The organism is Affinundibacterium nitidum (assembly GCF_014284155.1).
GTDB classification, from domain to species: domain Bacteria; phylum Pseudomonadota; class Gammaproteobacteria; order Burkholderiales; family Burkholderiaceae_D; genus Undibacterium; species Undibacterium nitidum.
Window position 1 is genome coordinate 115,344 of sequence record NZ_JACOFZ010000006.1, and the last position, 54,354, is coordinate 169,697.

The window sequence follows — 54,354 nt, forward strand, 5'->3', positions numbered from 1 at the left end:
GTATCACTCGTTGTCCAGCAACTGCTGTGTTTGAAGAACAGTTCTATCTTGATCGATGCATCGATTATCGCACCCAAGAAAGTTCGTCTTGCATGCAGCGTTGTGTCTCGCGTGAAGCATGTCCGGTGGCGCCTGAATATCGTTATAGCGACGAGCAGATTCACTTTCATTATGGCCAGTCTTTGAGCATGATGAAAGTGTTCAAGCAAACTTGATTTTTTATCGGAATTTGAGTGACATCACCCGCACGGGTGTTTCGCAATCGTCTGTAAATCCCATGCGTAAATACAAATCATGCGCGCTGTGATTGTGGCTCATCACATGGAGGAAGGGAATTTCGCCGCGTGCAAGTTGATGCGAAATAATTCTGTTCATTAAGCGACGTGCCAAGCCTTTGCCTTGGTAGTCTGGATGGGTACAAACCCCGCTCACTTCATGGAACTGCGCCGCCTGCATACGCTCACCGCTCATGGCAACGAGTCGATCGTTATCGAAATAGCCCAGGTATTCGCCTAGCTCTATGGTGCGCATACCAAAGGGGCCGGGATTGGTGAGCTTTGCTAAATCGACTGCTTGTTGCGCATCGCTGCTTTGAAGTTGCCTGAGATATAGTTCTGGGAAACGTTGCTGGTGAAGTTTGGAATCGCTTTCGATATCGATGTTGGCAATTGCGCCTGTCCACACCATACGAAACATACTAGCATCGGCATGCAGTTGCCATTCTTCAGCGACATGCCCTGTCCAACCGCCACAGTAAAACTGTTCATCAACATCGACGAACGGCTTGAGCGCCGTCAAGTTTGGTGAGTCAATTTGAGGAAAGCCGACGATAGGAGAGAAGCCCTTGCTGTAGCGTTTAGCTTCTTCATTGCCACTGGAGAAATGCGCGTGTGCGCCGTTTAAAGAATTCCAAAAAATATTATTGAGTGGCGTAGGCATAGCGTCTTATTTAGCACTTCTCGTATTTCCAATTACGTCGCTTACCTTCTGCCATCCATTCGATAGATTGAGCTAAACGTTTCTGACGAGTGACTTCCGTTTTGGCTTCGGTGTACCACTCAACATAATCTTTTTTATTGGAGTATGAGAAGCCTTCGAACGTCGCCCAAGCCGTAGGGTTCTTGCGCACTTCTGCAAGAAATGTCTCCGGTACTTCGAGTTCTTTGTTGGTGTTCTTAGCGCGATTGTGCATAGGTCCCTTGGTACCTGCATCATGTAGCTTCATTGATTCTTTGATGAGCTTGGCAAAGGCTTTTTCTTTGGGGAGATCCTCGATGCTAGTGATTCGGCCAAATTGCCCCATCGCTTCTTCGATCTTGCCATCGAGATTCATAGCGCTACCTAGCCAAAAGCCGAAACTGCAATGCTGTTTGAACGCGGCGAAGCGGCAGAAGATACTGCCTTTGTACTCAAAGTGCGGCATGCTCCATTTAATGGTTTCATTCGCTTCTGGGCAATGCGTGTGCACAAGCTGACGTATATGTTGCAAGATGGGCTGTGCAAACAGAGGTGCCTTAGCGATGTAGTCGTCGATACGCGGATCAGTGGTACCCATAGCGAGCAATCATTTAGCGGTAGATGATGCTTAGACTGTAAAGTCTGCCTAGGACAAAGTCAAATGCAGGATTGTTGGTGTCGCGTGAACAGCAACTTGGTTTTTTGATGTTGACTTCACATATAAATGTGTACCGAGACTGGGTCCATATTCATTCTGCGTTTCAATTCCGCGGCTTTGGTCGCGGAAGTTCCAGGAATGACTAATGTGTAGCGGCCTTTTTTTATTGCTAATTTTTCTTCTTGGTTAAAGTCTGGTGTGAATTCGGTTTTGTCGATTTTTGCTAAATCTTTGATCGCGACATTGACAGTTTGCTCGAAAGACTCCGGGGTGAGTGTTTCGCTATATTCTGCTTCAAAAACGAGTTCGACTCGGCCATGCGGTTCCACGCTCACTTCGGCCTGTTTCTGGCATGCACAAAAACATAAGCTACATAAAATGATGAGGTAATACTGTAGTTTCATATTGGATAATCCTATGTCATCTTCTTTGATATTCGTCGTTACTTAGCATTTGTCATTGTAATTTTGAACGTCTTGCCATATTGGGCACCGTGAAAAATCATTTTGTATGTTGCTGGTTCGAGTGTTTGTTTGACTAAAGGCGCAATTTCCTCCATTCGATCGAAGCGTATTTCGTCCGAAAACATTACATGGAACTCAATTGTGGATTCATTTGACTTCGAGGTAATGGTCGAGCTTGAACGAAATGGCCCGAGCTTCAGCAATTGCGCTGTAATTTCTGGCGAAATTTCAGTTTTGTTTCTTTGTGGGTCGGCGGGATCGTAGGCTTGATCCCAAACCAGTTCTAACTTGGCTGGTTCTAGCACGACTGTGCCTGAACTCACTTCTGGGACCTTAGAACAAGCGCTGAGACTGGTGAAGATGATGAGAAGACAGTATTTCAACATAAATTGCTATTTAGATAATAAAACCTCCATTGTAGTTGGATTTTTTTAAATTGCAAATATGTTATTTTTTTAATGGGAAATTTGAGCCCGCGGCAGTAGATATTGATGATGAAAAACAGTATCAACTGCCGCGTTGCGTTTAGCTTTTAGACTGTAAGCATTCGCTGAGTTGGTGTTTAATTTCTTGAGTCACGCCAGCCCAATCATAGATCGTGGCTTGCCTAAATAGGCGAGCATGCGCGTACCAAGGACTGTCCTTGCGCTTCAGTAGCCAACGCCAATCGGGATTAAATGGCAGCATAATCCACACCTCTTTGCCCATCGCACCCGCTAGGTGAGCAATCGAGGTGTCGACGGTAATGACTAAATCGAGGTGCGAAATCAGCGCAGCTGTTTCTAGCATGTCTGTCAGCTTGGCACCTAAGAACGGAATGTTTGGAAAAGTTTTTAGCTGCTCCAGATCTTGATCGCTTAACTCTTTTTGTAAGCAATAAAAATCAGCATCTTGGCTGAAGATGCTTGAGAACATAGTGAAGGGTACGGAGCGTTTTCGGTCATGCATGAAGTCACGGTTACCTGCCCAAGTCACACCGATTTTTTTACGTGCTGAAGGTTTTATGTCGGCAGACCAATCGTGCTTCGCCGCTTGTTGTAATTGCTTGGAGTCGAAATAGTTTTCCTTGAAGGGTATCGTTTCTAGATTGGTTTTGAACAGATATGGCAAACTCATGATAGGAGCGCGTAAGTCGTAAGACGGCAGAATATCGCCCGCTTTATAAATTTCAGCAACACCAGGAAATTTCTCAAATAGTCGTATCAATGGCGCATGTATCTCTAGGATTACCCGTGCTCCTAGATTCGCCACTTCGGTAACATAGCGAATCAGTTGAATCATGTCGCCTAACCCTTGTTCGCCATATAGCAGAATAGTCTTCCCTTGGATGTCGCGTTGACCTTGCCATTGTGGTTTGCTAAATGGACGTAGTCGCTCTTTTAGCGGTGAACAACGCCAGCGCCACTCATATCCCTTAAAGCCGGCCTCGAGATTTCCTAGCGCAAGATTCGCAAATCCCAATTCGAAATTCGCTTCGGGAAATTGTGGGTCGATTTCCACCGCGCGCTTTAAGTCGATGAGTGCCTCCTCATATTGCTCTAGACGCAAATAGTTTCGACCGCGATCGAAGTAGGAAAACGCATGTTGCGGATTCAGTGAGAGCGCGAGATCAAATTGCGCGATCGCTTCTTCATAACGTTCGAGGCCAGCTAGCGCGATGCCGAGATGATGGATGGCATCTGCATTATGGGGCGAGAGCTCCAATGCGCGCCTGATGAATTGGCTACTATCTTCGAATCGCTTTTGATCGTAGGCGATTTTGCCTTTGTTATGCCATAAGGGCGCGAGTTGAGGGTTAATGGCGAGCGCTGCATCATATTGTTTTAGCGCTTCCTCTAATTTCCTATCTGCTTGTAACATCACTCCATAATTGGCTAAGCCTTCGACAGAACTCGGGTCGAGTTTTACTACCATCTCAAAATGGACGAGGGCCTCTTTGTCGCGCTTTGTCATCATTTCCAATCTGCCCAGATGGAGCAAAGTCGGAATGTCGGTATTCTGTTTGTGATGGAGTTGAGACAGGATTTCAATCGCTTTTTCTATCTCTGCGTTACGTTCGTATACCGCCGCGAGTTGAAGCGTGGCAGCGCTGAAGTCAGGATTTAAGCGCAAGACGTGTAAATAGCTGGAAATCGCCTGTGGCAGTTGATTTTGATTACTGTGAATCTCAGCCTTAATGTAATGGAGATCGATAAAATCTTGAGACTGGTTGATCCCTTTATCGAGAACTTCTAGTGCCTGATCAATTTCCTGGCGTCGCATGTAGAGAGCAGCAAGGTCTTTGTAGGCGTAGATGAAACCGGCATTGAGTTCGAGGACGCGCTGGTATTCGAAAATTGCATCGTCGAGCTTATTCTGGTGAGCCAAGACTGAGGCTAGCATGAAATGCGCATCAATGTGACTAGGGTTGAGTCTCAATGCTTCTCTGAGAACGGGTTCTGTCTCTGGAATTTTCCCCTGTTGCATCAAGCAAAACCCAAGGTTGGTATAGAGGTCGACATTTTCAGACTCATCGGCAATTGCCTCTTTCAATAAACTTGCCGCGGTATTGAAATCACCTTGCTCGATGGCGAGATTTGCCTTTTGCTTTCGTTCTGCTTGGTCGTTTTGTGGTGACGGAGAATTTGTCACGTTTGCTTCGACTTTTTTATCAGCAGCTTGGCCAAATAATTTCGAAAGAAGTTTGCGCATAAATTTTTACTTGGAGAATATCGACATGAGAATGCTTGCTATCTTACTCTAGCGGCGTGCAATTGCGATGAAGTCTATGACTATCTATCGCCTGGGTCAGCTTCTAAACAAGACCTCATCAAAGCAAACGTGCCATCAGTTGTTCATCGAGATAGCGCTGCTCTTGTGCTAGATAGGTGTATTTCTTCAAGATACCTTCGGTCTCGAAGCCTGCATTTTGATATAAACGAATCGCTCTTTCGTTGTGCGTGGCAACGCTGAGCTCAATCCGTTTGACTTGTTTCTCGCGTGCTAGATCGAAAATGTCGGCAAACATTTGTTGCGCAAGGCCTTTTCCAAAACAAGCGGGCGATAGGGCAACTCCTCCAAGATAGGCTATATGTGAGGTGCGATGCTTTAACGGAATCAGTTTAAACATTCCTTGTGGTTCCACTTCAGTAGTGAAAACGTAGAGGATGTTCTGCGCCAAAAGTTCATCGAATATTGGTTGAAAGTCTCGCTTGTCCATTGGTTCATAAAGCAAGAAAGGATTAATCTCCGGATGCATATAGAGTCCAAAGATGAAATCAATGTCGTTTTGGGTAGCGTTACGAATCATAGTTTTTGATCACAGAAATTGATATGGAGCTTTGATTAGTCGACATCGACGGCATCATGATGCCAAAGATGACTAACATAAGAGTTTGCCATAGAGAGTGTTGCCTTTTTCTACTTAAGTGCATGTGATGCCTGTGAGCGTTGTTTTGCACCACAGCAAAACCACAAATTAAGCGGTGAATCCCCATCTCCTAGCCAGATTGAAAATGGAAGCTTTTCACTACAATCTTGCCATGATTAGTTCAAACTTTGTTAATCATTATTAGACAGACTCCCAACGCCGACGCTTTACTTGAATTAATTTGAATCATGTGCGCTGTGGATCTCGAGAAAGGGCGGGGCAGCATATGAACACATTGATTACCTTAGGCGCAGAAGAAGAACTGCAAATCGTGGACCAAGAGAGTTTGGAATTAGCAGCGCATGATTTCGAACGCGGTAAGCTCGATTTTCCTGATCAGGATGGTAGCTCATCCTGTGAATTGCATAAGGCTGTAGTCGAATTGCAGACGCCCATCTGCCATACCCCAGACCAGATCGTGGCTAGTGTTGCCGCTATGCGTGAAGTGATACGCCAGCGCGCTCAAGCGCAGGGGCAACGTATCCTGTCGGCAGGCGTGCATCCATTCTCCAATTGGAAAGAACAAGAAATCAATCGTGACCATAGCAAGCATCAGCACTATATTCGCCTAGTTGATGAGTATGCCGATATCATGCGTAGCTTAGTGTCCTACGGTTTTCATGTGCATTTGGGTTTGCCTGAGGGGATACCGCCAATGGCCATCTTTAATTCGCTGCGTAATAGTTTGGCTCCCGTGTTTGCCATTTCACTGAGTTCGCCTTTCTTTGAAGGGCGCGACACCGGAGTTCAAAGCTGGCGTCATTCGATTTTGGATCGTTTGCCTCGCATGGGAACGCCAGATATTTGGGCTTCAGAAGAAGACTATTTCAAACACATAGAGTTGCTGCGCAAAGTTGGTACGCTTGAAGCACAACACGGCATGTGGGAAGACCTTCGTTTACATCATCATTACCACACCTTGGAAGTTCGCATCTGTGATGCGACGCCATCGCTCGATCACATCTGGTTGATCACCGCATTGCTACAATGTGAGGTGGCTACTCTGGTAGAGGATTATCGCCAAGGGTGTTTGCCAAAGCCTCTATCACGCGCTTGTCTGGAGGAAAACAAATGGCGCGTGCGCCGTCGTGGCTTAGCGGCTGAACTAATCGATTGGGAAAGCGAAGCGTCAGTCAGCTTGCACGACTATTTTGAGCATTGGATGCATCGTTTAACACCAGTTGCCCAACAACTGAATTTGTACCAAGGCATGCGGGAAAAGTTAGACGCCTTATTTATTCATGGCGCATCGTCCGATATTCAGCGTGGTATTTTCAAACGCTCTGAGAACTACCAGACTCTAGTGCAGCACTTGATTCACGAAACGGAGGATGTTCACAGTGCGCGATCCTATACCGTCCAATAAATTAAAAACACAAGCAAGCTCACCGTTTCACCCATTGAGTTTTGAATTGCTGCAAGCAGCACCGGTGTCAAAATCGGCGATGCAAGAAACTTGGTCGCGTCTTGCCGGTACCAACTATTTGCCCGAAAAACCAACCTTGTTCTCAGAATGGCCTTTGGTCGCATCGATACAGCTGCAAGAAAAGTTGGAGCAGAGAGTGCTAGCCTTATGTCAGGCCGCAGGACCGTATTTGACTGCGGAGCGTATGGAAGGATGGCAGCATCGGCACCACGCGGATGTGTTAACCATCGATTACGCTTTGGTGGCCAATGGTGAAAGTTGGGATTTGCGCTTAGTCGAATTTCAAGCTTTCACGTCTTTACTCGCGACCGGCTATCACATACAGCAAAGTCATGCGGAGTTATGGCCAGCTTTGGCCGATTGCCTTCCATGGCAGCAAGCAACTCACGGGCAAACTTGGCAAGCCGCGACGCAAAGCTGGTTATGCAAGGGTGAGCAGACTGCAATATTGGAATTCCAACCCTGGAAACGTAGTACTTTGTTTGATCTGCATGTCAGCTCCTTGCTGTGGAAAGCACCGTTGATCGAACCGCATCAAGTGATAGTCGATGCACAAGGGCGATTGTTGTTTGATGATGGAAAACAGAGGCTTGAATATGATAGTTTGTTGAACCGTTTGATCTTGAATGAACTCAAGGATGATGGGCAATGTCTGCGTCACTTAAAAAGTGCACAGATTCAATGGCATAGTCATCCGGCTTGGTATTACCTGGTACACAAGGGGCTAGCTTCGGAGATGGTCATACCATTCGAGCCTCAAAATGTACGCGCCGATGTATGGCGTAGTTTGGGATTGGCGCCGCAGGACGTGGTAGCTAAGAACATCTATTCTTGCGCTGGAAAAGACTTGTATATCGGTCCAACCGCAATGGAGCTCGATCAACTCTCGCAGCCACATGATTGGATCATACAGCCACGCTTTCAAGCTTATCCAGTGATGCACAATTCTCAAGGCGAACCGGTGTTTGCTGAACTGCGCTTAATAGTACAGATCGCTCAAAATGCAGAACCATGGATCGCCATGCAAATCGTTCGCTTATATTACGGCAAGCAAGCCTCGGCGAGTTTCTTCCAAGGACGCGAAGGTGAGGGCGTCACCGTTTTGCATCGTCCACCGATGAGTTAGCCTTCTGAACTAGGCTTCTAGGCTCATGTAGGTGCATACCAACGCTTCTCACTTCTTAAATCGAATCGCCGACGAACGGAGTGATTTAAGGCAACGAAAGGCTTTCTCTCTTGCTTCGCTTCATGCAAAATTGCAGCGAAGCAGGTTCTCTTTTTTTTCTGAATTTGGACACCTAGCTCGAATCTTCGATGACATGAGATGAGAGCCGCAGCGCAAGTTTCAACGCTTGGCATACTTGGATTGTCCCAATTCATCTATTTTGGAAACTAAGGAATACGCAATGATGAAATTGTTAGTCACCTTAACTGTGTTGTTAAGTTCTTTTGTTGCGACTAGTGTGTCGCTGGCAGATACCATTGATCAGCAAGTACTAAGGGAAATGCAGCAGCAAAAGATTCCTGGCGTGAGTATCGCGGTTGTGCACAAGGGCAAAATCATCAAAGAACAAGGTTATGGCTTGGCCAATGTTGAGCATCAAGTCAAAGTCAATCCGCAAACAATTTTTCAATCGGGCTCAGTCGGTAAACAATTCACCGCTGCTTTAATTCTATTGTTAGCGCGCGACGGTAAACTTAGTTTGCAAGACCCTATTGAGAAACACCTTGAAAGTATTCCCGATCATTGGAAAGGAATCACGATTCATCAGCTGTTAACTCATACGTCGGGTTTAGATGATCCATATCGTAAGTTGGATTTTAAGAAAAACTATAACGATCAAGAATTGATCGATCTTGAAGCCACTGTGCCGATGTTGTTCAAACCCGGCGAGAAGTGGCAGTATTCGAATATGGGCTACCATGTATTGGGCTTTATTGCTAATAAGGTCGGTGGTCAGTTTTATGGCGATCAACTGCGTCAACGCATCTTCGAACCGCTTGGCATGCAAACACGCATTATTGACGAACGAAGCATCATTCCACATCGTGCGTCCGGTTATGACTTAGTCAAACGAGAATGGAAAAACCAAGAGTGGGTCTCTCCCGCGCTCAATCGAACAGCAGACGGCAGTCTGTATTTAACGGCTCACGATCTCGCTTTATGGGACCTTGCTCTTTACAAGAACTTCCCACTCACAAAAGAAGAAAAGCAACTAAGCTGGTCGCCAGTTAAACTCAAAGATGGTTCTAGCTTCGACTATGGATACGCTTGGTTTTTGTCGAATACAAACGGGCACAAGAACATTGAACACGGTGGTGCATGGCAAGGATTTACGACGCAGATTAGTCGCTATGTTGACGACCAACTTAGCGTGATTGTGCTGACCAATCGATCTGGTGCGAACCCTAAACGAATCGCAGATTTGATTGCAGGGGTAGTACTGCCAGCCTTAAAGATGAAGCCAGTGAGCGCGATTCCTGATACTGATCCTCAAAGTACAGCACGTGCAAAAGAAGTTTTACAACAGATCATCAAAGGAAGCATTACGCCTGACATCTTCAGTGAGAAAGCGGCAAAAGCCTTATTTCCAGAACCCATCCGAGGATTGGCGGAGGATCTCAAAGATTTGGGGGAGATTGTCTCAATCGAATTACTGAAATCCGATCAACAAAATGGACAAACAAAGCGCGACTATCGCGTCAAGATGAAACATGAATCCTTCATTTACAGGATAGGATTCGATGCCGATGCGAAAGTGTTCATGATCAATGTGCGTCCTGAATAAGGCGAATGACATGTGAGTGCAATCATTCTTTGACGATTGCACTCGTCGTCGCAACACAGGCAAGCTAACGAATGCACTAGTGCAGCTTGATCCTCGGGTTTCTGACTCTATCTATGGTTTCAGCCCATGTCGATAACCAAGTGTGGAACCAACCATTGACTGCAACTTGATGGTGTTTGTGTAGCGACCAATACATCCACTTCGCTAACGTTCCCTCGATGAACACACTACCGCTGGCTATCGCTCCCATCAAACTTCCCACCGTGCTGTAATTACCTAAAGACACAAGGGATCCATGGTCTTTGTAGACAAAGTCTTTTAAGGATTTTCCATTCATTGCACGACATAGAGAATCTGCTAAACACGCCGCCTGTTGATGCGCAGATTGTGCACGTGGTGGAACGTTGGCCTGACCTTCGCCTTGTGGGCAGGCGCAGCAATCGCCCAAGGCAAAGATATTGGCATCACGTGTGGTTTGCAAATTACGATGCACCACCAGTTGATTTAAGCGATTCGTTTCTAAACCGTCGATTTCATGTAAAAAGTCAGGTGCTTTGATTCCCGCAGCCCATACCACGATGCCACTCGGAATGAATTTTCCGCTCGCCATCGCAACGCCTTCTTTGCTGACTTCAACCACTTTTTCGTTGGTGTGAATCTCGATTGCAATACTGCGCAATTCTTTTGCCACCGCATCTGAGAGACGTTCTGGCAGCATTTGCAAAAGGCGAGGTGAGGCATCGACGATGACGATTTTGAGATCTTTCTCTGGGTGAAAATTCACTAAGCCATAGCTAGAGAGTATCTTGGTCGTCATATGCAGTTCGGCTGCGAGTTCGACGCCAGTGGCGCCGCCACCGATGATCGTAACGGTAAACCTGCCTTCTCCCGCTTGCTGCTGTTGAGACTGCGCGCGCAAACAGAAATTAATCAGTTTTTGATGGAAGCGCTCGGCTGCGGGTAAAGAATCGAGCATGATGCAGTTTTCCTTAGCGCCTTTGGTACCAAAGTCATTGGTTTGGCTGCCCAGCGCGATCACCAGTTGGTCGTAAGGAATTGCCTGTTGCGGCAGAAGTTCGTTGCCGTCTTCGTCGAAAGTAGGGGAGAGATAGATTTCTTTTTTCTCGCGCGATAGGCCTTGCATACGACCCAAGCGAAATTCGAAATGTTTGCTGCGTGCTAGAGCGAAGTATTCGCGTTCATCTGCATGGCTATCGAGGGTGCCAGCAGCAACTTGATGAAGAAGGGGTTTCCAAAGATGGGTGCGACTAGCGTCGACTAAAGTGATGCGGGCTTTCCCTTTTTTGCCGAGCCGTTTGCCAAGGCGTACTGCTAGTTCTAAACCGCCGGCGCCACCGCCAACAATAACAATGTGGTGGAGTGCTGCTTGCTTGCTTTCCATATTTTTCTCCTGCAATTTGAAAATCTATTTCAAATGAGGGTCGAAGCTAGCTGCTACTTCGTATGAGTGATCGTGGCAAGCCAACGATCATTTGAAATGGACTTTCACAAGCTAAGACTGAGATGAAGTCTTATTGCTGACTTGTGCAGTGCAATAGAATTGTACTCCTTTTGCGCATGATGCGGTTTGCTGAGATTATTTGCCTTCAAATCATTGATGCATGTACGTTTCCTTGGCTTACTTTTCCTAGCGAGAGCGCGTATGATGATGGCAAATTTTTTCAACAGAAGTAACAACGATGTCGCTATTTCATGCGGCTATTTTTACGAAGAAAGAACGAATGAAATTCAAACTTAATTGCATGGCTTTTGCAGGTACATTATTGGTATCGGTTGGTAGTTTTCCTATTACTGCGCAGGCGTCGGTGCAAATGCCGACGATCTCCAAAGACTCAACGCTCAGCAAAGAATGTAAGTCAGATGGATGGAACGAGCCGACCGCGCCGCGTCATTTGTATGGCAATTCTTGGTATGTCGGCACCTGCGGTATTTCAGTGATTTTAATTGCTAGCCCACAAGGTCATATTTTGATCGATAGTGGACCAGCCAACGCGTACGAAGCAGTCAGCAAAAGCCTACAAGCGATCGGTGTGCGTATGAAAGATATTCGCACCATTCTCATGACACATGAACATCATGATCATTCTGGCGGAGTTGCACAATTTCAAAAAGAAAGCGGTGCGGTAGTGCGGGTGCGAAAAGACGCTTTCCAATCGATGCGCACGGGTAAGGCCGATCCTAGAGATCCTCAATTTAGAGAGTTAGCTCCGTTTGCTCCTGTAGCAAATCTAAAAATAGTGAGTGACGGCGCCACCGTCAAATTAGGGAAGCTTGCAGTACGTAATATACCCATGTCAGGGCACGCACCAGGCGGTTCAGGTTGGACATGGAAGGAATGTGAAAATGGTGTTTGCAACCAAATTGTATTTTCCGATAGCCTAGGTTCTATCTCCGATGACGTCTATCGTTATTCGGCAAAAGGTGGAATGGCTGCATCCCTACGCGCAAGTATTGCGAGAATCGGTGCAACGCCTTGTGATATTTTGATCACGGGGCATACTGGCGCAAGCGATATCTTGGAACGCCTTGATGGTAAGGCAGCTCTCGTCAGTAAAGTCGCATGCCAGCAGTTGGCAGAATTGGGATTAAAGAATCTTGAATTGCGCTTGCAAAAAGAAGCTGAAACTAGCGCAGAGACACCGAAGTAATTCCAGCATTGGAAGTGTGACGGAAGCTAGGTAACAATCACCTGCTGTCGATCAAGGGCAAGAGGATAGTTATCGTCTTGCCCTGACTGCACCTTAAGGTAGCATGCGTTTCATCGTATTGTCTTTGACGAAGTGGTGATGATAGATCGCCGCCAATGCATGAATACCGATCAAAAAATAACCAACGGTACCTAAGGTTTCGTGAACTTCTTCAATACTTTCCGCTAAATCTTTGTTGGGGCCAATTAGCGGTGGTAGTTCAAGACCAAAAAACGGAATCACTTGTCCTTCGCCACTCAATATCATCCAACCTGCTATCGGCATTGCGATCATCAACAGGTATAAAGCCAGATGAAACAGCTTGGCAAGCTTGTGTTGCCAAGCCGGTGGCGTTGGCAAGATGGCAGGGGTGCTAGAAAAGAATCGATTCGCAATACGCAGGATGACCAAGAAAAGCACCGACAGACCGAGCATGAAATGCCACATCTTCATCGCCTTACGAGGATCGCTGCCTTTCGGGAAAATTTCGCGCAACTCTATCGTCGCGTAGACAGCGATCAGTAAAAACAGCATGAACCAATGTAAGTAGATGGCGAGTTTGTTATAGCGCAATGTGGTGTTGTTCGACATAAGGCTTTATCCAAAAGAATGTTTCTGAGTTTGACGTAAAACTAGTGATCTTATTTTCCAAAATCTACACCTGTTTTGGCATTAAGGGTAGTTAAATGCAAAACGTTTGACGTAGATTAACTCGTTACACAAGTTATTACGAGCGCCCATGTTGAAGTCTTTGAGCAAAGTTGTGCACTGGTTTCGACAAAAAAGTGGCGTAAGGTTGAACTCACGCCAAAACACTCTTCGTGAGGGGGAACTATCAATAAGACCTAGTGTGCTAGGGGATCAAAAATTTGATGCCTCGCCCAAGAAACGCATGCTGGAGCTTCGACTTTGCCATGGTAGCCAAAACCATCTGGGTGCTTGGGCTCTTGCGTGGCGATCCATGTCTTAATGGGCTCAGTGGTTTCTGTTTCTACGTTTTCCATCCGTAGTAACTGATAACCACGCTGGGTGAAATAAGCTTGTGCAGATAAGGCGTTTGGCGTAGCCATATTGTCAGGCGTACCATAACAGACGCCGAGAATAGCTTTTGGAGTCCAGTCTTTTAGTAAATTTTGCTGCTCAACGTGTGCACGAGCTCGTGATGCTGGTGTCAGCAAGTCGTTCGATTTTTGCAGATAGTCGCTGACAAAATTTGCCTGCAAAAGTGGGATACTATCCGTGGTTGGGTCGCAACCGGGATAAACACGACTTGGATAATCTTTCAAATTATAAGGGAGATGACATTTGGTAAATAGTTCGCTTTCGCTGTTTGTTCCCGGAATAAGGTTCTCGACAGTTAAATTCCATGGCGCGTTGAATACCTGAATCGGATCGCTATATATATCGAGGTAGGTCTTTTGTAAGGCAGTAATAAACATCGTCGCGTGTAAGGTTTTGGATGAATCTTGCTCATCAGGTTGCGCCATAAACATGTCCATTGTCATCGTTGTGTTGTATGGTCCTGATGCAGCCATCACTGCAGTGAGTTTGAACTCATTTGGAAAGTCTCTTTCCATTACTCTCTGAGTAGTCATTGTGACGTATCCGCCTTCCGACGTGCCAGCGAGAAATAGCTTCCCATTGAGTGCAATTTTTTTGTTACTAAACCATGCGCGAGCCGCCCTCACGGCATCAATTACCACAGCCGCACTGTTCTCCGCATGTAGATTCGGATGATAGTCAAGAGTAGAAGCGCCGTAGCCCAAATAGTCAGGAAGTACTACGGCGTATCCTTGCGAAGCGTAATATGCGCTGGCATTAAGTACCGAGCCATCTTTTGGTGATGTTTGCGAAAAACCTTCAAAGACATTGGTACCATGGTTTGATACTACCAGGGGAAATGGTGCTTTACAGTTATCGCCGTTCGCGATTGGCATCAATAGGCCAGCGCTAGCTTGGACTGCTTGATCAACAGGGCCTATCGTGGCATAGATCAATTTAATCACCATGACATTGCATTTCGCTTTATCGCCGATCAATGGTGCTTCATCAGGATCCACGCTGGCATCGATCTCCGCTTGAGAGACCTTTCCTTGGACGGTAGCTGAAATTATTTGCCCTCTCTTTGTCGCCACGTCAAAAGGACTTGCAATCGGTGCTAGCAAGTTATCCGGTGGTGGTGCTACGATTTGGAGTCCCATTTCACTAGAATGATCTTCTCCCCCACAGGCGCAGAGTAAAAGGTTGATGCAGCTTAAGCTGAGTGCAAATAATCGTTTTTTGAGATGCATGATCTTCATTTAATTCTCCAAGATGGTCAACGTTGGCTAAGTGAAGCTGGGTTGATTGTAAAAAGTTGGAAAACTCAATGTGGAAGGAAGTGTCAGTAAATCTTACAAAATGTAAGCGCAGTAAATATAAATTTTGATCATTGACGAAGACCGAATTGAGAGTTTGGCGTGCCCTGCTAGATTGAGCAAATTCGAACTAGATATTAGCCTAATAAAGTAAGTTCTCAGTTTGGAAGCTTGCCACTCCATATAAACACTTGTTACAATAAAAGCGGAATTTCAACTGAAATTCACCAAAGCCCTCTCCCTGTAGAGACTGATAACAATAAAAATAAGGAGTCCATCATGCCTAAAAATCACCTGAAAACACCAATCGCTATTTTTAATCGCGGGTTGCGTCAGGCTTAAGGTTTTCTCCCGGTGGTAATACTGCCGAACTCTTAGATAAACAGAAATCATATCGCCGTGGCGACAACCTGCATACATTACAGGTTGATTCCCTATGGGCAATTCTATACAAATCATTACAGAGCAAGTCTCTGTGATCGCCTCTGCAAAAACGTGGATTGAAGGAGGCGCAATCCAGCAATTACAAACGACAGCAAAACTTCCGGGCATGCAAAAAGTCTCTGGCATGCCAGACTTACATCCTGGCCGCGGTTATCCAGTTGGAGCAGCTTTTTTTTCGCTCGATCGTGTTTATCCCGCTTTAATCGGGGGCGATATCGGTTGCGGCATGCGGCTGGTGCAAACTGACTTGCCGACATCAAAAGTGTCAGCAGCTAGGCTCGTAAAACAAATCGGCAATATTGATGCACCACTCTTGGCGCAAAATCCAGCGTGGAAACAGTATGTTCAGGATTTGAATTTCGGCGAAACAGGTTTCGAGCACGCATTGGGTACCATTGGTGGTGGCAACCATTTCGCAGAACTACAGCAAGTAGTTGATATTTTTGATCAAGAATGCTTTGCCGCACAAGGGCTTGATGCAAAGCATGTGATGTTACTCGTACATAGTGGCTCACGCGGATTTGGTGGCGATATTTTACGTCAACACATCGATCGGTTTTCTCACGATGGCTTGAATATTAATACGCCAGAAGCACATGCTTACTTCCTTCAACATGAGAGAGCATTGCACTTTGCCCGAACAAACCGCCAGTTAATCGCAGAACGTATTTGCGAAAATGTAGATACAGGCTTCAAGACGATACTTGATATTCACCACAATTATCTTTGCGAATCGGAGTTTGATGGCTTGCGTGGGTTCTTGCATCGAAAAGGTGCTACTCCTGCTGATCAAGGCTTAGTCATTATTCCAGGCTCTAGAGGCGATTTTTCTTATCTGGTGATGCCACAGGTAACGGAAGCACAAAACCTAAGCTTAAATTCCTTGGCCCATGGCGCGGGCAGGAAATGGATGCGTAGCGAATGTCAGAGCCGTTTGAGCAAACGCTATACAGCAGCTCAGTTGATGAGAACGAAGTTGGGTAATCATGTGGTTTGTAATCACAAAGAACTTCTATGGGAAGATGCACCTGAGGCGTATAAACCCATTGATACCGTTATCACTTCTTTGCTAGAAGCAGGGTTGATACGATTGGTCGCAAAACTCAAGCCCATCCTCACCTACAAGACTTCGGGAGGGTGCTGCTAATGTTACTGATTCAATTGAGTGCTGGGCAAGGTCCTGATGAGTGTTGCCTAGCAGTCGCTAAAGCTTTGCGCGAACTGCAGTACGAAGCGAAACGTCATGCTTGCGAATTGCAAATCCTCGATTGTGAACCGGCCAGTCGAGTCGAAACATTCAAGTCCGTATTGCTGAGCGTCGACGCAATGAATGGCGATGAACAACAACTGGCCTGGCTAAAATCATGGGAAGGAAGTCTGCAATGGATTTGTGAAAGTCCATATCGCCATCGTTACCACAGAAAAAATTGGTTTATTGGACTCAGTTTATTTCGTTTTGAGGAAAACGTTAATGATCACACCATACGTTTTGAAGCATGTCGGGCCAGTGGGCCCGGTGGGCAACATGTGAATAAGACCGATAGTGCGGTTAGGGCAACTCATCTTGCCTCTGGTATTAGTGTTAAGGTTCAGAGCGAGCGCAGTCAATTTGCTAATCGCAAATTAGCACGTTTGTTAATACATCAGAAATTGCAAGTACGTGATCAAGAAAAGCTATTAAAGCAAAAGGAGCAGCTCCGCCAACAACATGTTGAATTGGAACGGGGGCGACCTGCATTGGTATTTAAAGGACCTGATTTTCGTCGCGTTTAGTACGGAGGTAACTGCTGTGGCGCAAGTAATGGCCACATGCTCAGCACGAATTGAGTTCCAAGCGTATGATAAGTTGAGTTCAGCACTTTCTAAGTCATTTATCGAATAAGGAGAGATCGATGAAAAAAATATTGATATCGTTGCTTTATCTTTGTCTGTGGAGCGTCAGCATGAGTGCATTTGCGATTGAAGAGCCTGCGTTTGACGTCGTAAAACGTTATCCGCAGTTTGAGCTACGTAAGTACAAAGCTTATTTGGTGGCGGAGGTAGTTGTTCCTGGGCCTGCAGACAAAGCGGGTAATACTGCGTTTGAGTATTTGGGGGGCTACATTTTCGGCAAGAATAAAGGCAGTCGTAAGATTGCGATGACGGCCCCTGTGTCGCAAACGCCTGCTCCCATCAAAATTGAAATGACTGCTCCGGTCGCGCAAACTGCGACAGAGGGTGGTTATCTGGTGCAGTTTGCGATGCCGCGTGAATTTACGATGGATACTTTACCTGAGCCGACCAATCCGAAAGTTAAATTACGCGAGATGCCTGCACAAACCTATGCCGTACTACAGTATTCGGGTGGTTGGTCACAGTCGCTTTATGAGGAAAAGTTGGGGGTGTTGCGGCGTGTAGCGAGTGAAGCGAATCTGAAACTCGAGGGAGAACCAATATTTTCTCGTTACAATGCGCCGTTTTCTTTACCTTTCTTACGCAGAAACGAGATTTGGATTAAGGTGATTTCAGAATAGCAGCTTGCGAATTTGATGAGTTTCCGCTCCGAGATTTTGTTTCTTGAGTACGAAACTGATATCGACAAACGCGAGAAGCGAGGAATTCATCTTTTCGGGAAATTTGTTATACGCCATTTACAGAAGTGTAGGCGGAAGGGTCTCAGAAATGAGTAGGCGGTCAATTCTGTTTTTATCCATATCCACAACTTCGATCCTAAAGCCTTCCCATTCAAAGTATTCTGAAGCGCGGGGAATGTAACCAAAATGGGTTAACACGAAGCCGGCTAAGGTGTGGTACGAGCCTGTCGCTTCTTCCGGAAATTTGACATCGGTTTCTAACACCTCACGGAAGCGATCAAACGAAACCCCGCCATCAATTAACCACGAGCCGTCTTCTCGTCGAACGCAATCGTCGTCTTGTTGATTGTCGACTGCGACAACATCGCCAACGAGCGCACTTAATACGTCACTCAAGGTGACGATACCTTCGATCTCACCATATTCATTGATGACCAAGGCGAGTTCCGCACGATGTTTTTTGAATGCTTCTAGCAATTGCATCGCGCTTAGGGCAACAGGAATATAAAGCGGCGGTTTGACCGCTGCTGCGATATCGAGCTTCATTAGAGATTTTTTATCGATCGCTTGATCGAATAAATGTCCGCCATGGATGATACCAATCACATTGGATAAATCACCTTTGCAAACTGGAAAGCGGCTGTATGGGCTAGCAGCGATTTTTGCCAAGTTGTGCTCAAGTGGTTCCTCGATGTCGATGAAATCGATATCCATCCTCGGCGTCATCAAGGCAGCAAGACGTTGATCATCTAGGCGCAATGCGCGAGAGACAATATCATGCTCGGTCTTTTCAAAGAGGCCAGCTTTGGTTCCTTCCTGCAGCATGCCGGTGATTTCTTCTTCTGTCACCGCATTACTCTTTGCTTGATGCAAGCCCATTAGTCGCAAGAGCGCTTCTGTCGTGATCGTTAATATTTTGACGAACGGTCCCATCGCACGTGATAACCATTGCATCGGCGCGGCGATCAAAGAGGCGACGGTTTCAGGGTATTGCATGGCAATACGTTTTGGCAGCAATTCGCCCAGGATTAAAGAAGAAAAAGTAATGCCGACGACGACGATTCCGAGTGCGACCTCCCTAGAGAAATTGCCAATGATTGGTAGTCCTTCGAACTGCGGGCTTAATTGTGCAACTAATGAGGCCTCACCAAAGGCACCATTGAAAATGCCGATCAGAGTGATGCCAACTTGAATAGTGGAAAGGAATCGACTCGGGCTGTCGGAGAGTTCGAGCGCCGCTTGTGCACCGCGGCTTCCATTTTCAGCGAGTTTTTGTAGACGAATGCGTTTAGATGAGACGACTGCGATTTCGGACATGGCGAACAAGCCATTGACCAAAATTAAACCAAGAATAATCAATATATCCATTTTAAGAGGCAAACTGCTTTGACAGCGCCGCGGTCATCAAGGAGAAACGATTGTACTCAATTTTGGGAAGGAAAGTGAGACGACAGGCTCGTCGAACAGTTCTTTCTTTGGGGGTACTATTGATTGCGACGTGTTTCGAAAAGTAAGAATCAAGCAATAACTTTCCGGGGTAGGGTAGACATTGACGCTAAAGACTCGAACATAGACTGTAGTCTTTTACGATTTGGGCAAAAGCTCACTCCGAAAAAGTATGGAATCGACGTGCAGTTCGATCGCTTTAAGTTCCGATTTGATGGCCTCCGAGAGGGCATCAAATCGGGATGTGTGTACGACGAGGTGTTACCTTTTACGGCAGAGTTGGAATCAAAACCTTGTCGATGACGTGAATGACACCGTTGCTCGCACGTACGTCTACTGCAACGATTTTGGCGGCTACAACAGTCGAATCCGTGATGCTTGGTGGATTGGTGCTATTAATGGTGATTGTTTTACCCGTCGCGACTGTATTGATCTTGGTACCGAATGGAATACCATTGGATAAGACTTGGCCAGCTAAGACATGGTAGGTAAGTACAGTCGTCAATTGCGCTGTGCTCAAGCCAGTTGGTGCTGCCGCAAATGCTGTATTGGTTGGTGCAAATACAGTGAACGGACCGGCGCCACTCAAAGTGCCTTGCAAATTAGTCGCGACGACGGCATTGACCAATGAGCTAAAGATTGGGTTTGCTTGTGCAGTTTGTACGATATTGAGGACGCCAGGCGGTACTAATACTTTATCGACGACATGAATCACACCATTCGATGCAGCCACATCAGCGGTGGTTACCATCGCATCAGTCAAGATTGCATCAGTAATTTTGACACCACTGGTGGTTGTCAGTTTTAAAGTCGCATTCGTGCTGTTATACACATATTGTGTTGCTTGGCTTGAACCACCTGCGATCAAATCTGCAGCTGTCTTTTTGCTGCCCAATACGTGATACGTCAGGATCGATTGTAGCTGTTGCGAGGTCAACGCATTAACAAGAGCAGTGCCATTGGTGAGTCCGAGTTTGGTCGCGAGTTCATTGAAGGCTTGATCTGTCGGTGCAAAGACCGTTAGCTGCGCGCTCGTATTGTTGAGCGTGTTGCTGAGCCCCGCTTTTTCCACCGCTGCAGCAAGCGCATTAAAACCTTTGCTTTGCGCTTCTTGCAAGATGGTGCCTGTCACTGCTGTTGGCTTGTGATCATTACTTCCCCCGCAGGCGGTGACGGCAGTTACAATAGAGAGTGAAGCAAGACTGCGTAGTAAGACCTGTTTTATCGTTTGTTTCAACATCATGTTTATGCTCCTCAAAATTGGAATCAAGACTATGGCTATCGAATCAAGTGTGGCGCTCGCTTCGAAGCAAAGTTACCAGTCGAGTAAAAAGATGACTGTTTAATCAGTTTGTGACTGACCGGTCATAAAATAAACCAATCAGTTTGGATTTGTCCAGAAATTTTTAGAAAAATGCGAATTTCTTTTAAAAAACAGCAGTTTGATGCGAGGGAAGAGGCGATTATTGATGCCGTAAATCATCTTTTGTCAGAGAAAGGTTTTGACTTAATGACAATGGATGACGTGGCAGACCGCGTCGGGATAGCGAAGGGAAGTTTGTACAAACATTTCTCATCGAAGGAGAAATTGGCAGCCGCGGCCCTAACTCGGCTCCTGACAGCGACCTTGGAGGAACTTGATTCGATCCCTGGTGAGACGAGCGCTATTGATCAGCTCAAGCATATTTTGGCTTGGTCGTTGCGTTTGCGTTTGAAAGGTGGAGTGCCTCATTTACCATCTACAAGCATCAGTTTGCAACGTAGTTTGATGTTGAACTTGAGTTATATGACGGTCGCATTGAGGGTAAATAAACGCTTTTATGCCTTAGTGGCGCAAGCACGTAAAGACGGAGCATTGACCGATGAAGTACCTGACGATGTGTTGGTGTTCACGCTTTACTCGAGGGCCTGTGACCCAACCGTAGACTTTCTCTTACGAGATAATAAGCTCAACCATGAGCAAATCATTGCCGCAATGGTACATGCAACTATGGGCGGCTTCTTAGCTAGAAGCTAAATGAAGTTATGTTGGGTCAAACCACAACTCTGGCCGTTGCAAAGGAAGTTTTGATTGCTGGATTAGCGGGTTTTTGAGTTCAAGAATAACGCGATTTTTCATATTAGCTTTAACAATAAATGGTTTGCAGTACTGATTAAACAGCTGCTCAAAGCTGCCATCCGTAATCGCAAGTTCCAAACCACGCTTAATATCGTCGGCAAGTTTCTTCTGTTCTGGCGCAACAAAAAAATAAAGGGCAGTTGGGTAATGTAAGACGATATTGGAATCAATCTCTCTTACGTATTCAGGATGATTGTTTTGTTCATTCCAGATTTCAATGATGGAACGAGGGAAGTAATCAAATCTGCGTTGTTGCAACATCGAGGGAAGTGCTGCTGCGGTGCCGGTCACGACCGGCAGGCCATTGTGACGCAAAATCGTCGTATCTGGCCAAAAGTAACCTTGTCCGGCCTTAAACTTGGCGAGCTGCTTGATATCTTTGATGGCTTTCATTGATTCCCGCAGTTCAGCGTTGATGAACGAGATGCGCCATCCCATTAAGCCCTTATCGATAGGGATGCGAATCGGCAGCAACTGCGTTTCGCGTTCATCGCTGGTCATGGTCCACATCACATCGAGGTCACCGCGGTTATGTGACATTTCTTCGATCAGCCGGACCTGTGGAGTTGTCACCGCAGGCATCTTAGAGATGACATAGTTCACTGAGCTCTTTTTGATCGCCAAGCGCAAGACTTCGGTGACGTACTTGCCTATCGGGTCGCCTGAATTCTCCAAATCCAATATGCGCAAGTTGTTCGATTCCGTTCGCGTCTCTGCTCGCAATAGCGTAATTGGTGAAAGACATGCCGTCACTAGAATGAAGGTGATAAAACGTCGAAATCCTGTTTTAAACTGAATGTGCATGTGAGGTAGGCCTCTATTGGCCTTTGCTGTCGATGATAATAATCTGAGCTGTCGGTTGAATTGGGACGACTGATTATATCGGGGGAATCGCGATTTGTGACAAGTTCGACGAGTATCCTGTCGCAGTTCTATTGCGTCTTGCCATCGATGAAAATTTTTTTATACACAAAAAAAAAACGCCGATGGTGGAAAATCGGCGTTTTGAGTATGGTGTTATTGAATCCTATGACTCTATTGAGACCTTTCGATAGCTCAATTGCGTCAATCAAAGTCAAAAAGCTCAGACAAGAAACCTTCCTTCTTTTTCTTGTAGTGCCCACCTTGATGCGGGTGATTTTGGTAATGCTGCGTCTGGCGCGGCTGCTCATAATGATGAGAAGTGTGTGCGGCTTGCACTGGCGGAGGTGCTTGTGGTGCTTGGTTCTGTGGCCGCGTATCAGGTGATGGCGCCGCGGCAGTAGGGAGCGAACGCTCAATTATTTTATCAAGCTCGCCACGATCAAGCCAAACACCTCGACATTGAGGACAGTAATCAATTTCTATCCCTTGGCGTTCAGACATTAGTAAATTTGCGTTCTCGCAGACTGGACATTTCATGTTCGCTTTCTCCTGTTTTGTTCAAGCTAAGATACGATCTACGCAAGTCGATAGTGCGTTGCGCCGGCAGCATTGTATTTGTTTTGAATTCGCCTGAGAAAAAGTTTGAGTGGTAAAAAAATAGGGTATTTACCGCCTTCGTGTTTCGGTTATCGAAGGTAGGTTTCGCCCCAAATAGAAAGCGTCAATGAATGTAGAGGTGCGACTTTGGATACTTGGGCGCTTGAGCGAACCATTGCTTGATCGGTTGTTTGAAAAGCGACGCTTCAATATATTAAATTGATAAATTTAACATGTAAAAAAATATCTGTTTTATTGCAATGCACCTGCAGCTATACTGGAGCTTGAATTTTTGACTCGGCTGCCCGAGCTGTTTGACAGCTTAGGCTTTTCTACTGACGTGAAAGGATTAAAGATGCAAACGCGTACATCGGCTCCAATTGAAAAGTCTCCATCACCTCAAGTATCAAGATCAACCCAGCTCAAAGACGACAATGCTACGCAAATGCCCGATACTCGCAGCTTGCAAGCCGCGCAACGTCGAGTTCAAGGCATCGCCAATAGTAGCCATTCTTCTGCTCAGCTAAAAATGATACAAGCGAAGATGCAAAGCAAAGGCGAAGTGGCGCAAAGGGCGGAGGAAGAAGAGCCGCTGCAAGGTAAATTCCTAACGGTACAAAGAGCCGAGGAAGAAGAACCACTTCAAGCCAAATTTGAAACAGCGCAACGTGCAGAGGAAGAAGAACCGTTGCAAGGAAAATTTGAGACAGCACAACGGGTCGAAGAGGAAGAGCCAGTGCAAGGTAAGTTCGCGACGGTACAAAGAGAAGAAATGGCGAGACCAAACAACACTGGTCTACCTAACCAACTAAAAGCTGGGATCGAATCGATGTCCGGCATGAGCATGGATCACGTGAAAGTTCACTACAACTCCGATAAACCTGCGCAACTGAATGCCCATGCATATGCCCAGGGTAGCGATATCCATGTCGCTCCAGGACAAGAACGGCATATCCCACACGAAGCGTGGCACGTGGTGCAACAAGCGCAAGGACGAGTGAAGCCCACCATGCAGATGAAGGCAGGCACGCCAGTCAATGATGACGTCGGGCTTGAAACAGAAGCAGATGTGATGGGGGCGAAGGCGCTACAAGCCGGCGACGCTGTACAGTTAAAAAAATATAACGGTTCTGTGAAGGTAAAAACTAAAATAGAAACAAAAGATTTAAGTGATTGGGGCGTCGTCCGCTCTAAATTAGAGGGGGTTTCTAAGGGTGGTGACGCGTACGGTATTAGTGGGAAGGTAAATGACACCCTGAAGAAACTAGATCTCGCGACAGGTGAGACTGCGATGAGCGCTCACATGATTCCCAATCGAATTGGCGGTTTGGGCGACTCATCCAATGTGCGACCTTGGAAACGTAGTTTCGAAACTGGTACCTGGGAAACTAGTGTTGAACAAGCGTTCAACACAGCGCTGCCTTCCGCGAACGTGGGGGATATCGTGAGCTATGCGGTCGAGACTACAGATATGTCTGACCAAAAGGCCGACGATATTATGGCCTTGAGTACCGTTAATACTGAAAAAACTAAACCGGAACACAAAGCTAACCTCCTAGAAATTCCGCTTAAAGTGACCGCAACCGTTGGAGCATCATCCTTGGCGGAGACCGATGCTCCGTTCGCTGGTTTGATCGATGGAGTTTGAGTGAGTTAGCTCTGAGTTTGAGTGAGAACCCTTATTCGTAGGTGAACTTGATGCAGATAAACCAAACGAAAAATGAGAGAGAATCCCGTTCGTTAAGCAATCGCTTCGCATCTTCACCAGTGGCGAAGGCGACGATATTGCGAGCGAACCTCCAGCAGCAACAAGCAGATAGATCAAAGCAGCAGATGCAGTTAAAAGCTATCGCCCAGATGATGGCTAGCGGTATAGGGGCAACTAGCCGTGTTCTGCAGGCGATGGTGGTGTCAGGAAGCGGCGTGGTGCAACGTTCCGATGTCGTTGAGGAAAAAAATAACGCAACAGATACGCTTACCGCTGACAAGAAAATTAACACACGAAATGGAGCTACAGGCTGGTATCGCTTCGCTAGGAATGGCTATCAGATTAATTCGTTCGCCAGCAATCAGACCAGTTTGAGTCCGGTGGGGGCGTCGCCTGTATATGGTGCGATAGAACTATCAAAGCATCCGGAGTTGAAAAAATACGATATAGGATCGATCTCTCGCGCGCGCCATTTTGGTGCTGGTGATACTTTAGCAGGTGTCTCAGCATCTTTCAGAAAAGGTAAATGGACTTGGCATCACCGTATTTCTCCGTATGAAATGGAATTGGTAGATATGGGTGTGCATAAATCTTTTTATCATCACGGGGGCTTCTCAGCATGGCAGGAAGGCACAGATGATGATAACGATGATTAAGATTTTGTGAGGCAAAAAATATTCATCCCTTATACTGATTCGCATGATGTGGAACGTTTCAGCCCTCTTTTAAATCAAAATACTTCCTTCGTTGGAGGAAGAAAAAAATACGAATGTGATTATGCGCACAGTCGTCGCACTTTGCGATGAGTATGATGGCGACTTCACCTCGTTAGTCGCCTTTAAAACCAATACGACCACGCTTTTCTTGTTCAATTTTTTTTAAGACTATGATCCGATTGTTGAATCAAAGACGTCACCTAGTTGGCGCTATTGTAAGCTCATTATTTTGTGTTTTTTGTTTGAGTGCTTGCGGTGGTTCTAGCCAGAAAGCAAGCATTACTACACCGCTTGATTTACCAAAAGCGAGTGACAATCCCTCGCAGACAACGAGTGTATCCATTTTATTTGGCACATTAACGGCAAAAATCAAGGGCTACGTTGGTTTAAGCGTTGATCAATACGGAAACAGCTATTTCATTGAACCAGAGCAAAGCATCGTACTGAAGATGACAGCAGATGGTGTCATTACACGTGTCGCCGGTCTACCAAATGTATCAGGAACATTAGATGGTTCGGTGGGTGTAGCGACCTTTAGGTTTGAGGCTAATAGTCGAATTGCAGTCGATTATCAGGGCAATGTCTATGTCTCGAACTGGGCAGATTTACGAAAGATCGGTATCGATGGCACAGTAAAAACACTTTCATTTCCTCAGATCCAAAGAATCGATGACTTTGCGATCGATTCGGCCAACAACCTTTATGTCGCGGACTCCTCCCGTTGTGCAGTTTGGCAGGTCAGTGCGCTTGGAAACTTGGCGACTTTCGTGGGTAATCCCGGAGAATGCGGAGATCAGGATGGCGTCGGTAATAATGCACGCCTTGGTCGTTTAACAGCGATTGTCGTTGACAAGTACGATCAGATTTACGTCATTGATGAAAGTCGCCTAAAGAAAATCAGCCAGCAGCGAGACGTGACTTCAATCTATGGAATTTTTGGTCGACAGGTCGTTGACTCTATCAATCCTCTTATGACATTTGCTGATGCGCGTAGCTTGGCTGTGGACGTTGACAATAATATTTATGTTGCGAGTGGAGTGGATTCGATTTTCAAAGTTAGTCCGAGCCGTATAGTGACTGTGGTTCGAGGAGCCGAGATCAAATTATCTGATGGCTACAACACCTATCCAAGGACGATTGCCGTGTCGCCATCGGGGAATGTGTTAGTGAATGAGCGATTCGCGATTAGTCAATATCGCCTCGATGGTAGTGCTTTATCAACATCGGGGAGAATCGAAATGGATGGAATGCCCGGTAACTTTACACTGGGATCGTTTTCCATCGACAAGGCGGGAACCTTTTGGGTTCCGGATTATTGGTATACATCTGTTCGGAGCATCAGTCCCAATGGAATTGTAAGCACCAAGTACGGCGACATGAATATTCAGGGAACGTTTAATCAACAACAACAGCCTGTATATTTCAGAGCGCCTATCAAACTTGTAATGGATAAGGATCAAAATCTATACGTGCTCGATAACCCATTACTGGAAAGTATCCGAAAAATCAGTCCAAGTGGGACAATTTCCACGATTGATACGGGAATTTTTATGCACGATATGGCGATCGATAGTCTAGGTAATTTGTTTGTCGTAGAACATACAGTGATCTGCGGCAAAGAGTCGTTTCCTTGTGCAGAGACGCGAATTCGGAAAGTGACACCCGCCGGGGTGGTCACTAGCTTGCCGGGATCTGAAGGCTATCACACGGGTATCACAGTCGATAAAGACGGTAATATTTATACTGCGTCAAAAAGACATGTGATTTCGAAATACGATACGAAGGGAAAGATGAGCGTGGTCGCAGGCTTGCTTGATAATCCGGGAAGCCAAAATGGTGATGGAGTCAAGGCGCGATTTTCTCGACCAGGCAATTTAACTACCGATAGCAAAGCTAATGTTTACATCGTCGACTTCGACAATAATGCAATTCGAAAACTCACTCCAAGTGGGCACGTGAGTACGATTATCGATAAAGAGACTCTGGCAAAGAGTTTCCCCGATACGACTCTGCCAAAGATAGGGCAGATATATGTCGATAGCGATGATACTTTCTATCTCGGATTAAATGGACTTGCCATCGCAAAAGTAAAACTCTAAAGCGCCCCAATTTCGCTCCAAAATGTTGAGTGTAGAGAGTTGTACGCCAAGCCTGGAATTGACGCCAGATATGGTGATAGGCGCAGAAACGAATAGTTTTCGATTTCTAAGCGATCAAAGTCTACATTAAACCAGGATGCCTCAACTCAGTCACTGAAACCGCGAAGGACTCATTGCCTGGCATGTGTCCTTGCGCATGTCCCACTTCAATAAAACCGGCCTTTTTGTAAGTTGCGATAGCATTGACGTTGCCATCAAGTACCTCGGCAGACATTGGCCCCGCACTTTGCTGTAACGCTGCCTTGATTAGTGCGCTGCCGATTCCCTTTCCGTAGGCGCTGGGGTCAACATACAGCCACGCTAGTTCGTCCTTCGTAAATGCTACAAAACCGAGTACTTGGCCTAGGTGTTCTGCAACGACGATATCGTATTCGTGGAAGCCTTCGTTTTCAGCAGTCTCTTCAAGTGTGAGAAATGCATCGAGAAGATTGGCCGCTTTTAATTCATCTTTGCGCGCGGCGTCGTGAATAGCGCAGACGCGAATCCAATCAGTAGAAGCGTATGGGCGTAGTTGTAAACTCGTGGTGGTCTTCATGCTTTATTTCTTCTTCAGGTTCTTGGCGAAAAAATCGTTGATCTTTTTATTCATATCGTGATGCGCAGTGGCACGGTCAAACTGTTCTGGGTCGGAACAAATCGGCGCGAGTTTCAAGGGGCCACAGGGTACGAGAAAAGAATTGTGTCCAGCATTTGCTATCGTTTGAAAATCGACCTTATGACCAAGTCCATCCTGTATCACTTTGGCGTTACTGTCATACGGCACGCTCAGATCCTTATCTCCCTGCCATAACTGAACAGGCATATGGATATTGTCGAACGCGTTGGCAGCTTTGAAGCTAAAGCCTAGGCCTGGCGCGGCGATTACGATTGCTTTGATGCGTGTATCCGCTTCAAACTTATCTGTCCCAACGGGCAGTTCGGCATTCAGTAAAAAGGATTTTGATTCGCGTAACATGTCGCAGGCGAATTCACGGTTGTTTGTGCAATATTTTGCAACACTGGCTAAGTCTGGTTGTGCACCAGCTGCGGTCAACACGGTGAAGCCGCCGATAGAAAAACCATAGGCTCCGATACGATCACTATCGATTTGTTGATGTCCCTCCCACTTTGCAAGCATATGGTCTATAGTGGCGCGCAGTTGTTGGGTGCGGCCAGTGATGTAAGCAGGTGTTCCGACTGACGACATGTCTTGAAAATTATCTAGGTGCATCGGTGTAGCGACGACGTTGCCAGCAGAGGCGAGGGCGAGTGCGAGATCGGCATGGCTAGTGATACTTCCACCAGTGCCATGTGAGATGACGACGAGTGGTAAATCATGTCCCGCAATCGGGCCATTGCTAGCAACTTGCATAAAAAAGCTACCAGCCCACTTGGACGTTGGTTGTGCTGTGGTCGGATACCAAATGCCCAGAGCAAAGGGTTTGCCTTCGGCGTCGACTGCACGCACGACTTGAAAGCCCACGGGCTTCTCGGAACTTAGCGCTGTTGAGTAGAGTACACCGGCTACAATAGCGACGATGACGACGAATGCGAGCGTCAATAGGCCAAACCACTTCCCTATTTTTTTGCCTAAGTGAGGGCGAGCGCGTAAGGTAGTCAGATCAGCTGATTTGGCTGATGTTTGATCGTGGTTCATAGGAGTTCCTTGGTTGTAAAAGCAAACGGCACCTAAGTGCTATGACATCGGTATTTCGACGATAAAGCGGCAGCCGCGAGTGTTCAAACCAGTTTCGACGCGTACATTGCCGTGCAGCCGGGTAACCGCTTGCGCCACAATCGCTAAACCCAGTCCTGAACCTGATTTATCGGTGCCTGCCACGCGGTAGAAACGCTCAAAGACGAGTGCTCGTTTTTCGTCGGCGATTCCTGGTCCGTCGTCTGCAACTGATAACACTACGGTGTTGTCGGCCACCGTCAATTCGACTAGTACCTGGCCACGGTCATTACCGTAATGCAGTGCGTTTGAGAGTAGATTGTGGATGATCGATAAAAAAGTATGCTTATCGATTGCTTGAATCAATTCATCAGGCGCTTCTAGCTCTAACTCAATCTGACGCTCTATGGCTAGTGGAGCCATTTCTGCCATTGTTTGCCGTAGTATTTGGCACAGATCCAGTTTTTCAATCGTCATTGTTTCGTTCTGATCTATGCGTGCTAAATCGAGCAATTGCTGAATCAAGTGCGAAGTGCGAGCAATCGCTTCGTCTAGGTTTTTTGCTGCTTCTTGGCGATGTTTTGGATCATCAGCTTTCATCATCACATGCGCTTGTGCTGAGATCACCGCCATGGGAGTCCGTAACTCGTGTGCCGCATCCTGCACAAAACCATGTTCGTGGCTGAGTTTAGTTCGCAGTTGACTCAGGAGTCGATCCAAGGCCTCCGTGAGGGGCAACAATTCAGCGTATTTAACATCGAGTTTTAATGGACTGAGGTCATCTGGGCCGCGTGTGACGATGAGATTGGAAAGCGTTTGTAGTGGACGCATGCCACGGGTTACCGCGAACCAAATCGGAATCAATAACAGCGGAAAGGAGATCAAGATCGACATCGTCAAGTTGCGGCTCAAACGTGTCAGCAGCCAGCCTCGATCTGGTGCGGGTTCGCCCATTAGCAACGTCCAAGGTCCGGACTCAGATCGATAAATTTGATAGCGATCGCCATTGAACTCGTTCTCCGTTACCTCACCTGCGGTTCCTTGGAATGGAAACCTACTTGCGGTAGCTGAGGCGAATAGAACTTGACCTTGTTTGTTTTGTAGTTGCAGTACGAATTTTTCTGGTAAAGCTGCGCGTTGGTACTGTGCGTTAAACAAAGTGGAATACCATGTCGCCACTGTTCGCGCTTGTTCGGCATTTTCAATTTTTGCGAGCACTGTCATTACGAGTTCGCCGCGCTCGCGTTGTTTCGCGCTAGTCGTAACTTGTGCAGTTTCCTGCCAATAGTAATAGGCCATCAACACTACCCAGATCACGATCGATGCCATTAGCAGCGTCAGGCTGACGCGTCGAACAAGGCTAGGGCGCAAAATAAAAGAAAATAAGTTCATACAACCAACATATAACCAATGCCACGCAAGGTACGAATGCGATTCGCACCGATTTTCCGGCGTAGATTCGATACGTGAACTTCGAGTAAGCTGAATGCGAGTGGTTCACCAAGTGGTTCTAGCCGTTGAGCTAATACACCTTTAGACACCACTGTACCCGGTTCGCGTGCCAATTCGATCAATAGTTCAAACTCTCTTCGAACCAGATCAAGTTCCACGCCACCTTGCCAAACGCGGAAAGCGCGAGGTTCGATTCTTAAGTCACCAATATTCCAATGTGCACTGGCTTGTTGTGCATAACGTCGTAATACCGCCCGTACACGTGAGATGAGTTCCGCCATAGCAAATGGCTTGACAATAAAGTCATCGGCACCGCTATCGAGCCCCTCCAAGCGGTCGTCTAAGCCGGAACGTGCAGTAATCATAATGATCGGTAGATTCACACCCGTTTGACGCCAGCGCTTGAGTAATTCAAGGCCACTGCCGTCTGGGAGCGAGACATCGAGCAAAGCACAATCATAGTCCAGATCAGCCGCAGCCCATGGTGCGTCTGCCATACGGCGCAGCCAAACGCTGGTGATGCTTTCGGCCTTCAAAGCCTGTTGCAACGCCGAGCCCAAATCCATGTCGTCTTCAATGAATTAATAAATGCATGGAAGGATTATAGTCAGGTTTACCTTAAGCGAATCTAAATTCGGTTAAGCCATTTTTGACGCCCAGGCGGGGATGATCTTAGGGAACAATTCGAACTTGAGATTAGAGCAATAGAGGAGCCAAAATAGCAGCAGACAGGAATAAGTTGATTAATCGATAGTGAGGCATCAGCGAGGTGATTAAGCCCGATCTAACAACATGTGCAGAGTTCTATGTAACTAATGTCGTAACTCTATACTTACTGGCCATATTTCCTAAGTGAATGTTTTTCCAAGATTGTTGCAACTGTGCCTCATTTGTTAGCAGCGTTGGTCATGGTGAACCCAAAGCATTTGCCAAGTATCTCCGATTCCAACACACTTGGCGCCTGATATTGATTTGCTTGGAGAGGTCCATGTATAAGCAGGCGGTTTATTACTTCTGTGCGGTACTGTTGATCGCGGTGATTGGTTTTTATCCGTCTTATTTCGGCGATCTGGCGAAAGTCGACTTGGTTCATCATTTCCATGGCATCACGGCGACCCTCTGGATGTTGATGTTGATCGTACAATCGTGGCTGATGCGAACAGGAAAAATACAAGCACATAGACTAGTTGGTCGCGGCTCGCTGTTACTAGTTCCGCTGTTTATCGTCTCTGGCGTGTTGATGATGAAAGCAATGCTGACGAGCCCCTCCGGTTTTTCGCAAGCCTTCGGTAGTCGTCTTGTTTGGATTGATACCATTACTCTAATTACATTCGCGATGGCATATGGGGCTGCCCTTTATCATCGAAAGAGTATTCAACTGCATGCACGCTTCATGGCGTCAACTGCGGTTCTAGTATTACCACCCGCGCTCGGTCGCATTATGCCAAAGTTGGGGGAGTGGATTACTTCATTCGAGATGGCAGTGCATCTGTCTTATGCAATCTGTTTTGCCGCTGTGCTCTGTCTAATCTATGACGACTATCGCAAAGGCAAACTACGCGCACCTTACCTCATTCTTTTGGTTTCGGTGGCGCTCCAACAATATGGTTTTTTTGCATCGCCAGGATGGTCTTGGTGGATGGAACTGACTAATTTGTACAAGTAAGATGGGGAGAAACTACCTCTTTTTACCCGATATCAATGTGATCCCACGATCGAAGTGGGATGACTTTTGGATCCTGCCTTGAATTTAAGTTGTAATGAGCTAATGATCGCAGATCAATACTTTGCTTCGAAGTTGGCTAAGTCCCTCTATGCCAATAGTCCTCAAGATCTGCAATTTGCTTTGCCAATGTTTGCCCATGCCGGCATTGTTTCGCGGCCAAAATCGCGTGATGGAAGCCGCCACTATCACGAGGCCATTCCCCGAACATGTCTTGTTCCGGCGCATTAATCCAATCGATTACATCGTTGGGTTTTTCCATTGCGTTAAATTTTTCAGTTAAGCGCTCTGTAAAGCTTGAAGTCATTGTTTCTCCTTAGACGTTCCGAAAATATAGTTCACCTATAGTTGAACGTGCTTATACTAATCTGATGTTCTTCTGATGCCAAAAACAGGGAAATTGCATTAGTCTTGAAATTTTCTTGTATAGATATTACATGTTAAGTGATGTCCCACATCGCCTATTTCAATAACGCTATTTCTTTGGTCGTAATTTCATCCAAGGCTTGTTCCAGTTGAGCGGTTTGCCACCGCTCCTTGAAACATAATCACCTTTCAGTACTAGCCAACCATCTTTTTCCGGCTTGAATATCCAAAACAGTTTTTCTGTTTCAATGTCCACGATATTGCCATCTTGTGGCAATTCAGATCGATCTAGAACGAGTCGCGCTTCAAGCGTTTTTGCTTCAATTTTGATTTTATTTTGTGAGAAACACCACTGTCGATTTGATTGATCAAGGTAACAGCCGTCAAAAATAAGACTAAAGAAGATAGGATCGTAATTCCTAACATCCTCTAGAGTGTCAGCTGCATTAGCGACTTTGATGAAAGTAGAGGTACTGAATTTCTCATCCATAAACTTAATGGAGTCACCTTTGAAGACCATCACCTTTTCCTCCGATTCTTCAAACCAACTTCCTTCATGCCACGAAAAAATAAAAGCACCGCCACCCGATTTGTCGATGTTTACAGCACTCACAAAATTGGGTATTTTCCAAAACTTGGTTTTCTTCACGTCCTCGAGTAGTTGTGTATCCACATAATATCCAGCGTGCGCTTGCAAACTTTTTTTGTCTCTTGATGACGCCATTTGGGCCTTATCGAAACAAGCTGCTAAGGAAAATAATGTGATACTCACACAAGTGAGCCTGCTGAAGAATTTGAGCCTAGTCTTCATTGATGTTTTTCGGATTGAATTCTGTGATGGGGCTGTTTTTTGCCGCTGTGTATTGGGTCTTGGATTGATGTTTTTGCTGTGCGAATGTCGTATTGGTATTCTCTATCGCATCTCTTTAAACGTGAATTATCTCCACCACCGATTCTCGAGTTCTTTTACGTCTTCTGCAAGTTCAGATTTGTACTTACATTCATTCATGCCGTCAGTAAGCAAACCAAGCAAGGCACAACCTCGGGGATACTCGTGCCAAACACCTATAGGATCTTGTTTGATCCAAGCCCTGACTTCGTCGACAGACGACATCTGATTAAAAATATCCGCGATTCTATTTGGTTTTTTCTCGATCGAGGCGATGGTAGCTTCTTTAGCTAGACTATCTTCGTGCATATTAGTTATTCCGAATGAAAGCGATAAATCTACGTCTTGTAGAATAACCTCAAGCTTAAGTGCTGACTTGACGGCTGATCGTATCGACATTGTTTGTCATGGAGTGCGCGATTGAAGATGCAATTGACAGAGAGTTGGATCATGCCATTTTCGAATCAGCACCGTGAGCTATCAGCTATATGGGGAGCGAAGTACAATGCCGACGGAGTTGATCCCCTCTGACTGTATTAGATTGAGTACTTGGTGAAATTTCCCAAAGCTTGCCAATTGATTTGTTTCAAATTCGATATAGTTGTATGAACGATTTTTTCCCAGACCTTGCAAATGTTTTTGAAGATCTTGGAACTCGATCTCTTTTCCATTTAACATATAGCGACCATCGAAATCGATATCGATTTTTACTCTTTCTGGTGCCGTTTCGGTCGACCAGTTAAAGCCCCCCAACGTGCAGCCAGGAATGTTGAGCACGATCAACTTATTTTGGGAACTTGTCGGTGCACTCTTGTTTAAGAAAACGACTCCTGCAATGCTCAACAGTAGACTGAGCAGCAAAACGATACTTAGCTTGGAGGGACTTGCATCAATCGGCTGAGATGACTGCCAATATTTGCGATGGGTATCCACGTGGGTTTCACTTAACTCGCACATCTTTAATCACTTTTTTTTGCCAGATAACCAGCTTTGATTAAGCGTTCAGTGATCGCTGGTCCCATTGCGTTTAAATAGAAGTCGCCATCGTAGAGCCAATCGCCAGTATATACATAAGCGGGCGAGCTCAACGTTCCTGTGTAGGCATAGACGACGAAGCTCATACTTTGGGGCACGCCTACGCTTTGCTTATTGATTTCCGTCTTTACACGCATTGATTTTGGAATCAGACGCACTACCAGTAAACTTGGATCGCGCTTTAGTTCTGCTTCAAGTTTTGGTAAATATTGGTTGAGTTCGGCTTGGCTCTTAGGCTCAAATTGTCTCACTGGATAGTTGTATTTACTCAGTGTGTTGTATAAAGATGAGGAAAGGTTGCTGTTCTCAGACTTAATGGAATCTTTCTCGTTCATTAAGTCAGCCAAGATAAACACACGTGATGCGCCTTTTCCTGAGACTTGAAGTTGTTCTTTCTCGTTATAAATAGTACCTCTTGCGGACGACAGCTTGGATTGAATTATCTGAGCGCAACCGGTTAGAGACAACACTAATAGAATAAAAAGGATACGAAGTGCTTGCATAATTAATTCGATTTCGTCATAGTTGGTGCGAACTCAATATCTGAGATTTTGTAAATGATTGTTGTCTTTGGTATCGATGAATCTAAACCATTTCGCCGTTCCATTGGCATGAAAAAACCGTAGTCTTTTAAGTACGCAAATTTCGCATAATTGCCAATCTCTGCAACTTTGGATTGACACTGAACGACAATCATCTTCCCAGTCAGTTTATTGTGCAAGTCTGATGCTGGTGTTTCTTGTTCATTGCGACATTCTTCGACAATATACTTTAGAGTGCCGCTCTTCCTCGTTTCGACTCCTTGAAAACTGCTGGATTCCATCTCGAATATAAATTCATAGCCCCAATTTGCTCCGGGTCTCAACGCGCTTTCAAACTGAAGCGGTAGTTTTAATTCCGTCACGTAGCCAGTGCGATCAGTTATCGAATCAGAGCCTACACTCGGCTTCCAATCTGAATGGTTACGCCAGGCCAACTGCAGAAAATTTAGCGATGTTAGGACATGATTTGTAATCCAAAAATTCTCCATTTTGGGGAGATTTTCTTTGGTCTTGATTACAAAATATCCTAGAGCACCTTTTGCGCTTTCGACGGTTTCGGTAGTCGAGTGCGTCATTTGTCCTTGATGTACGAATTCTTTCTTCAAGCTCACACGTAGCAATTTGCCGGGAAGCAGATCAAATCCTTCCGGTCGGAAGTTTTCGGCCGTTTGGATAACTTTAGGATCGAGTTCAATTACCTGTTTTACGCGCCCGACGTCTGAAAAATCTTCAATAGCAAATTTTTTGAGCGAGTTGATTTGTGCGCTTGCTTCGATTGAAATATTCGCTAGAACTAGTCCAAGAAAAATCGAAGCTACAAATTTAGGTATGAGGTATTGGCTCTGCATGGCTGGAAAAGATAATAAATTTGGCCATATTATCGCGGATTATGAAGGTCTTGTCGTTAGGATTTTTGTAGTTGCGCGAGGTTAAGAATTGCGTAGAAGATATGCATGGAAAATTCACCTAATGCGAATATCAGATACTACGCGATGAAGTGGTAAATCTGTCAGAACCTGCCTCGCTCCTGAATGAAGGTAGCCTAAAGCCGATCTTCGAACAGCGTTTCTAGTTGCAGGAAAGCGTTTTTCCTTGGTGCAAATATCTAGCTAGTTGCAATAGGTCTCGTCTTCATTTTTGTTGGGGGTGATGCTCATTTTTTTAATGAAGTCGAAGGTAAGCGTGATCTTGACAAATCCTTAATTGTTTTGCATTTGAAGCCCAACTTTTTCTCATCAAGAAAAAATATTTTGATGAAATGTCGATTGAGGCTTGTTTGGCGCATCTCCTCTGTAAGTCGAGGCAATCATGCAACGACCTTTTAAAACGGAGGTAAATATATGCGATTATTAGCAACAAAAGAAACCAGCCCGGCGTGGATTAGGCCTGTGCTTTTTTTGGGCCTTGCTTGGAATGTGTTTGGGGTATTTCAGTTTCTTCAAACCGTTAACGGCAGTGTCGGTAGTTTAATGGCGAATGGACTGACGCAGGCCCAAGCTGAGCTCTATACAGGGTTGCCTATCTGGATGCATGCCGCCTTTGCAGTCGGTGTATTCGGTGGTGCCTTAGGCTGTGTGCTCATGCTTCTGAAGCGGAAAGCAGCACGAATCGTCTTGGGCGTATCTTTAGTCAGTTCTATCTTTCTTTTTATTGGCGATATTACGCAAGGCGTATTTGCAGCCTTTGGAGCGTCACAAGTGATGGTACTCAGTGCCGTGGTGTTGATCGCCGCTGGCTTGCATTGGATGTCGGGGACTCGGTTCAAGGTAGTTCCCGCTTAAGTAAAGATCTACAACTATTTCATTCGAACTTACACTATTTTTTGGAGAGCAAAATGCAATTTATGTTAATACACAAAGAAACCTTGGACGAGGTCTCACAACGCGCTAACCCAGAGACAGCTCCTGCCTATTGGGGTGCTTGGAATGCCTACATTGGCGCCATGGGTCAAGCCGGAATCATCGTTCACGGAAATGGCTTACAAGAGCCTCATACCGCCACCCAAGTGCAAATACGTAACGGCAAACGGGTGATTCATGATGGCCCCTACGCTGATACCAAAGAACACATTGGGGGTTATTTCATCATTGAAGTGCCCAGTCTCGATGATGCCTTGGAATGGGCCGCCCGCAGCCCGTGTGCTTTAACCGGCAGCACAGAAGTTCGACCTGTTATGGTGATGGCACCCAACTAAATGAGCACACAAACGCCCGTCAGTTACAAAGCCATCGAGTTTGCCGCCCGCACTTCGTTTGGGCGCTTGGCCTCGTATCTGGCGTGGCAGTGGCGAGATATCGCGGCGGCGGAAGATGCTCTGAGCGATGCCTTGTTAAAAGCCTTAGAGGTCTGGTCTGTTAGCGGCATACCCGATTCCCCCGACGCTTGGCTACTCACCGTGGCGAAGCGCCAACTGCTGCAGGTAGCGCGGCACGATAAAGTAAGATCAGATCCCGCGCTCACGATATTGCTGGAAGGGGATGAAGCAATGGTCGAAACGTCTGCATTGCCCGACGCCCGCTTAAAACTCATGTTTGTGTGCGCCCATCCAGCAATTGACGAAAAGATTCGGATTCCGCTGATGCTGCAAACAGTCTTGGGCTTACAGGTTGCCGATATGGCGCCTGCGCTCATGCTGTCGCCCACAACGCTTGCGCAACGCTTAGTCCGAGCAAAACAAAAGATACGTGATACCCAAATTCGTTTTGAAGAGCCAAGTGTAGATGAGCTTCCAGACAGACTCAGTTGTGTGTTGGAATGTATTTATGGCGCCTTCGGTTTGAGTCTCGATGCCATCGATGGAGCCGAGACGCGCATTACCGATCTTTACGATGAGGCGATCTATCTATGCAAGATCGTATGCGAACTTTTGCCGGCAGAGCCCGAAGCCAAAGGCTTATTTGCACTGATGACCTTCTGTTCCGCGCGACGCGCAGCACGTAGGGATGCGCAAGGAAACTTCATCCCCTTAGCGGAACACGATTTAAGTAAGTGGGATAAAGAAGCCATCGTGCATGCTGATCAAGTGCTGTGGTCAGCATCGCAACACAAAAAGCCTGGACCATTTCAGTTGGAAGCGGCTGTGCAATCGGCACATTGTCATTGTCTCTTTACCGGCCAAACACCGTGGAAAAGTATCGCGCATCTTTATCAACAAATTAATGCGTATTTCCCCACCCAAGGCTCTTTAGTCGCAGGCGCTGTCGCGATGGGTGAAGCCGGTGAGGTTCAAGCGGGGCTTGTTCAACTTGAGCGAATGGATGCAGACTTAAGCAAAACTTTTCAGGCGTGGTGGGTGGCGAAAGCTTATCTGCTCAGTCTCCAAGGTGAAGAGTCATTCGCATTGGCAGATCATGCCTATCAGATTGCGATTGGCTTATCTAATCAAGAAAAAATTAAGGTCTATTTGGAAGGCATCCGAAAAACATTAAAGTAGGCAAGGCTTCGTAAAGAGAGATCTCGACATAATGTGCCCAGCAATTGGACTATTTTTCTCTTGCTATGTCATCACTACCCAATAAGACGACTTGAGCTCTTACACCTTGTCTCAAAACGATGTGAACTCCAAACCATCGTTAAGAAATCGAGATCCCCACAAATACGTACTCGCCAACGCCCACGATATGGGTGTCAAGCGTGAACAACATACACACCAAAATTTCATTGAACGAAATGGCTGTGTTACGCTCTATATACAATTGCTTTACTTTCTTTGTTTCTCTATTTTTGTGTCGGAGTACTCCATGAATTTACATTCGCGTCTCACAAGAACAAGCTTCCTCGTTGCGTTGAGTATCGCCTCGAGCGCTAGCATGCCGACCGCAAGTGCATGGGCAAGAGCGGCAGATAAAGTGGACCTAGCGCAAGCAAGTAAGCCTGTAGCGCAAGAGCTGGCGCGTTGGGAAGCGACCGCGAAGCGAGTGAGCATCTCGCGCGACAAATGGGGTATTCCACATATCGAAGGTAAAACCGACGCTGATGCCGTGTTTGGTATGTTGTACGCTCAAGCCGAAGACGATTTTAATCGTATCGAACTCAATTACATCAATGCCATAGGCCGTTTAGCCGAGGTCGAAGGGGAGGCTGAAATTTGGCGTGATTTGCGCATGAAATTATTCATCCAGCCAGAAGAATTGAAACAGCAATACAAAAAGAGTCCAGCGTGGCTCAAGCAATTGATGAATAGCTTTGCCGATGGCTTGAATTTTTATTTACACACGCATCCCGAAGTGAAGCCCAAGCTCATCACGCATTTTGAACCGTGGATGGCCTTGGCTTTTAGCGAAGGCAGTATTGGCGGCGATATCGAGTCGATTAACCTCACACAGCTCGAAGCCTTCTACGCCAAACGTCCCGAATTAGCGATGTTGGTCGAGCCCGCTGGCCTGCCAGAACCACGTGGCTCGAATGGTTTCGCGATTGCGCCGAAACTCAGTAGCAATGGGCAAGCCATGCTGATGATTAATCCCCACACATCGTTTTACTTCCGCCCAGAAGTGCACGTCAAAAGCGCGCAAGGTCTGAATGCTTATGGTGCCGTGACCTGGGGTCAGTTTTTTATCTACCAAGGCTTTAATCAAAACAATGGTTGGATGCATACCTCTAACGCTGCGGATGTGATCGACGAATTTTTATTAACCGTCACTGAGAAAGACGGTCAATACACCTATCTCTACGACGGCAAGCAGTTACCTTTAAAAGTGACAGAACATGTCTTGCCCTACAAAACTAAAGACGGCATGGCCACGCGCAAAATTACGACCTACGCTAGCCATCACGGGCCGGTGGTGCGCTCTGCTGATGGCAAATGGGTGGCGGTGAGTTTGATGAACACGCCGATGGCGGCGCTGATGCAATCCTTCTTGCGCACCAAAACCAAAGACTACGCTAGTTTTAACAAAGTGATGGAGTTGCGCGCCAACTCGTCGAACAATACCGTGTACGCCGACAAGCACGGCACCATCGCTTACTTCCACGGTAATTTTGTACCACGTCGCAATCCGCAATTAGATTACAAACAACCCGTCGATGGTAGCAGCAAGGCTAGCGATTGGCAGGGCTTGCACACGTTGAAAGAAATTATCACGTTGCACAACCCCCAAAATGGCTGGATACAAAACACCAATAATTGGCCGTTTGCTGCTGCAGGCGACTACAGCCCACGCTTGCAAGATTATCCATCATATATGTGGGACAAACCAGAAAACGCGCGCGGCATTCATGCGGTGAAGCTCTTGAAAAAAACGAACAACTTAAGCTTAGATAGCCTAATCGCCTTAGCCTATGACAGCGAACTTACCGCATTCGAAACCATGCTGCCGCCTTTGTTCGCCGCCTACGACGCCAACCCAAAGCCAGAGCTCGCAGAACAAATCGCGAGTTTGCGTGCCTGGAATCTGCGTACGGGCGTCGATTCGAAACCGACTTCTTTAGCGATTTTCTGGGCACAAGATTTAATCAAACACCACGCGGCAGAAGCACGTAGCAAGAGAATCGAGTTCATCGAATACGTGCCCAAACTTCCAGCAACAGCATTGTTAGCGGCTTTAGAAAGAGCCAGCCAAAAACTGCAAACCGATTTTGGAACATGGCAAACGCCATGGGGTGAGATCAACCGCTTCCAACGCTTATCGGGCGAGATTGGCGCTGGATTTGACGACAGCAAACCAAGCCTCCCAGTGGGCTTCGCTTCAGGCAATTTTGGTGCCTTGGCCTCATACGCCATGACAGCCAAACAAACCACCAAACGCCTCTACGGCGATCGCGGCAATAGCTTCGTCGCCGCAGTCTCTTTCGGCAAACGCGTCACCGCAAAAAGTATTCTAGCGGGCGGTGAATCCAGCGACGTCAACTCCAAACACTTCCAAGACCAAGCGGAGATGTACACCAAAGGGCAGTTCAAAGACGTCTTGTTTTACCCTGAAGATATTGCCAAGAATTTGGAGCGTAAATATCGTCCAGGGCAGAGGTAATCTGAGTTTGTGATGGGGGAGGGCAGCATGGGTTGCTACTCTATGCTGTTCTTTTGTAGGTACTGATCAGTCGAGCTTTGCTTCATAAAAGTGAAGACATCCACCTATCAAAGCGACATCGATTTTCCCAGAAGATCTCTGTTCCCAGAAGATCTCTGAAGTATTTAGTTGTTTTTAGAGGCGGACGTCTCTACGGTTGCGGTGTATTTCTACCCTAGACCATCACGCCAGCGATTTTCGAGGTCTTGTATGTCTTCTGTTAGTTCATGTCCATACTTACAGTTAGCCATGCCTCTGAGTAGCATACTTAATAGTGCACGACCCCTCGGATACTCGTCCCAAATACCGAATGGCTCATGCTTAATCCATTCCCTTACTTCATCGATGGTCGACATGCGGTTCAAAATCTCCGCGACGTTATTGGGATTTTTGTCGAACGGAACTTTGGTATTCTTCTCAGCTTGGTTTTCTTCGGTCATATTTTGAAACGAGTTAGATGGAAAAATGGACCACACATATTTTGTGACTAAATATTTTGAAATCTGATGTGACTTCTCTATATGCATGCATCGCTTCTGAGATGGGTGTCTCTTGATTTACTTTCGAACAGGACTTCAACTGAAAATTCATTTTCCTGCTTTTGCCTTCAATATTTTCCTAATTTTTTGTTCGATCTCATCTTCTTGGAAGGTGTAAATGGGACCTGATCCACCACATATTCCGATCCCGTCACGGCCGCTTTCTTTGAAAATGATATATGTCTCTGCGACAAACATAGACACACCACAGTCGCCGTTTCCCATGCCAGTCGTGAGAGTGACATTCTCCGATTCTACTTTCCCTTTAAGCAGTTTTCGGACTTGAAAATTACCTTCGATATGAGGCCACTTCGCAGGATAATCGCCGGGAACAACTTTCGCGCCCAACAACGTAGCAAAATAGATTTGGTCTGCATTCTTAACGCGTTCATCGATAGAAAATAATGAACAACTGCACGCTGATGCATTGAACGAAAAGAGTAAAGTTAAGAAAGAAGCGAGGAGAATTTTTCTCATAAAGTTTTTAGGTGTTATTTGAAGGCCGACATACGCAATATTCATTCTACTTTTAAGGCGATTCTAAGTCGATGTTTTCAAACATAAAAGCGAAGACATCTAACTCGCAAAGCGACAGTTATTCTTTCAAAACTATCTCTGGAATGTATTTCGTTTCTTTTGGAGATGGGTTTCTCTTGAATTTGATCATGAACGAAATAAAGTGAAAATGAAGAGGGAAAAAATGTAGGGCGGGTGCAACCCGCGCCGCCAGAATATTCAAAATTCCGAGAAAGTGATTGGATGTTTGAAAGCAGATTTGAACGATAAATCGTTGATGTGATTCACAGCGCGGGTTGCACCCGCCCTACATGGCTGCAGTCCATTCGTTACTCCAGAACATTGTTAATTACAGTTTTCATTCGATCGTCAAATTCTCGAGGTAATCCAGCTGCAGTGATTAAATAGCTAGACAGCCTAAAAGAAAATTGTCTTTGTCGATTGTTTTTTGAAAACTGCTCTTTTAGTCTAGTTTCAAATCTTTCTGTCGACCCATGAACAGTTCGAAGTGCACAACTTAAAAGAGGCGTTGCACAATAGAACACGCTCTCTGGTGAGTCAAGAAGTGTTCGAGTTAGCTCAACAAAATCAGGCCAAGCGTGAAGTTCAAATTCAGGCGAAACGTGTGCATTTTGCGCTGCCATTACAAGCTGCAGCTTTTTCCTTAATTGATATGATTCCCGACCACCCCAAATATAGTCTCTGAGGAAAGTTTGAAATTGTTCTCTACTCTGCTTGGGATCAAAGACATCAAAAACATCTCTCACGATTACAGACATAGCGAGGCAAAAATTAAAAAGCGCATAGCAATAAATTGCAACATGTGAGTTTTTTGCAGGGTCCAGTTCTCCTTTCGCTGCTCGAAGAGTATTCAATATTCCCCTTACGGCCCTTGCAGCGTCTAATTCTAATGGCACACTGTGGCGCAAAAAATCCCCGAGTTTTTCAAATGTTTGATTCGCCCGAAAGCACTCGTAGAGTGCATGCCATCGATCCATGTCAAACAGGTAATCATCTTCTTCCAAATACAAAGCCGATAGCGCTGTTGCATGCGCATCAAAAAGTGTTTCGTCGTAAAGATGAACCAACAGAGTGCGTGCGGAAATCTTATGTGATTCTGGCGCTGAACGCTTTAGGATAACAAAAGCATGCTGTGCATCGATGTACTCGCGAAGTCCGGCAGCCCAGAAAGCTCGATTGATGGGACTTGTCTTTGTGGTTTTGCAATCGAAAATGCTTTTTACCAATCGCCCATTTTTGATATCGATTCCTAAGACATCTATATCCGTTAGTAATTCTGGTTTATCTGTCAAATCCTTGACATTTGTTACATTAACTTCGTAAAAAGGCACAATTCCCAAAGCGACGCAATACCTTATAGCTTTTCTCTTCTGTAGCAAGTCCTTGTCTGTAGCTGCCATTTTTCTTATTCCTAGTACTTAAGCATCAGTTGTTCAAATTCGTACGCGGCTTTTTGATCAGTGACTTGTTGTTCACGTTTTCGAAGCTCAGCGGATGCGACAACTGATTGAATGTATTTCTCATCTTTAGACAGAGCAATTCTTGCATCTTGATTTAGCTCCATTCCAGCGAGATCTCCTGATTCAAGCAACTTAATTGCTAAATCTAGCGCAGCTTGATTCTCGGGATCCTTGCGCATGTGGAATTGCCATCGCCCAGAACTAATTTCAAGCAAATATCCAACGCGAAGGCCAACCAAATTTTGATATTGTGAAAATGCATCGGAATTAGACTTTAAGAAGCCGACGTCCCGCAAAGCTCTCAAAATTGATAAGGGCCACTTTATGGGAGTTACGTCAGCAAGCAGCTGACCTTTTCGAACAGAAGCGACAATAGCCATAGCACGCTCATAAATATCACGATTTGCTGCATCCATACGAATCGCGCCAGGTTTGGGGGTGAACAGAAAAGATTCTTGCTTTGTTGAGAACTTAATAGACGGAGGTTTCAAGATTCCTTCTTGAGCCAATTTGTGAATCATGTTACTGACGTCGTTAGTTAGCTTGACTCCGCCTATTTCTTGCTGTTTTAACGCAACAGAAAGTGGCCATCCTTGGTTTCTTTTTATTACATCTAAAGCTTTACCTATGTCTGAAGAACCTGATGCCGCTGCTAAATCAGCAAATTCGGAAAGGCTGTCAGCAAAATAGATAGGGCTAGTTAAAATCGTCTTCCCTCTTACACGATGTGACCTCACCAGTCCGTTGGTTTCGCCAATTGACACGCAGCGGTTAAACACTTCAGCATCTATACCAGAAGTTCCAAATAATCGGTCTACGTTTTGAGGCTGCGTCTGAAGTTCTCCGAGAATATGGAGAGCTGCTTGTTCATGTTCGTTTAAATCATTTAAGCTGTGATGGTTTCCCAATGTGCTGTATAAATCACCAAAATGCGGAACTTTGGGAATTATTTTCGTAATCTTATGAGATGTTCCGATGATATCAATAAAGTCAATATCAACCAAAATGTCAATCACTGGTTTTAACGCATATGATGGGATATCAAAGTAAAAATCGCAGACTTTTCGTAAAACTTCGTAGTCGATTTCACCTAACCCGCGAATGTGTACAGCGAGAGACGCCGCCATACCTGCCGTGCGAAGTTTGTCGAACTCAGGCGCATCTGTTCGACCTAGACCTGATTGAATGTCAAACGCAAATTCGGCGATCCGTTTTTTTTCCATATAACTTTCCAAAATCAATTGTTAAAACTAAGTACGACTAAAAGCCTAGTCCAATTTCTTTTCTGGCGAACTATCATTTGATGACTGTTACTTCCCCCAACTATCCTTCAAAGTAGTAACCCGATTAAACACAGGCACACCCTTCACAGAATCCACACGATCCGCCACAAAATAACCATGGCGTTCAAACTGCAAACGCGTATCGGGTTCGACGTTGACCATGCCCGGTTCAACATAAGCACGAATCGTTTCTAAAGACGATGGATTCAACAAAGCCATGAAGTCTTTGCCGCCTGCATCTGGATTCGCATCAGTGAACAATCGATCATACAAACGCACTTCCACTTCCAAAGAATCCGACGCGCTGACCCAGTGGATGTTGCCTTTGACTTTGTAGTTGGCGCTGCCTTCTGTGCCGGATTTACTGTCTGGGAAGTAGTTACAGTGGACTGCAATCACGTTGCCGTTTTCGTCTTTGTCGCAGCCTGTGCATTCGACCACGTAGCCGTAACGCAAACGCACTTTGTTACCTGGGAAGAGGCGGAAGTAGCCTTTTGTTGGCTCTTCCATGAAGTCTTCTTGTTCTATCCATAGTTCTTTGCTGATGGTGAATTCGCGGTTACCGAGTTCTGGGTGGTGTGGATGGATAGGGGCGGTGCAGGCTACCTTCTCTCCCTCTGGGAAATTGTCGATGATCAGTTTCAGTGGACGCAAGACGGCGGTGGCACGTGGTGCTTTCGGGTCGAGGTCGTCACGCAGTGCGCCTTCTAAAGTGCTGTAGTCGATCCAGCCGTCAGATTTGGAAACACCTATGCGGTCGCAGAAAAGTTGGATCGCTTCTGGCGTGTAGCCGCGACGACGGATGCCGACGATGGTGGGCATGCGTGGGTCGTCCCAACCGCTGACGATGTTTTGTTCGACGAGTTGGCGCAGCTTACGTTTGGAAGTGACGACGTAAGTCAAATTCAGACGCGCGAATTCGTATTGTTGTGGCACCGGTTGTTTGAAGAAACCACCTTCGGCAGCACGGGCGATGATCCAGTCGTAGAACGGACGGTGATCTTGGAATTCCAACGTACAGATCGAGTGCGTGATGTTTTCAATCGCGTCTTCGAGTGGGTGGGCGTAATCGTACATCGGGTAGATGCACCATTTATCGCCAGTGTTGTGGTGATGCGCGTGACGAATGCGGTAGATCGCTGGGTCGCGCATATTCATGTTCGGTGAGGCCATGTCAATCTTGGCGCGCAAGATGTGGGCACCGTCGGCAAATTCACCTGCCTTCATGCGGCGGAACAGGGCTAGCGATTCTTCTGCAGGGCGATCGCGGAAAGGCGAGTTCACACCGGGCTTGGAGAAGTCACCACGGTTGGCTGCCATGTCTTCAGCGCTTTGGCTATCGACATAGGCGTGGCCTGCGGTGATGAGGTATTCAGCAATCGCGTAGAAGGTGTCGAAATAATTGCTAGCGAAGTAGAGATGGCTGCCGCCGCTGTAGCGGTCGCCATTCTTCTCACCATAGTTCCAATCAAAGCCCAACCATTTGACGCTGTCCATGATGGTATCAACGTACTCTTGATCTTCTTTTTCTGGGTTGGTGTCATCAAAACGCAAGTGGCAACGACCTTGGTAATCGCGCGCTAAACCGAAGTTCAAGCAGATCGATTTGGCATGGCCGATGTGCAAGTAGCCGTTAGGCTCTGGCGGGAAACGGGTGATCACATTCGGCAGGCCGTCGCGCGTGTATTTGCCGTCGGCCAGATCGCGGTCGATGATGCCGCGTAGGAAATTCGAAATAACTGGGGCTTCTGCGTTTTTATTCTCTGGCTTGTTGCTCATATTCGTATAAATCTTTGCAAAAATGTTATGGATACTTGATTAGCAAGCATTTTACCGCAGGGCAAAGGGTTTATGGCAGTTGCGGGCGCTTGTGAGAGGAGCATTTGAGGAAAACGTCGGTTTTTGAGGTGGTTTTGCGGGTAATTGTGGGTGGTTTGCGGGTCAAATGGGCTTGGTCATTCTCGCGAAAGCTGGAATTTAGCAGCTTTTGAGATTGAGAAGCTTAAAGGCAACGACGCTGGGCTACTGCCTGCGCAGGGGCGACGGTAAAAGGTAGGAATGGGCGGGAGGGGGGGCTTGTCATTCCCGCGAAGGCGGGAATCCAGTGACTTTTGTGTTCGAGATTAAGAAGCGTAAAGGCTAAGACACTGGGCTCCTGCCTTCGCAGGAGCGACGGTAATGGGCGGTGCTGTTGGTTTTCGCTTCTGCCCCCGACTAAGGCATTCGAGGGCAGGCTCTGCGCAGGAGCGACGAAGTCTCATGAGAAGACTTACTTCGGTGGCTCAATACAGTTGAGGTGCATGCAGTAGCCTGGGCGGTTCGCACCTATTTTTACTGCCGCGGCCCATGGTATTTTGCTTTTGCTATTCCAAAATCGGGCGCAAGTGAGGATGAGTTTCTCTTGCTCGTTGTCCCACACATAATCTTTGTAGACTAGGCCTTCTTCATTGTTATCAAAAGGGCCGTAGGGTTTGCCGTAGCGTCTTTTGAGCTCGGCCAAGATGGGTTCGCAGCGTGGGTTTTGGTTGAGCGGGTCGCGATAGTAGCTGTCTGGTTTGCTTGGGTCACGTGCGATCTCAAAGATCATTTGCACCACGTCTGGTTTCTTGTCGCGCATAAAGATGATGCTGGAGGTGACCCCATCTTTGGTGTCCTTCGCGGCGATGCGCACATAAGTACTGTTTTCGCTGACCTCCATCACCGAATTAGGAAATGATTTTTTGAGCTGTTCAGCGGTGGCCTTGAGGGCAAAACCACCGAAGCTAAAATTTTTTTGCTGGGCACATGCTTGCGACGGCAATAGGTTGTGCACGAGTGCGTAAAGTAGGAGTATTTTTTTCATCGCGAGTGGAGGTGCCTAGATTTCGATCTAAGTTTGAAAATGCGATCGCACGGCGTCAATATAGCGTTCGCTCACCGGCACTTCGCCACCACCAAATAAGGCAAGTTGATACACACCATCGCCCGCGACTCGCACTTGTTGCATTTGTTTGGTGCGCACAATGGCTGTGCGATGTACGCGCATAAATTCTTCGGGATTTAAGCGTTTTTCCATTTCGCTCAAGGTCATCCGATGCAAAACGACGCGATGTGGTAAGTGCAGTTCGACGTAATTGCTAGCACTGCTCACCCATAGAACATCAGTTAACTTCACACATTCCATTTCGCCAACCGAGCGCACGATAACTTGTTCGAGATAGTCTGGCGCAGGCATTGGTCTGTGTTGGGTTTCCACAAATTGTGAGAGAGCAGCGCGATAGCCATTTCTTTGCGCCAGCATCTCGCTCGCGCGTTCTAGCGCTTCGTTGAAACGTCGCGGGTTGAATGGTTTGAGCAAGTAGTCGAGCGCATGCACCTCAAAGGCATCGACAGCGTGCGCATTGTAGGCCGTGACAAAAATCACCAAGGGCGGATGCTCCATGGCGCTGATGCTGCGCGCCAAGCTAATACCATTTTCTTTCGGCATTTGGATATCGAGAAAGACCACATCGACTGGGTGCTGCAGGAGGTAATCCCTAGCACTTCCGGCATTGCCAAACTCAGCTTGTACTTGCCATTGGCTATGTTTTCTCAGAGCATAGCTTAAGGTGATGCGACCGGATTCTTCATCGTCGACGATGATGGCGCGTATGGTATTGCTTGCTATGTTCATGGGTATCGAAGCTTATGCAGAATCAAGTTTGTTAATCCGTTTGTGCGTCTTTGGGGATGCATAGATGCGCATGGAAACGGCGCTCTTTAATGCTCGTAATTAGCGAAGCACGTTCGCCGTATGCCATCTGCAAACGTGCTCTTGTGTTGCGCAAACCAAGGCCAGTGCTGGGCATAGTTTGAGCCGCATTTTCATCATGTACAGAATTGCTCAAATAAATGTACAAGTTGCTCTCATCGACCTGCCACAGCAGTTGTATATCGCTCGCATCTTGATGGTTATCGAGGTCGTGTCGTATGGCGTTCTCGATGAGCGGTTGTAGTAATAAAGGTGGGCAGACAATCTGCCGCATCTCCGCGCTCAAACCTTGTGAGTGAAACTGCAATCGCTTGCCATAACGTAGTTGTTGAAGCTGTAGATAGTCTTCGACGAACTGCATTTCTTCAGCGATAGTGACCCAATTCTTTTCTGAGGCGGTGAGTGCATAACGCAAGAGTTCGCTTAAGCCGTTGATACCATCGAGCGCGTTGTCTCGGTTGTCTTGCATTACCAAAGCGCTGATCGCATTTAAGGCGTTGAACATAAAATGCGGTTCGAGTTGCGAGCGCAGTGCCAGCATTTTTTGTTGTTCAAGTTCGAGCTTGAGCGCCAATACATCGGCACGTTCTTGCTCCCAGCGGTGGCGGCGTTCTTGGTTTTGTTGCCACAGTTTGATCGCTGCAACGGCGAGGTAAATCGCGGCGATCGAAGTGATTTGTAATAGTCCGGCTAAGCGATTAATAACGGAAAGCTGCTGTCCAAATGCCTCCCACGACATGATTAATTCTTGCTTGAGGAACAAATCTTTCACTACGAATAGCAGTTGCATGGGGAGCAGGCACAGCATGAGTATCGCGAAGCCGAAGACCAAGTTGCGAGCTGACGCATAAACTTGCGGCCATCGCGCGAAAGCTAACCAGATGACGATGCTCGTGAGTGCCATCGCAGTCGCACGGTAACTCCATTCGACGAATATTGGCCAATAGTCGGGGTCAAAGCCCATCCGCAAATCGTCATTCAGCGAGGTGAGGGCAGCGATGGCCGCAAAGCAAATCCAACCTAAGATTTGCACCGTTGCCAGCATTGCGCGGCGCCGCCACACACCAATGCTAGATTGGCTTTGTGTCGCTGCGTTGTGGCTTGCTGGAAAAGGTGGGGTGGCGCTCATACAAAGAGTATAGCAGCCTGTATTTTGTAGACATGCGGATTGGTCACCGCAATTCGGTGCTTCATCCCAAGCTTACTGCGCCGCTGATTTGAGGAATTTAGAATTCAAAAAAGTGTGCGATTTGACTACTTTTTATAAAAGCACGGTGATACTTTTTGTCGAGATACGACAAGGAATTGCAGAAAAGGCGTGCAAAATGCTTAAAAACGTATCGAAATTTTGTACTTTTTAGATAGGCCTCTGCAAAAAGTCCAATATCGATTTTAATACGCTCTATCAATTCAATACGAACAAAAAAAGCAGGCGAGTAGCAATGACCTGATGTCGTATTACTTCCCCAATTGAGAACAAAGTTAGAGGCATACAGTGAAACATCAAAAGAACCGTCAAGCCTTAATGGAGGCTGCAGACTTAGGTCTGTTGTACTACGGTCAGGTGAAACCCCTGGTCGATTTCTTGGAACAACGCGAACGCAGACAACGTGAAGCACGTTGGAATGGCAGTACTGTGCTGACCTACTGTGCGGGTTTATTAGCGATTGCAGCTTGCACGCTGTTCAGTACGTTTGCCCTAGAAAAATGGGGAATGACAGTGCTGTTTGAGTTGAGTTTGATGTATGCCTTAGTAAGTTTGGCCTGCACCTTTTGGTTTAATGCCCATGACCACCGCGTACCAGCCAACTTTTTTGCCACACTTTTTGTAGCGATGGTGCCGATGCTCGTGTTTTCAGTGCAGAACATGCTGGGCTATTGGCCACAGGGGCATACACCGCAGTTACATGACCTTTACCATGTGTTTGACCAACGGTGGTTTGTGATTGAGATATTGACCGTATTCTCAGCGGCGTTCATGTTGTGGTACTTCCAGCGTAGTTATTTGCTTGTGCCTTTGCTGTTGAGCATTTTCTTAATGACCATCGATCTATTGCCGAACCTGATCTTGAAGGCTGATGTGGAAGCATTTAGCGCCTTGGGGTGGAGTATGCGCAAAGCGATTGCCTTAATTTTTGGGTTTGCAATATTAGTGCTCGGCTTTATCGTCGATATGCAAATCACCCGCAAGCGCGATTATGCATTCTGGTTGTATAGCTTTGGTTTGACTTGTTTTAGTGCCGTATTAGCGATCTATTTTGTGTTTGAACCGAGCAATGCATTGAGTGCTTCTTATCTTGGTAAGGCGATTTATTTTGTGATTAATGTGTTGTTGCTATTCTTGTCGGCTGCAGTACAAAGAAAGTCTTTCGCTATAGCGGGTGCTTTCGGTGCAGCTTTAGTGATGGGGCATGTGGCATGGGCTTTGTTTCATGACAGCTTCGCGTTTTTCGGTGCCTTGATTGCCTGTGTGTTTGCGTACTTGATGGTGGCAATGTGGTGGTCGCATAACGAACATCGCGTATCGTTGAGCTTGCGTTCGTTTTTGCCGGATGCGCTACAGAACAACTTGATTTGGCGTAGTTGAAATTGGTAAGAGCTCAAGCTGAGCTTAGTCCAAACTGTTTGATCACTGCTGAGGACAGTCTTTATTGAATTGTCGTTTCCTCTAACTTTGCGACAATTTTTGGGCGACGTCTAACCGCGTCGCCCTTTTTTTGATTTGATTTAGGCGCGTAGCATCTCGACGTGAGGAATATCATCTTCAAGATACATGTCAGACACCGTCACGAAGCCAAAGCCTTGATAGAACTTCTCTAAATATTGTTGGGCACCGATGCGAATAGGGTGCGCTGGGTAGAGGGCTAGACATTGTTCTACACCGCGCGTTAAAAGTTGTTTGCCGATGCCAGTGCCGCGCGCAAAGTCGCTACTGATGACGCGGCCAAGCGAAGCCTCAGGATATTTCAGACCTGGCGGCACGATACGCAGATAGGCAGCAAGTTTGCCATCCTCTGTCCAAGCACATAGGTGATGGCATTCAAAGTCGACACCGTCGGCATCAAGGTAGGGGCAGTTTTGTTCGACGACGAAGACGGCTGAACGTGCTTGTAAGATCAGATACAACTGCTTGTTTGTCAGCGAGTCGAAGCTCAAACATTGCCAATTTGTTTTCATGGATAGATAAGTGTTGGGTCGCAAAGCTTGGTATCATCGCATTTTTTGAACTTTGTGTCAGTTGGTGTTTCTAAGGCAGTGTAAGTTCTTCAATCGAAGATATCTGTATCGATTATCGATTAACTGAGATGAACTGAACGACATCTTCTTCGTCTCGTCTGCTGTTTCTTTATGCTAAAAAAAATAATCTTGAGCTTGTTGTTGAGCGGCGTTGTGTCTGGTGCGGTTGCCCGAGACCTTGCCATTCCGCGTGCGGCACAGCCTCCCAAATTACAAGACTACTTGAAAGGCGAACCAGCCTCGCACGGTTTCAAAATTACGGAATTCAAACAAAGAAATCCGGGTGATGGCACGCCAATATCTAAACCAACGACTGCTTATTTGTCTTATGACGATACGCATTTCTACGCCGTATTTGTGGCGAAGGATGACCCGGCATTGATTCGTGCCCGCATCGCTAAACGTGAAGATATTGATGGTGACGATATCGTGATCTTGGAACTCGATACTTTCCACGATAAGCGTCGTTCGTTTTCCTTTTTCATCAATCCCTACGGTGTGCAGTTTGATTCGAAACGCACAGAAGGTTTTGATCCTGACGTTAATTTCGATACGCAGTGGGAATCGGAAGGGCAATTGACTGACGACGGTTACGTGGTGCGCGTGGCGATTCCGTTTAAGAGCTTACGCTTTAAGAGTGCAGACGTGCAAACTTGGGGTGTGGGTGTAGGGCGAGTTATTTCGCGTCTGAATGAAGAGTCGTTCTGGCCCTACATCACGAAGCAGATTGCGGGCGTGGTGCCACAGTTAGCGACGGTGAAAATTCCTGAAAAGCTCAGTGTCGGCCGTAACGCGCAGATCAACCCCTTCGTTTTTGCGGGAAATTCAAAAGTACTTGATTCAGAAAATCTGCAGAAACCAATGTGGCAACGTGAGAACAAAGTGCAAGGCGGTCTCGATGCGAAATGGGTGCTTGGTGATGCAGCCGCGGTTGACGTCACGATTAAGCCCGACTTTTCAGATGTCGATTCAGACGAACCACAGATTGTCGTGGGTAAACGCTATGAAGTATTGTTTCCGGAAAAACGCCCCTTCTTTTTAGAGAATTCGAGCTTTTTCCAAACACCGAATCCTTTATTTTTCTCACGGCGTATCGCCCAACCGAGCGCGGGTGTGCGAGTGACGGGTCGAGCTGATTCTTGGTCGTATGGAGGCTTGCTGATTGATGATGAAATGCAAACCGATGGCGAAACAAATAGCCCTAAAGCCCATATCAGCATGGCGCGTGTGCAAAAAGATTTGAGCTCCAACTTTAGCTTAGGTGCTTTACTCACCGATAGAAAAGCAGGGTCACAACGAGATACGGTGTTAGGTATCGATGCGCGTTATCAATACGACGATAACTGGATCTTTCAAAGCCAGTTGGCGCGCAGTGAAAAGCAGGAAGGGCAACAAAAACAATCGGCGCATTTGAATTATCTCGAAGCTAAACATCAAGGTAAGCATGTTGAGTATTTAGCCAAATACATTGATATCTCGAATGGCTTTGCCGATCGTTTAGCGTTTTTGCCGCGCACGAACTATAAGCAGTTTCATCAAGAAGTTAGGTATGTCGAACACGTTGAAGCGAACGATTTCTTGCATCGCTACGGTGTGATCTCCAATGGTGAAGTATCGCGCAGTCAGCAAAACGAATTGCAAGATTGGGCGCTAGATGTTGGGGTGTTCGCTGAAGGCAGTCGCGACGCTTGGCTCGAGGTATTTACGCGTCATGCTTTTGAAAAGTATGAAGGCAAAGGTTTTGACAAGCGCGGTTGGTTGGTCGGCGGCGGAAGCGCTTGGTTTGATTGGTTGCGCGTCAATACCGTCATTGGTGCTATGGACTCGATTAACTATACACCTGCCGCTGGCGTGAACGCCGGTTTGGGCCGAGGCCGTAGTTTTGATGTGAACGTGGCGATTAAACTGCATCCTCAATGGCGTTTGGAAGAGCATTTGCTGTGGAATGACTTGCAGATGTCTGGTGACGGTAAACACTCTGGCAGCATGAGCGTGTTTCGAAACATGATGTGGCGTAGCAAATTGAGTTATCAACTTACGCGTTTCTTAGGGATGCGCCTGATCGCTGATTATCACGTATTAGCAAGCAACCCGAGTTTGAGTAATTTGACTTCAGGTAAGCAATTGAATACGGACTTCCAAGTGAATTACACCTTGAGCCCAGGTACTAGCATTATTGCTGGCTATGGTAATCGTCAAGAAAACTTGGCACAGATTGGTAACCCGCAAACCTTGGTGCGCACTGAGGATTTGAATTTGCGAACTGGGCGCCGTGCCTTTATTAAACTGAATTATTTGTATCAGTTCTAAGTGATTTGACTGATGTGCTTTTTGATGAGCACTCGAAAACGAAAACGAAAACAAAAAAGGATGGCACGTGAACTGAACCCCAAAAGTTGGACACCAACTTTTGGGGTTTTTTAATGACGAAACATGCAGAAGAATTTAAGTACCGTGTAGTGCAAGAATATTTAGAGGGCCCGATGGGATATGTCGCCTTGGGTA

At 46.4% G+C, this 54,354-nt stretch carries 51 protein-coding genes (1 of these 51 cut by a window edge); 19 read left to right on the forward strand and 32 right to left on the reverse strand.

Annotated features, from left to right (window positions below; all coding sequences use genetic code 11):
* On the forward strand, positions 1 to 215 hold the final stretch of the coding sequence (locus H8K36_RS14705) for a hypothetical protein (RefSeq protein WP_186917253.1). 550 nt of this gene lie to the left of the window's left edge; 215 of the gene's 765 nt are visible here — the last part of the coding sequence; its start codon lies beyond the left edge, outside the window; its stop codon occupies positions 213 to 215.
* Between the two features lie 4 nt (positions 216 to 219).
* On the opposite strand, the gene H8K36_RS14710 is transcribed toward H8K36_RS14705, so the two are convergent.
* The 6 genes from H8K36_RS14710 to H8K36_RS14735 form a co-directional block, all read right to left on the reverse strand.
* Complete coding sequence (locus H8K36_RS14710) at positions 220 to 939, reverse strand: GNAT family N-acetyltransferase (protein WP_186917254.1); 720 nt, start codon at positions 937 to 939, stop codon at positions 220 to 222.
* 10 nt (positions 940 to 949) lie between these two features.
* Positions 950 to 1,555, reverse strand: a complete 606-nt coding sequence (locus H8K36_RS14715) for a YdeI/OmpD-associated family protein (RefSeq protein ID WP_186917255.1) — start codon at positions 1,553 to 1,555, stop codon at positions 950 to 952.
* 116 nt (positions 1,556 to 1,671) lie between these two features.
* Complete coding sequence (locus H8K36_RS14720; RefSeq protein ID WP_186917256.1) at positions 1,672 to 2,019, reverse strand: hypothetical protein; 348 nt, start codon at positions 2,017 to 2,019, stop codon at positions 1,672 to 1,674.
* Between the two features lie 38 nt (positions 2,020 to 2,057).
* Positions 2,058 to 2,465, reverse strand: a complete 408-nt coding sequence (locus tag H8K36_RS14725) for a hypothetical protein (RefSeq protein ID WP_186917257.1) — start codon at positions 2,463 to 2,465, stop codon at positions 2,058 to 2,060.
* Positions 2,466 to 2,604: 139 nt separating this feature from the next.
* A complete protein-coding gene (locus H8K36_RS14730) occupies positions 2,605 to 4,770 on the reverse strand; it encodes a tetratricopeptide repeat protein (protein WP_186917258.1) in 2,166 nt (721 codons plus the stop codon).
* 118 nt (positions 4,771 to 4,888) lie between these two features.
* Positions 4,889 to 5,368, reverse strand: coding sequence for a GNAT family N-acetyltransferase (locus H8K36_RS14735; protein ID WP_186917259.1), 480 nt, complete (start codon positions 5,366 to 5,368; stop codon positions 4,889 to 4,891).
* Positions 5,369 to 5,714: 346 nt separating this feature from the next.
* On the opposite strand from H8K36_RS14735, the gene H8K36_RS14740 reads away from it, so the two are divergent.
* The 3 genes from H8K36_RS14740 to H8K36_RS14750 all read left to right on the forward strand — a co-directional run bounded on the left by H8K36_RS14740 (position 5,715) and on the right by H8K36_RS14750 (position 9,703).
* Entirely contained in the window at positions 5,715 to 6,854 is a 1,140-nt protein-coding gene (locus H8K36_RS14740) for a carboxylate-amine ligase (RefSeq protein ID WP_186917260.1), read from the forward strand.
* A complete protein-coding gene (locus H8K36_RS14745) occupies positions 6,820 to 8,040 on the forward strand; it encodes a hypothetical protein (protein ID WP_186917261.1) in 1,221 nt (406 codons plus the stop codon). The genes H8K36_RS14740 and H8K36_RS14745 overlap by 35 nt, the downstream gene beginning before the upstream one ends.
* 280 nt (positions 8,041 to 8,320) lie before the next feature.
* Positions 8,321 to 9,703: a serine hydrolase gene (locus tag H8K36_RS14750; RefSeq protein ID WP_186917262.1), complete on the forward strand. Its 1,383-nt coding sequence runs from the start codon at positions 8,321 to 8,323 to the stop codon at positions 9,701 to 9,703.
* Positions 9,704 to 9,779: 76 nt separating this feature from the next.
* Here the strand turns inward: H8K36_RS14750 and H8K36_RS14755 are convergent, their stop codons facing one another.
* The gene (locus H8K36_RS14755; protein ID WP_186917263.1) at positions 9,780 to 11,105 is read right to left on the reverse strand and encodes an NAD(P)/FAD-dependent oxidoreductase; all 1,326 of its coding nucleotides are present in this window, start codon (positions 11,103 to 11,105) and stop codon (positions 9,780 to 9,782) included.
* A gap of 340 nt (positions 11,106 to 11,445) precedes the next feature.
* Between H8K36_RS14755 and bla the strand changes: the two genes are divergently transcribed.
* Complete coding sequence (gene bla / locus H8K36_RS14760; protein ID WP_186917264.1) at positions 11,446 to 12,372, forward strand: subclass B3 metallo-beta-lactamase; 927 nt, start codon at positions 11,446 to 11,448, stop codon at positions 12,370 to 12,372.
* Between the two features lie 93 nt (positions 12,373 to 12,465).
* Here bla and H8K36_RS14765 read toward each other — a convergent pair whose 3' ends face one another.
* Together H8K36_RS14765 and H8K36_RS14770 are read right to left on the reverse strand one after the other, a co-directional pair.
* Positions 12,466 to 13,002, reverse strand: a complete 537-nt coding sequence (locus tag H8K36_RS14765; protein ID WP_186917265.1) for a cytochrome b — start codon at positions 13,000 to 13,002, stop codon at positions 12,466 to 12,468.
* A 254-nt stretch (positions 13,003 to 13,256) separates the two neighbouring features.
* Positions 13,257 to 14,711, reverse strand: a complete 1,455-nt coding sequence (locus tag H8K36_RS14770) for an alpha/beta hydrolase family protein (protein WP_186917266.1) — start codon at positions 14,709 to 14,711, stop codon at positions 13,257 to 13,259.
* Between the two features lie 493 nt (positions 14,712 to 15,204).
* Between H8K36_RS14770 and H8K36_RS14775 the strand changes: the two genes are divergently transcribed.
* The 3 genes from H8K36_RS14775 (at position 15,205) to H8K36_RS14785 (ending at position 17,725) form a co-directional block, all read left to right on the forward strand.
* Complete coding sequence (locus tag H8K36_RS14775) at positions 15,205 to 16,359, forward strand: RNA ligase RtcB family protein (RefSeq protein ID WP_186917267.1); 1,155 nt, start codon at positions 15,205 to 15,207, stop codon at positions 16,357 to 16,359.
* Positions 16,359 to 16,985 (forward strand): peptide chain release factor H, encoded by a 627-nt coding sequence (gene prfH / locus H8K36_RS14780; RefSeq protein WP_186917268.1) that lies wholly within the window; start codon positions 16,359 to 16,361, stop codon positions 16,983 to 16,985. The genes H8K36_RS14775 and prfH overlap by 1 nt, the downstream gene beginning before the upstream one ends.
* 170 nt (positions 16,986 to 17,155) lie before the next feature.
* Positions 17,156 to 17,725: an SOUL family heme-binding protein gene (locus H8K36_RS14785; protein WP_186917269.1), complete on the forward strand. Its 570-nt coding sequence runs from the start codon at positions 17,156 to 17,158 to the stop codon at positions 17,723 to 17,725.
* A 117-nt stretch (positions 17,726 to 17,842) separates the two neighbouring features.
* Here H8K36_RS14785 and H8K36_RS14790 read toward each other — a convergent pair whose 3' ends face one another.
* Positions 17,843 to 19,153, reverse strand: coding sequence for a hemolysin family protein (locus H8K36_RS14790; protein ID WP_186917270.1), 1,311 nt, complete (start codon positions 19,151 to 19,153; stop codon positions 17,843 to 17,845).
* 346 nt (positions 19,154 to 19,499) lie between these two features.
* Positions 19,500 to 20,474, reverse strand: coding sequence for a fasciclin domain-containing protein (locus tag H8K36_RS14795; protein ID WP_230404657.1), 975 nt, complete (start codon positions 20,472 to 20,474; stop codon positions 19,500 to 19,502).
* A 171-nt stretch (positions 20,475 to 20,645) separates the two neighbouring features.
* Between H8K36_RS14795 and H8K36_RS14800 the strand changes: the two genes are divergently transcribed.
* Positions 20,646 to 21,248 carry a TetR/AcrR family transcriptional regulator gene (locus H8K36_RS14800; RefSeq protein ID WP_186917271.1) on the forward strand — a complete coding sequence of 201 codons (603 nt, stop codon included), beginning with the start codon at positions 20,646 to 20,648 and terminating at the stop codon, positions 21,246 to 21,248.
* Between the two features lie 6 nt (positions 21,249 to 21,254).
* Here H8K36_RS14800 and H8K36_RS14805 read toward each other — a convergent pair whose 3' ends face one another.
* Positions 21,255 to 22,154 (reverse strand): type 2 periplasmic-binding domain-containing protein, encoded by a 900-nt coding sequence (locus tag H8K36_RS14805; RefSeq protein ID WP_186917272.1) that lies wholly within the window; start codon positions 22,152 to 22,154, stop codon positions 21,255 to 21,257.
* Between the two features lie 261 nt (positions 22,155 to 22,415).
* Positions 22,416 to 22,751: a TFIIB-type zinc ribbon-containing protein gene (locus H8K36_RS14810; RefSeq protein WP_186917273.1), complete on the reverse strand. Its 336-nt coding sequence runs from the start codon at positions 22,749 to 22,751 to the stop codon at positions 22,416 to 22,418.
* A 415-nt stretch (positions 22,752 to 23,166) separates the two neighbouring features.
* Between H8K36_RS14810 and H8K36_RS19400 the strand changes: the two genes are divergently transcribed.
* From H8K36_RS19400 to H8K36_RS14825, 3 genes are all read left to right on the forward strand, one after another.
* Positions 23,167 to 24,459, forward strand: a complete 1,293-nt coding sequence (locus H8K36_RS19400; protein ID WP_230404662.1) for an eCIS core domain-containing protein — start codon at positions 23,167 to 23,169, stop codon at positions 24,457 to 24,459.
* 50 nt (positions 24,460 to 24,509) lie between these two features.
* A complete protein-coding gene (locus H8K36_RS14820; RefSeq protein WP_186917274.1) occupies positions 24,510 to 25,175 on the forward strand; it encodes an HNH endonuclease in 666 nt (221 codons plus the stop codon).
* Between the two features lie 302 nt (positions 25,176 to 25,477).
* Positions 25,478 to 27,334, forward strand: coding sequence for an NHL repeat-containing protein (locus H8K36_RS14825; protein WP_186917275.1), 1,857 nt, complete (start codon positions 25,478 to 25,480; stop codon positions 27,332 to 27,334).
* 121 nt (positions 27,335 to 27,455) lie between these two features.
* Here H8K36_RS14825 and H8K36_RS14830 read toward each other — a convergent pair whose 3' ends face one another.
* The 4 genes from H8K36_RS14830 to H8K36_RS14845 are packed head-to-tail and all read right to left on the reverse strand — an operon-like array spanning position 27,456 to position 31,066.
* The gene (locus H8K36_RS14830; protein ID WP_186917276.1) at positions 27,456 to 27,929 is read right to left on the reverse strand and encodes a GNAT family N-acetyltransferase; all 474 of its coding nucleotides are present in this window, start codon (positions 27,927 to 27,929) and stop codon (positions 27,456 to 27,458) included.
* Between the two features lie 3 nt (positions 27,930 to 27,932).
* Positions 27,933 to 29,030 carry an alpha/beta hydrolase family protein gene (locus H8K36_RS14835; protein ID WP_186917277.1) on the reverse strand — a complete coding sequence of 366 codons (1,098 nt, stop codon included), beginning with the start codon at positions 29,028 to 29,030 and terminating at the stop codon, positions 27,933 to 27,935.
* Positions 29,031 to 29,069: 39 nt separating this feature from the next.
* A complete protein-coding gene (locus H8K36_RS14840; protein WP_186917278.1) occupies positions 29,070 to 30,440 on the reverse strand; it encodes a sensor histidine kinase in 1,371 nt (456 codons plus the stop codon).
* Positions 30,437 to 31,066, reverse strand: coding sequence for a response regulator (locus H8K36_RS14845; RefSeq protein WP_186917279.1), 630 nt, complete (start codon positions 31,064 to 31,066; stop codon positions 30,437 to 30,439). The genes H8K36_RS14840 and H8K36_RS14845 overlap by 4 nt, the downstream gene beginning before the upstream one ends.
* 422 nt (positions 31,067 to 31,488) lie before the next feature.
* On the opposite strand from H8K36_RS14845, the gene H8K36_RS14850 reads away from it, so the two are divergent.
* On the forward strand, positions 31,489 to 32,166 hold the full coding sequence (locus H8K36_RS14850) for a hypothetical protein (protein ID WP_186917280.1): 678 nt from the start codon (positions 31,489 to 31,491) through the stop codon (positions 32,164 to 32,166).
* 136 nt (positions 32,167 to 32,302) lie between these two features.
* Here H8K36_RS14850 and H8K36_RS14855 read toward each other — a convergent pair whose 3' ends face one another.
* The 6 genes from H8K36_RS14855 to H8K36_RS14880 all read right to left on the reverse strand — a co-directional run bounded on the left by H8K36_RS14855 (position 32,303) and on the right by H8K36_RS14880 (position 35,903).
* On the reverse strand, positions 32,303 to 32,530 hold the full coding sequence (locus tag H8K36_RS14855) for a hypothetical protein (RefSeq protein ID WP_186917281.1): 228 nt from the start codon (positions 32,528 to 32,530) through the stop codon (positions 32,303 to 32,305).
* Between the two features lie 168 nt (positions 32,531 to 32,698).
* The gene (locus tag H8K36_RS14860; protein WP_186917282.1) at positions 32,699 to 33,361 is read right to left on the reverse strand and encodes a hypothetical protein; all 663 of its coding nucleotides are present in this window, start codon (positions 33,359 to 33,361) and stop codon (positions 32,699 to 32,701) included.
* 165 nt (positions 33,362 to 33,526) lie between these two features.
* Positions 33,527 to 33,787 (reverse strand): hypothetical protein, encoded by a 261-nt coding sequence (locus H8K36_RS14865; protein ID WP_186917283.1) that lies wholly within the window; start codon positions 33,785 to 33,787, stop codon positions 33,527 to 33,529.
* Positions 33,788 to 33,958: 171 nt separating this feature from the next.
* A complete protein-coding gene (locus tag H8K36_RS14870) occupies positions 33,959 to 34,411 on the reverse strand; it encodes an ExbD/TolR family protein (protein WP_186917284.1) in 453 nt (150 codons plus the stop codon).
* A 26-nt stretch (positions 34,412 to 34,437) separates the two neighbouring features.
* On the reverse strand, positions 34,438 to 35,016 hold the full coding sequence (locus tag H8K36_RS14875) for a hypothetical protein (RefSeq protein WP_186917285.1): 579 nt from the start codon (positions 35,014 to 35,016) through the stop codon (positions 34,438 to 34,440).
* 2 nt (positions 35,017 to 35,018) lie between these two features.
* Positions 35,019 to 35,903, reverse strand: a complete 885-nt coding sequence (locus tag H8K36_RS14880) for a hypothetical protein (RefSeq protein WP_186917286.1) — start codon at positions 35,901 to 35,903, stop codon at positions 35,019 to 35,021.
* Positions 35,904 to 36,395: 492 nt separating this feature from the next.
* Here H8K36_RS14880 and H8K36_RS14885 point away from each other — a divergent pair, with 492 nt between their 5' ends.
* The 4 genes from H8K36_RS14885 (at position 36,396) to H8K36_RS14900 (ending at position 41,024) form a co-directional block, all read left to right on the forward strand.
* A complete protein-coding gene (locus H8K36_RS14885; RefSeq protein ID WP_186917287.1) occupies positions 36,396 to 36,836 on the forward strand; it encodes a hypothetical protein in 441 nt (146 codons plus the stop codon).
* 53 nt (positions 36,837 to 36,889) lie between these two features.
* Positions 36,890 to 37,249 carry a YciI family protein gene (locus H8K36_RS14890; protein ID WP_186917288.1) on the forward strand — a complete coding sequence of 120 codons (360 nt, stop codon included), beginning with the start codon at positions 36,890 to 36,892 and terminating at the stop codon, positions 37,247 to 37,249.
* Positions 37,250 to 38,488: an RNA polymerase sigma factor gene (locus H8K36_RS14895; RefSeq protein ID WP_186917289.1), complete on the forward strand. Its 1,239-nt coding sequence runs from the start codon at positions 37,250 to 37,252 to the stop codon at positions 38,486 to 38,488.
* A 307-nt stretch (positions 38,489 to 38,795) separates the two neighbouring features.
* Positions 38,796 to 41,024, forward strand: coding sequence for a penicillin acylase family protein (locus H8K36_RS14900; RefSeq protein WP_230404671.1), 2,229 nt, complete (start codon positions 38,796 to 38,798; stop codon positions 41,022 to 41,024).
* A gap of 209 nt (positions 41,025 to 41,233) precedes the next feature.
* Here H8K36_RS14900 and H8K36_RS14905 read toward each other — a convergent pair whose 3' ends face one another.
* The 8 genes from H8K36_RS14905 to H8K36_RS14940 all read right to left on the reverse strand — a co-directional run bounded on the left by H8K36_RS14905 (position 41,234) and on the right by H8K36_RS14940 (position 49,741).
* Complete coding sequence (locus tag H8K36_RS14905; protein WP_186917290.1) at positions 41,234 to 41,503, reverse strand: hypothetical protein; 270 nt, start codon at positions 41,501 to 41,503, stop codon at positions 41,234 to 41,236.
* A 147-nt stretch (positions 41,504 to 41,650) separates the two neighbouring features.
* Entirely contained in the window at positions 41,651 to 42,124 is a 474-nt protein-coding gene (locus tag H8K36_RS14910) for a hypothetical protein (protein WP_186917291.1), read from the reverse strand.
* A gap of 323 nt (positions 42,125 to 42,447) precedes the next feature.
* Complete coding sequence (locus tag H8K36_RS14915) at positions 42,448 to 43,539, reverse strand: hypothetical protein (protein WP_186917292.1); 1,092 nt, start codon at positions 43,537 to 43,539, stop codon at positions 42,448 to 42,450.
* An 11-nt stretch (positions 43,540 to 43,550) separates the two neighbouring features.
* Positions 43,551 to 44,822 carry a hypothetical protein gene (locus H8K36_RS14920; protein ID WP_186917293.1) on the reverse strand — a complete coding sequence of 424 codons (1,272 nt, stop codon included), beginning with the start codon at positions 44,820 to 44,822 and terminating at the stop codon, positions 43,551 to 43,553.
* 87 nt (positions 44,823 to 44,909) lie between these two features.
* Positions 44,910 to 46,661 carry a glutamine--tRNA ligase/YqeY domain fusion protein gene (locus H8K36_RS14925; protein ID WP_186917294.1) on the reverse strand — a complete coding sequence of 584 codons (1,752 nt, stop codon included), beginning with the start codon at positions 46,659 to 46,661 and terminating at the stop codon, positions 44,910 to 44,912.
* A gap of 490 nt (positions 46,662 to 47,151) precedes the next feature.
* Complete coding sequence (locus H8K36_RS14930) at positions 47,152 to 47,724, reverse strand: hypothetical protein (RefSeq protein ID WP_186917295.1); 573 nt, start codon at positions 47,722 to 47,724, stop codon at positions 47,152 to 47,154.
* 27 nt (positions 47,725 to 47,751) lie between these two features.
* A complete protein-coding gene (locus H8K36_RS14935; RefSeq protein ID WP_186917296.1) occupies positions 47,752 to 48,534 on the reverse strand; it encodes a LytR/AlgR family response regulator transcription factor in 783 nt (260 codons plus the stop codon).
* Positions 48,535 to 48,565: 31 nt separating this feature from the next.
* Positions 48,566 to 49,741: a sensor histidine kinase gene (locus H8K36_RS14940; protein ID WP_186917297.1), complete on the reverse strand. Its 1,176-nt coding sequence runs from the start codon at positions 49,739 to 49,741 to the stop codon at positions 48,566 to 48,568.
* A gap of 366 nt (positions 49,742 to 50,107) precedes the next feature.
* On the opposite strand from H8K36_RS14940, the gene H8K36_RS14945 reads away from it, so the two are divergent.
* Complete coding sequence (locus H8K36_RS14945) at positions 50,108 to 51,199, forward strand: hypothetical protein (protein ID WP_186917298.1); 1,092 nt, start codon at positions 50,108 to 50,110, stop codon at positions 51,197 to 51,199.
* Between the two features lie 140 nt (positions 51,200 to 51,339).
* Here the strand turns inward: H8K36_RS14945 and H8K36_RS14950 are convergent, their stop codons facing one another.
* Positions 51,340 to 51,768, reverse strand: coding sequence for a GNAT family N-acetyltransferase (locus H8K36_RS14950; protein ID WP_230404673.1), 429 nt, complete (start codon positions 51,766 to 51,768; stop codon positions 51,340 to 51,342).
* Between the two features lie 192 nt (positions 51,769 to 51,960).
* On the opposite strand from H8K36_RS14950, the gene H8K36_RS14955 reads away from it, so the two are divergent.
* Positions 51,961 to 54,159 (forward strand): carbohydrate binding family 9 domain-containing protein, encoded by a 2,199-nt coding sequence (locus H8K36_RS14955; protein ID WP_186917300.1) that lies wholly within the window; start codon positions 51,961 to 51,963, stop codon positions 54,157 to 54,159.
* Positions 54,160 to 54,354: the final 195 nt, after the last annotated feature.

Excerpts from the sequence above, each read along its gene's own strand:
- H8K36_RS14710 (WP_186917254.1), bottom strand. The coding sequence starts at position 939 with ATGCCTACGCCACTCAATAATATTTTTTGGAATTCTTTAAACGGCGCA.
- H8K36_RS14715 (WP_186917255.1), bottom strand. The coding sequence starts at position 1,555 with ATGGGTACCACTGATCCGCGTATCGACGACTACATCGCTAAGGCACCT.
- H8K36_RS14720 (WP_186917256.1), bottom strand. The coding sequence starts at position 2,019 with ATGAAACTACAGTATTACCTCATCATTTTATGTAGCTTATGTTTTTGT.
- H8K36_RS14725 (WP_186917257.1), bottom strand. The coding sequence starts at position 2,465 with ATGTTGAAATACTGTCTTCTCATCATCTTCACCAGTCTCAGCGCTTGT.
- H8K36_RS14730 (WP_186917258.1), bottom strand. The coding sequence starts at position 4,770 with ATGCGCAAACTTCTTTCGAAATTATTTGGCCAAGCTGCTGATAAAAAA.
- H8K36_RS14735 (WP_186917259.1), bottom strand. The coding sequence starts at position 5,368 with ATGATTCGTAACGCTACCCAAAACGACATTGATTTCATCTTTGGACTC.
- H8K36_RS14740 (WP_186917260.1), top strand. The coding sequence starts at position 5,715 with ATGAACACATTGATTACCTTAGGCGCAGAAGAAGAACTGCAAATCGTG.
- H8K36_RS14745 (WP_186917261.1), top strand. The coding sequence starts at position 6,820 with ATGTTCACAGTGCGCGATCCTATACCGTCCAATAAATTAAAAACACAA.
- H8K36_RS14750 (WP_186917262.1), top strand. The coding sequence starts at position 8,321 with ATGATGAAATTGTTAGTCACCTTAACTGTGTTGTTAAGTTCTTTTGTT.
- H8K36_RS14755 (WP_186917263.1), bottom strand. The coding sequence starts at position 11,105 with ATGGAAAGCAAGCAAGCAGCACTCCACCACATTGTTATTGTTGGCGGT.
- bla (WP_186917264.1), top strand. The coding sequence starts at position 11,446 with ATGAAATTCAAACTTAATTGCATGGCTTTTGCAGGTACATTATTGGTA.
- H8K36_RS14765 (WP_186917265.1), bottom strand. The coding sequence starts at position 13,002 with ATGTCGAACAACACCACATTGCGCTATAACAAACTCGCCATCTACTTA.
- H8K36_RS14770 (WP_186917266.1), bottom strand. The coding sequence starts at position 14,711 with ATGAAGATCATGCATCTCAAAAAACGATTATTTGCACTCAGCTTAAGC.
- H8K36_RS14775 (WP_186917267.1), top strand. The coding sequence starts at position 15,205 with ATGGGCAATTCTATACAAATCATTACAGAGCAAGTCTCTGTGATCGCC.
- prfH (WP_186917268.1), top strand. The coding sequence starts at position 16,359 with ATGTTACTGATTCAATTGAGTGCTGGGCAAGGTCCTGATGAGTGTTGC.
- H8K36_RS14785 (WP_186917269.1), top strand. The coding sequence starts at position 17,156 with ATGAGTGCATTTGCGATTGAAGAGCCTGCGTTTGACGTCGTAAAACGT.
- H8K36_RS14790 (WP_186917270.1), bottom strand. The coding sequence starts at position 19,153 with ATGGATATATTGATTATTCTTGGTTTAATTTTGGTCAATGGCTTGTTC.
- H8K36_RS14795 (WP_230404657.1), bottom strand. The coding sequence starts at position 20,474 with ATGATGTTGAAACAAACGATAAAACAGGTCTTACTACGCAGTCTTGCT.
- H8K36_RS14800 (WP_186917271.1), top strand. The coding sequence starts at position 20,646 with ATGCGAATTTCTTTTAAAAAACAGCAGTTTGATGCGAGGGAAGAGGCG.
- H8K36_RS14805 (WP_186917272.1), bottom strand. The coding sequence starts at position 22,154 with ATGCACATTCAGTTTAAAACAGGATTTCGACGTTTTATCACCTTCATT.
- H8K36_RS14810 (WP_186917273.1), bottom strand. The coding sequence starts at position 22,751 with ATGAAATGTCCAGTCTGCGAGAACGCAAATTTACTAATGTCTGAACGC.
- H8K36_RS19400 (WP_230404662.1), top strand. The coding sequence starts at position 23,167 with ATGCAAACGCGTACATCGGCTCCAATTGAAAAGTCTCCATCACCTCAA.
- H8K36_RS14820 (WP_186917274.1), top strand. The coding sequence starts at position 24,510 with ATGCAGATAAACCAAACGAAAAATGAGAGAGAATCCCGTTCGTTAAGC.
- H8K36_RS14830 (WP_186917276.1), bottom strand. The coding sequence starts at position 27,929 with ATGAAGACCACCACGAGTTTACAACTACGCCCATACGCTTCTACTGAT.
- H8K36_RS14835 (WP_186917277.1), bottom strand. The coding sequence starts at position 29,030 with ATGAACCACGATCAAACATCAGCCAAATCAGCTGATCTGACTACCTTA.
- H8K36_RS14840 (WP_186917278.1), bottom strand. The coding sequence starts at position 30,440 with ATGAACTTATTTTCTTTTATTTTGCGCCCTAGCCTTGTTCGACGCGTC.
- H8K36_RS14845 (WP_186917279.1), bottom strand. The coding sequence starts at position 31,066 with ATGGATTTGGGCTCGGCGTTGCAACAGGCTTTGAAGGCCGAAAGCATC.
- H8K36_RS14850 (WP_186917280.1), top strand. The coding sequence starts at position 31,489 with ATGTATAAGCAGGCGGTTTATTACTTCTGTGCGGTACTGTTGATCGCG.
- H8K36_RS14855 (WP_186917281.1), bottom strand. The coding sequence starts at position 32,530 with ATGACTTCAAGCTTTACAGAGCGCTTAACTGAAAAATTTAACGCAATG.
- H8K36_RS14865 (WP_186917283.1), bottom strand. The coding sequence starts at position 33,787 with ATGCACGAAGATAGTCTAGCTAAAGAAGCTACCATCGCCTCGATCGAG.
- H8K36_RS14875 (WP_186917285.1), bottom strand. The coding sequence starts at position 35,016 with ATGCAAGCACTTCGTATCCTTTTTATTCTATTAGTGTTGTCTCTAACC.
- H8K36_RS14880 (WP_186917286.1), bottom strand. The coding sequence starts at position 35,903 with ATGCAGAGCCAATACCTCATACCTAAATTTGTAGCTTCGATTTTTCTT.
- H8K36_RS14885 (WP_186917287.1), top strand. The coding sequence starts at position 36,396 with ATGCGATTATTAGCAACAAAAGAAACCAGCCCGGCGTGGATTAGGCCT.
- H8K36_RS14890 (WP_186917288.1), top strand. The coding sequence starts at position 36,890 with ATGCAATTTATGTTAATACACAAAGAAACCTTGGACGAGGTCTCACAA.
- H8K36_RS14895 (WP_186917289.1), top strand. The coding sequence starts at position 37,250 with ATGAGCACACAAACGCCCGTCAGTTACAAAGCCATCGAGTTTGCCGCC.
- H8K36_RS14900 (WP_230404671.1), top strand. The coding sequence starts at position 38,796 with ATGAATTTACATTCGCGTCTCACAAGAACAAGCTTCCTCGTTGCGTTG.
- H8K36_RS14905 (WP_186917290.1), bottom strand. The coding sequence starts at position 41,503 with ATGACCGAAGAAAACCAAGCTGAGAAGAATACCAAAGTTCCGTTCGAC.
- H8K36_RS14910 (WP_186917291.1), bottom strand. The coding sequence starts at position 42,124 with ATGAATATTGCGTATGTCGGCCTTCAAATAACACCTAAAAACTTTATG.
- H8K36_RS14915 (WP_186917292.1), bottom strand. The coding sequence starts at position 43,539 with ATGGCAGCTACAGACAAGGACTTGCTACAGAAGAGAAAAGCTATAAGG.
- H8K36_RS14920 (WP_186917293.1), bottom strand. The coding sequence starts at position 44,822 with ATGGAAAAAAAACGGATCGCCGAATTTGCGTTTGACATTCAATCAGGT.
- H8K36_RS14925 (WP_186917294.1), bottom strand. The coding sequence starts at position 46,661 with ATGAGCAACAAGCCAGAGAATAAAAACGCAGAAGCCCCAGTTATTTCG.
- H8K36_RS14930 (WP_186917295.1), bottom strand. The coding sequence starts at position 47,724 with ATGAAAAAAATACTCCTACTTTACGCACTCGTGCACAACCTATTGCCG.
- H8K36_RS14935 (WP_186917296.1), bottom strand. The coding sequence starts at position 48,534 with ATGAACATAGCAAGCAATACCATACGCGCCATCATCGTCGACGATGAA.
- H8K36_RS14940 (WP_186917297.1), bottom strand. The coding sequence starts at position 49,741 with ATGAGCGCCACCCCACCTTTTCCAGCAAGCCACAACGCAGCGACACAA.
- H8K36_RS14955 (WP_186917300.1), top strand. The coding sequence starts at position 51,961 with ATGCTAAAAAAAATAATCTTGAGCTTGTTGTTGAGCGGCGTTGTGTCT.